This window comes from Deltaproteobacteria bacterium IMCC39524 (assembly GCA_029667085.1).
Taxonomy (GTDB): Bacteria; Desulfobacterota; Desulfuromonadia; order Desulfuromonadales; family BM103; genus M0040.
On sequence record JARUHJ010000010.1, the window covers coordinates 1 to 56396 of the forward strand.

Genomic DNA, 56396 nt, shown 5'->3' on the forward strand with positions numbered 1-56396 from the left:
CTTGATGTAAGTGATTTTCACCATGTTCGTATCAATCACTCTAACCTGTTTGCAAAGGGTCGAAACCACATAAACGGTATTGAGAATTTCTGGAATCAGGCCAAGCGTCATTTGCGCAGATTCAACGACATTCCCAGAGAGCATTTTGGGCTCTTTTTGAAGGAATGTGAGTGGCGTTTCAACATCCCTGACCCAAAAACTCAATTGTTACTGTTAAAACAACTAGTTAAAGAGAATATGGGCTAGTAATCTAGGACAGCCCCAAAAGTAAAAGTTTTTTGCTTCTACGTTTTTCAACATTTTACATCTAACTTCAACCTTTTGCGAAAAACCTTTTTAACGAAAAGACTAATGAATAAACCCAGCAATAAAACCATAGTAGACTCATTGAGTAATGTCACGTCGCCAACAGCGACAGATATCCGGCCCGTAGATTTTTCAACAGGTTCCGATGTCGTCATCCGCATTGAAGACCTCTGGAAAGAATACCGCCTCGGCATCATAAATCACGGCACCTTGTCCAAGGATCTTAATTCCTGGTGGGCCAAAGTTCGTGGCAAAGAAGACCCGAACCGGAAAATCGATTCAACGATTCAACAAATCAATGATTCAACAATTGAAACGCTCGACAGGTTTTGGGCACTGAAGGACATTTCCTTCGATGTAAAACAAGGAGAAGTCCTTGGTGTCATAGGAAAAAATGGTGCTGGTAAATCAACTCTGCTGAAAATCCTTTCTCAAGTGACTACGCCGACAAAAGGATTGATTAACATCAAGGGGCGTGTAGCCAGTTTGCTAGAAGTTGGTACCGGTTTTCATCCTGAGTTGACAGGTCGCGAGAATGTGTTTCTCAATGGTGCGATCCTTGGTATGAGTAAGCAGGAGATTCGTAGAAAGTTCCATGCGATCGTTGATTTTGCCGAGATTGAAAAGTTTATTGACACGCCGGTCAAACGTTATTCATCTGGAATGTATGTTCGCCTGGCCTTTGCCGTTGCAGCGTATTTAGAGCCTGAGATTTTAATCGTAGATGAAGTCTTGGCCGTGGGGGATACGGTTTTTCAAAAAAAGTGTATCGACAAAATGCTAGAGGTTAGCGCACAAGGGAGAACGATTCTGTTTGTTTCCCACAACTTTTCAGCAATCAAGTCTCTGTGTAGCAGAGCTGTGTTGTTGAATAAGGGCCAGTGTGTATTTTCTGGAAAGGTGGAAGAAACTATTGATGTTTATGCTGGCGAAAAGAGGCTTTCAGGTAGAGAAATTGATTTGAGCAATGTTGAACGTAAAAACACGGCTCAGGAACTGGTTTTTGAGAAAATAACATTCTTGAATTATCCGGTTCGATTTGGAGTGCCGATAAAATTCAAAGTAAAATTAAAGTCGATGGGGATGAAGAGGGTGTTCCCTGAACTTGATTTCGGTTTTGCCATACACGACAAAAACCAGAACACTATAATTCATTGCAGCAACAGGTATAAAAATCTTCATTTTGAGCATGTATCAGATGCAGATGAATATCTTTTTGAAATAGAGAATATCCTAAAGCCTGACGTGTACTCTCTTGTGTTTTTCTTGCGAAGTAACGAAGTCATTCAAGACTGGATTAGTGGCGTTGTTAAACTCGAGATTGAAGATGGGAACCCGTATGAATTCCATGATACCAAGCAGATTCAAGGAGCGCTCCTGCCAGAATTTAATATTAGCTTTGTGAGGGCTTCGCAATGAATTTTCTTCTAAAATTTATCGTTCGTGTAATTGTAAAGACGATAGGCTCGGATGCTGCTAAGAAATTAATACTAGAAATCGCCAAGTACGCTCGTTTAGATCTGCTTCACGTTGCGTACAATAATTTAGGTATCCTGAAATGTGAAAACAACATAGTCAGTGGTGAACATTTTTTGGCAACCAAAGTGCTTAAAAAAAACCTTTGCAATATTGAAACGCCTGTCATGTTCGATGTAGGCGCCAATGTTGGCAAATACTCACGGATGTTAGCGAAAGAATTTCCATCCGCGCGGATCTATGCCTTTGAGCCTAATATCAATACATATAAGCAGTTGGTGGATAATGTTGGTGACGTGGGCAAGTGTTATAATGTGGGCATGGGAGAGGAGCAAAAGGCTGAGAAAATTTTTACCTACTCGGACAGTCTTGCTAGCTCGCATGCCAGTATTTATGGTGATGTGTTCCGCACGTTTCACAAGCGTGATGATATAGTCGGGATTGATTTTCAGTTGACGTCACTTGATCTTTTCTGTGAGATGGAAAAGATAACCAAAATTGACTTTCTTAAAATAGATACCGAAGGGAACGAACTCAATGTTCTGAAAGGTGCAGAACAAATTCTTGCTGACGGCAAGATCAAAATTATCCAGTTTGAATTTGGCGAGTGTGACGTCTTTTCGCGAGTGTTTTTACGCGACTTCTATGAAATCCTCTCTGCTTACAAGATGTACAGACTTGATTCTAATCGGCTTATCCCCCTTTTTGCATACGAGTCGACAAATGAAATTTTTCGTTTTCAAAACTTCATTGCGGTTAGAAATGATTTTGCTTTCCATGAGGGGCTGTAAAGATAACCATGCTAATAGTTAAAAAAGTTATAAAAAAGATGCTTCCTGTGAAGTTAAGAGAAATTCTAGGAACTCTTTCTGAACAACAAAGTAAGACTACAAAAAACAAGCAGATTGCAGTGAAAAATCATCATAAGGTCACTTCGCTTTTGAGAAGTGATCTGCCAATAAAGCTGGAACTTGGCGCAGGAGAAAGGCGAGGTGTAACCGGATGGACCTATGCTGATATTAACGAAAATTGCGATCTGGTATTGGATTTAACCCAGCCATTTCCTTTTCCGGATAACAGCGTAAGTATGATCTATTCGTCTCATATGTTGGAGCATTTCGAATATCATGAATTGATGACATTGCTCTCTGAATGCCTACGGGTTTTGAAGCCTGGTGGTATATTCAGAGCGTCTGTTCCGAATGCGCGTATTTATCTGGAAGCATATTGTGCCCCAGATGGTTTTCGTCCCGAAATATTCTGCCGATACGAACCTGCTTATAATGCTAATTCTAAAATTGATTATGTGAATTATATGGCGTATATGGCTGGACATCATAGGTATATGTTTGATGAGGAAAACCTCGTTGCGGTCTTAAACTTGGCCGGGTTTAATAATGTGAGGTTGAGAGGTTTTGACAAAACACTTGATTTGGAAGTCAGAGATTTTCAGTCAATTTATGTGCAGGCCGAAAAGTAGTTATGGGGAGTCACAACTTTAGTGAGCGATTTACATCTAAAAACTCCGGTTTTATTCCTTGTCTTTAATCGACCGGATACGACCAAAAAGGTTTTTGAGGCTATTAAACAAGCCAAGCCGAAACAACTCTTTGTGGCTGCGGATGGTCCACGTGAGAACAAGTTAGGTGATGCTGAAAAATGCGCACAGGTCCGCCGCATAATTGAGTCGGTTGATTGGGAGTGTGACGTAGTAACTCTGTTCCGGGAAAAGAACCTTGGCTGTAAAATAGCCGTTAGTTCCGCCATCGATTGGTTTTTCGAGAACGTGGAGGGGGGTATCGTTCTTGAGGATGATTGCCTCCCCTCCTATTCATTCTTCTCGTTCTGCGAAGAACTCCTTCAGAAGTATCAAAATGATACTCGTGTGATGCAGATTTGTGGATCTAATTTAGTGAAAGAGCGGAGTGGGAATGTCTACAGTTATATGTTCTCTAACTATGGCCCTGTCTGGGGGTGGGCGACTTGGAGAAGAGCCTGGAACTATTATGATGTAGATATGAAATTGTGGCCAGAGGTTAGAGACGCTAAGTTATATGAACACTTTTGTCAGAGTTACGAAGAGTCAATGTATCGGTCAGCATTATATAATAAGGTGTTCGCTGGAGAAATTGATACTTGGGACTATCAATGGGGGTTCGCGAAGATGATTAACCATGGTTTGAGTATAATCCCTGCTTTTAATTTAGTCTCAAACGTTGGTTTTGGGTTCGATTCAACCCACACATCATCAGAGTGCTCCTTTTCAAATTTGGAGTTATGTGAATTAAGTGACCCTATAAGTCATCCACCGTACGTTATTAGGGATAAATCATTTGATGCTAAATTCAATGATCTTTATGTCCCCCCAAAAAAATCCGTATTAGAAAGAATATTTAACATCCACAAAATGTAAAAAGGTTGTATCTGTCATGTTTTGTAAAATATATAAGAAGTTAAAAAGGTATCTAATTTCTGAAAAAGATATTCAAACCAAAGATGGGACCTATTTGAATGAATATGAATCTCAAGAAAGTTTGAATATAAATATTATCGGGAGCAAAAAACCAACATTAAATATTGGCAAAGGGTCTTACGTAAACGGAATCGATTTATACTGCTGGGATGATCGTATTGAGGTAAGTATTGGGAGGTATTGCTCCATTGCTGACAAGGTGACGATAATTGCTGGGGGTGAACATGATATGGATTGGGTTACAACATACCCGTTCATTCCAAAATGGAAAGTTGAGGACCTTTATCATCTGCAAAAGCCTAGATTTAAAGGCGATATAAAAATTGGAAACGATGTGTGGATAAGTAATAATGTAGTCATTCTTTCCGGTGTGACCATATCTGATGGTGCTGTAGTCGGTGCGGGAAGTATCGTTACTAAAGATGTAAATCCATACAGTATTGTTGCTGGTAATCCAGCGAGAGTTGTCAAGAAACGCTTCTCTGACGATATTATTGAACAATTGCTAGATATAAAATGGTGGGATTGGGATGAGGAGAAAATACATGAAAATTTAATCTTGTTGAGTAGAGTTAATGATTTTATTCAACAACATAAGTGTTAATTATTTTTTGGCGTACGAATCGGTTTATGTTTGCCAACTCAGGTGTTGCTTTTATAAGCGCTTTTTCTTGATTTTGAAGAGTTATCTCCCAATGAGTGTGAATTCTTACAAGGTTGTCCGCAGTGCCGCAAGTCGGCTGACGTTTAAAAAATTTAGTAAGTTTATTTTCGGCTATCGTGCACTCTTCAGATATCTCAAGGCGGGCGTTTGAAATTTTCTGGTGCCGATAGATTATACGAGGACAAAAGAACTCCCTGCACTACTTAGATTGTTCCGAAATTCTAGAAAGAAAGAATGATGCACTCAGAATACTGGATGTGGGATCCCCACAGATTTTATCTCTTTCTCTGAGTCTGTACTCAGATTTGTGGGATATCGTTTATATCAATCCTTTCGAGCCAGAATTAAATGATTTGAGATCAAAAGTACAAACTCTAAATTTAGAGAATGTCATGAAGAAGACATCCATAAACGAATGTCATTGAAGGTCGGGTTCGGATGGCGTTCTTCCGTGCTTGGGCGGTTGTTTAATGTTCTTTCAACTATTTTTATGACATCTGAAAAGAGTTTTTCTTCACTGAAGAAGCCTTATCTCGCTATCTTCGCACTGAAAAAAGAAGAGTGAAATGAAAATAGGTTTGATAACAACATTAAAGACCAATATCGGGGATGATTTTATCCGTGAGGGGATATGCTCGGTTTTGAGAAGAGTCTTCCCGTCACGTAGTGTTGAATTTGTCCCTATAAATAAACATAAACCTTATACCGCTTACCCCACATGGCATCCTGCCCGACTCGCGAGTTGGTCAGAGAGACTCCCGGCTGTTCCTGGTCGCGGAATAGTGAGGCGTTTAGGAGTTAACCTTGCTCCAAAATTGGGAAATAGCTTTTTTGATAGTTGCGACTTGATCGTGCAATGTGGTGCTCCAGTTTTCTGGCCAAATTGTCATGCCAACGAATGGGCCAAACCACTTTGGAGTGACGTGGTCGGGCGGCTGTACAAGAAGATCCCGGTGCTCAACTTGGCCGCCGGATCATGTTATCCGTGGGAAAATCAAAAACTTTACCGTGAGAGCCCGGATGACAGGCCATACATTGAAGAGATTCTAAGTTACTGCCGATTGACTACCGTGAGAGATGGACTTGCCAAGGATGTCTGCAACTGGGCCGGCTTTGATGTGCCGGCTATTCCTTGTAGCGCTTTTCTTGCAGCGAAGGGGCAAACAGCACCATTAGATGATTCGGGCCTTGTGTTGATCAATTTCATGGAAGGCGGAGGGCATTTTTCCTGGGGGCAGGGAACGGATTCTGCCTTGTGGAGAAAAACCGTTTTGGGTTTGATCGAACGCCTGCGCAAGCGACATTCTTTAGCGCTATTGTGCCACGACGAAAACGAGTATCAGCTTGCGCACAGCTTGGCACCTGACCTGCCCAGGATCTTCCCGAAGACCCCTGTCGAATATTTTGCAATGGCAAAAAGTGCGAAGTTCGCACTGTGTAATCGCATGCACGCATCCGTTGGCATGGCCGGTCTTGGCATCCCCTCTATTGCTGTGTGTACCGATACTCGGCTTCTGATGGTTAAGGAGCTTGGCTTGTCTACCCATTATGTTAAGGATGTGACCTTGGATGCGCTTGAATCTGAGACTGAAGCTGCGGTGAAGACTAGGGATTCAGAGAAAGAGCGTTTACTCTGCCTTCAACATTCAACGCTTGACCAATATGTCGGAGCAGTTGAGGCGATTGTCTCCTGAGAGGGCGAGTGATGAAAATTCTCATTTATCGCCCTGATAACATCGGGGATGTAGTCCTTTTCAGCGGAGCGTTGAAGCATATACGAAGGCACTATCCCGGAGCCTTTATTACCATTGCAGTGAAAACTCATGTCCGGGATGTCTTGGAATTATGTCCTCATGTCGATAAGTGTATATCTCTCGACCAGTTAAGTTGGACTCGCGTAACAAGGTGGTTTACCTCTAAAAGCCAAATTTTGTTCGGGTGTGTGATGCGACTCCAAGGCCTGTTTAATAACTGTTTTTCTCCATACGATTTGGTGATTTATCCAGTTAAGTCGCCTCAAGTCGTTCACTTAAGACAACTACACAAGTTAGGATATCGCAGTATTGTTGGAATGACTGGATCTGACAGTTGTCAACCAAAGGGTGGCTACCCAGCCGAGCTGGAGCCCATAAATTTGTTTACAGAAAGCTTCGACACCTCCGTGGAGGATCCGTGGAGGCATGAGATTCTGACAACGATTGATTTTCTGAATTATCTAGGTTGCTCAATTAAAGATGTTAATGATGTTACTCCAGAATTCTGGTTTTCTCCTTCTGATAAAAACCTTCTGGAAAATTATAGTGTTAAGGGAAAGAAAGTTGTAGGAGTTTTTCCCGGCGCGGCTGATGTATACAGATGCTGGGATGTGGCAAATTATCAAGCTCTCGCTAAAGACATAAAAGGAGATATCATTTATGTCTTATTGGGGAGTGAGAGCGATAAAAGAATCGGTTCTGAAGTTGAAAAAGCGTTATATCGCGGTTGTGATAAGTGTTGTGTTGTGAATTTGATCGGGAAAACTACACTTAGAGAACTTTCCCTTGTGATCAAAGAATGTGACTTGTTTATTGGAATGGAAACGTCTGGGTTGCATATCGCAATTGCTCTCGACATATCTTCAGTTGGAATTGTTGGAGGGGGGCATTTTGGTCGCTTTGTCCCTTGGGGTAATCCCAAAAAACATAAAATTCTCACCAAAAGAATGGAATGTTTCCACTGTAACTGGATTTGTATCAAGAGTTATGTCGAATGTATTCAGGATGTTTCATCCTCAGACGTGGCTGCCAGTGCAAATCGGTTTCTACACTAAATTACTTAAAGAATCTTTTCGATCTAAGTCTGATGCGTAGAATGTTTAACGAATGACAATAAACCTGTTATTGGTTTTTTTATCCTCAGTAGAAAAACATTCTTTTTGGCTATGCATCAAGTATTAAGGACTATCCTCTTAAGGCTTTTTTGTGATGTTTTCAAGGTTCTTGAAGAAAGGCCGATTCAACTCGCAAGTGCAACAAGTGACTTGTCGAAGACTACCTCGTTAGGGGTTCGATAACCAAGGCACTTTCTTGGCCGGTTGTTCAGTCTGTTCATAGCGAACTGAATCTCCTCTTCAGTGACAGTTCTGAAATCACGATGTTTAGGAAAATACTGTCGAATCAAGCCGTTCATGTTTTCGTTGGTGCCACGTTCCCATGATGCATAGGGGTGTGCAAAATAAAAGTCAGCATCCAGGCTTTTGGCAATACTTTTGTGCTGAGCAAATTCCTTGCCGTTGTCTGAGGTCAGGGTGTGAACCTTCTTCGCGTGAGGCCTTAACAAACGGACGATGGTTGCAGCGACCTGGTCGGCTGTCTTGCGTTCAACCTTGGCAATGAGTGCCAATCGCGCTTTACGTTCAGTGAGCGAAACGATGGCTTGCTTGTGGCCTTTGCCAATAATGGTGTCGAGTTCCCAGTCGCCGATCCGTCTCCGCTCGGCGACAATTGCAGGACGGTCTTCAATGCTTGTGCGGTCTAACAGTTGGCCTCGACGCTCTTTAGCTCCATAACGTTTCTTGCGTTTCTTTTTACAACGCAGGTGCTGGTACAGGTCGCCGCCGGTGTTTTTGTCCGCCAGGATGTATTGGTAAATCCGTTCATGACTGACTGTAGGTTAGCCGGTTCGTTGTAGCCAGTCGGTGATCTGTTCGGGACTCCAGTCCAGTCTGATTTGTTTCTCAATCCGTTGCCAAGTTTTCGGCTGTATCACTGCTCGTGGCTTCTCACGATGCCTTTGTTCTGCCAGCATTTGTGCTTGTCTCGGACGATAGCCACGTTGGCCGCTGTTACGTCTCAGTTCACGGCTGATGGTTGACTTATGGACTTCGAGCAAAGCGGCAATACAGGTTTGTGAATGTCCTGCTTTCTTGAGAGCGTAAATCTGATATCTTTGTTCTCGGGCAAGCTGCGTGTAGTGTTTCATCTGTGCTCCTTTGACCGGCTAGTCTAGGTGACACAGATGCTACCGCAGCTTGCTCACTTAAACCAACCGCGCAAAGTTGCACTTACGAATTGAATTCAGGAAATCTAAAGATAGTCAGAAACCTAATAATGATCCATGGGTTCCACTTGGCCACTTCTATTCTCCCTTCCTGCTCTTGATGAAGTCAGGAAGAAAGAAGGGTACATATTTGATAGAAACCTAAGATGTTTTGCTGAGTTGATTGAATTCGGGTGATTAACTTTTTCCTGGAGTGTTGTTCCGATTGACTGAAGCTTACATGGTTGAGTTCATATAGAGGCCGTTTCTGGCCATGGTAGGCTGTTTAATGAAAAAGGCCGATTCAATTATGAACAGAACGTAAAGATGCAACCTTATGAGTTCTTGTACGACTGGTGTCATTGTAGTGCTTTTATGCAACAGCTATGTCTTTTTGCCAAGGAAGTCTTGTAACAGCGTGGTCCACTGGATGAAAGTTTGTGGTTTTCGCTAGAGTTGGATTTGTTTCTCACGCTTGCCAATGTTGTTATAAGTGGCAAACCATGACCGAAGATAAAAATTGTCCTTCACGATAATCGCAGGATGGTAACCGGAAGGAGTGTTGCTGCACAGGTTTCCCTCATTAGACGCTGTTGAGTTGGAGAAACATAATAAATGAACAGTCAGCTTTCGATCATAACCCCGGTCTACAATGGAGCTCGTTTTATCGAGTTCTGCATAAAGAACGTTATTGAACAGGATTGTCCTGTTGCCGAACACATAATCGTGGACGGTGGTTCGACAGATGGTACCGTGGAAATCATCAAGAGATATGTAGCCGAATTTCCACACATTCGTTGGGTTTCTGACAAGGATCGGGGTCAGTCAGATGCCATGAATAAAGGAATTGCAATGTCCAAAGGTTCAATCATTAGCTTTTTGAATGTTGATGATTTTTATGAGCCTGGAGTACTTGTTGTAATTCCTGAATTGTTCAAAAATCTTCCTGTACCGTCGTTGTTAGTTGGGGATTGCAATGTGTTGAATGATTCTGGTGTAGTAGAAGAAGTCAACAAACCCAAAAAATTAAAAATAACGGATCTGTTGATGGGTTGGGATATAAACCCATTTCCGACCAATCCCTCCCAATATTTTTATCATAAATCGTTACACGAAATAATTGGCCCATACGATATTAATGAGCATTATTCTCTTGATATTGATTTTGTCGCACGGGCAGTTCAGTCAGCTAATGTTCACTATGTGGATAAGGTTTTTGGTAATTATCGTAAGATAGCTGGGACTAAAACCACTAATGATATAATCAGTGGAGAAAATTACCCGAGATTTTTGTCGGTTCTTGAAAAATACCGGAAGGGACTCACTTTGTCTCAGAAATTACAGGTCGCGGTGATGAGACGAGTTATTAAATTACATGATCTTAAAAGGCGTTTTTTTTTAATAGGATGCCACATAGTATGAATGAATCTATAACGGTAAGTATCGTAATCCCCACCTATAATGATTTAGATAATTTGATGAGGGCTATAAGGTCAATTGAGCTGATGCAGTATCCCTGTAGTCATTATGAGGTCATTGTTGTTGATGATGGCTCCGTAGATGGAACAGGTGTATTTGTTAAAGACTTGATGGCCAGAGTAAAAATTAACCTAAATTATATTTACCAGGAAAACAAAGGACCCGCAGCGGCAAGGAACACAGGGATTAAGAAATCTCAGGGTAAGTATCTGCTTGTCATTGATTCAGATTGTTTTGTTGATAAGAATATTCTGAACCAATACCTTAGGCATTTTCCGAATGAGACTTTGGCTGGCGTCGGAGGGAATGTTCTGCCTGATAAAGAAAATACAGTAGCCAGATATCTCGATCATCTTGAAGTTTGGAGACCTGGTTATAGGGGTGAGAGGGTTACTTATCTCGTTACGGCAAATGCGTTTTTCCTTCGAGAAGCTATAGTTGGGGCCGGATACTTCGATGAAGATTTTCGTGTCCCAGGCGGAGAGGAACCAGAATTATGCCATCGGATCATAAAGAATGGTTACCATTTCAAATATGATGAGAATGCCAAGGTGACGCATTCTCATAGAACGACAATTAAGAGCATGATGAAGATGTTTTGCAATCATGGAAAAGGCTATGCAATATTTGTTAGTAAATGGCCAGAGGTTGGCCGTGGGAAAACCTTCTGTAGAACAATCTTTGGGATCGATGCCATTAGAAGATTTACTTCTATCTATATGAGAAACCTAAATATAGGTGAGGCCGTATTATATTTTATCTTGGATTACTTGAGAGTGGTTGCAACCTATTATGGCTATCGCTCGATCATGAAGGTGCGATAGGCTAGAATTATGCGGAAGGTTAGTATTGTCATGCCCGTTTACAACGGGTCTCGCTATATTGGTCAAGCTATAGAGAGTATCCTCAACCAATCTTTTCGAGATTTTGAACTTATAATTATTAATGATGGCTCAACTGATGACAGCGTGTTTAAAGCAAGGGCTTACTCTGATGCAAGGATAAAAATCATAGACCGTATAGAAAACTTTGGCCTGGCGGTCACGCGCAATGAAGGGGTTGCTGCTGCGTGTGGAACATATGTCGCCATGCTTGATTGTGATGACATTGCATGCTCGACGAGGCTTGAGGAGCAGGTTAGGTTTCTTGATCAAAACCCGGATTTCGGACTGGTTGGTTCATGGGTAGAACTCATTGATGTGGATGGCTGCTCTGATGGTGATGTCTGGCGATATGAAACATCAAGTTTGAAAATTCCCTGTGCCTTACTGTTCAATAACCGTTTTGCTCAGTCTGCTGTAATGATACGAAAAGATATACTGCCTGAAGGCCCCTATCGGCTGGAATTTCCCCCAGCTGAGGATTATGACCTGTGGGTACGTTTGTTGCCGCAGACTCGGGTAGCGAATATTCCCAAACCATTAGTTAGGTATCGAGTCCATCCTGGTGGAACGAGTCGCAAGCAGGCAATGGTCGCCGAGGCGAATACGCGGAAGATAGTTATTGCGCAAATCAACCGACTTGGCATCAACCCTGATGAAGGACAGGTTGAGATCCATCGCCTCATTGGCAGGGGAGAAGGGGCCATCGACGTCGAGACCTTGGGTCGAGCGGTAAAGTGGATTGATAGTCTTTTCGCTGCTAACATGACGGCCGGGGTTTATAGCCAAGAGGCGTTCTGTTCAATCCTTGGCGAGAAGTGGGCAGCCTTCTGCCAAGCTTCCAGCCATATCGGCTGGGACTCCTTCATGGCGTTTCACAGAAGCCCTTTTCGAAAATATGCGCAGATCTCTGCCGGAACTCTCTGCAGATTTATGCTTCGGAGTCTTTTCAAGATATGACACTCTCCGTTCGGCTATCAATAGTCGTCTGTACCTATAATCGTTACGAACTCCTGCGATGCTGCCTTGAATCACTTGTCGACCAGTCGTTGTCAACTGGACTGTATGAGGTAGTCATCGTCGACAACAATTCCACGGATGACACACAATTGATCGCTGCTGATTTTGCTGGGCGGTACAACAACTTCAGGGTCGTTTCGGAAGAGAAGCAGGGCCTCAGCCATGCCCGCAACTGTGGTTGGCGTACATCCTCAGGCAGATTCGTAGCTTTTATCGATGATGATGCAAAAGCTGAACCTGAATGGTGTGAACGAATCTTGCATGCCTTTGAGACTGTTCAACCACAACCTACTGCGGTCGGAGGAGAGATCCGACCATGGTATCAGTGCACCCCACCGGCTTGGTTTGTTGATGATTTTGAAATAAGGACGTGGGGTGATGAGGCGGGTTTCATGGCGAAGACCTCAGGAGGTTTTTCGGGATCAAACATGGCTTTTCTGAGGGATGTTCTTGAAAAGCTCAATGGCTTTTCTCCTGAATTCGGTATGGTGGGTAAGTCTCTCGGGATGGGGGAAGAGGCTGATCTTTTTTTGCGTCTTAAACGGGATAATCACTTGCTCTGGTATGACCCACGCATACGGGTTGAACACTGGACTCCAAAGAGGAATATGCGTGTGAGTTATCGACTGAAGCGTTTGTATGCGGCAGGTTCAGCGCGGTACCTAAGGCAGGGAGATAGCTTATCTTCATGGTATTACTGGAGGGTGGTGTGTGACTGTGTTAAGAAGGTTTTGGGGCTGCCTCTCAGAGTTTTTTTGTCTAGACGACACTGGAAAACAGAAATGGTCTTTTGCCTACAAGAGCTTTTTTGGAATATTGGGTTTTTAATAAAAGGTTTGCGTAATTGTTAGGTCCTCCGGTTTATGCTCTTGCTATTCTCCTCGCCGCCAAGGTTGATATCGGGTGTGATTGGAGCGACTCAGGATGGTAATAAGCAGCGACAATAAGGAAAGGTGGGTGAATCTCTCTATGGATGTCTCTGTTGTTGTTCCTGTTCTTGATGATGCTTTGGGGCTTCGGGTGACCCTTGAATCACTTCTTAGTCAGGATTTTGAAAAAAGTAGGTATGAAATAATTGTCGTTGATAACGGTTCGGAAGATGACACTCTTTCCGTTGCTCGTTCATTTGAGGAAAAGAATAAATCTGTTGTGAAAGTTTATTCTGAGACAGAGGTTAAGAGCTCTTATGCGTCAAGAAATAAGGGTATTTCATCTGCTTCTGGCGACATTCTGATGTTTATTGATGCAGACATGAAAGTGTCGCCTAGCTATGTTACAGATGTTTACGGTTATTATGTCAAGACTGGTTGCGAATACATAGGTGCACGAGTAAAGATTACTGGAAATGCACGGACTTTCACTGAAAAATATGAGCAGGTACATGCTTTCCCTGTAGACGAATACCTGGAAACATTCGGTTTTGCTCCTACTTGCTGTCTTTCTGTTGACAGACGCCTGATCGAGAAAATTGGTTTTTTCGATGCTCGTCTTGAGTCTGGTGGGGATGTTGAATTCGGACGTCGAGCGAAGGCGGTAGGCGCCACTTTTGGTTTCATCCGTCGTGAGTTGTTGTCTCACCCCGCCCGCATTGAGTTCTCCGCACTTAAGAAGAAGTGTGAAAGGGTTAACAGGGGGATTGCCCAATTGTATTACTATTACCCGAAGCGCTTTAAGATGCACTACAGGGGGGCTCTTAATCCAGGGAGATATTTGCCTTCATCCCCATTAAGATTAAAGGGTAAAGCCTCAGAAAGAGGTCTCTCTCTGAACTTGTGCGACTTGTTTGTCCTGTCGTTTTACCCCACATTGTTTTCGTTGTTTGCGCAGAGAAGCTTGTTGAGAGAGATGAAACGTCTTAAACTTGGTGAAAGAGGATAGTGCGAAAAGTTATGAAATCGGACCTGTCTCCCATTATCCTCTTCGTCTACAACCGTCCCGAACACACGCGCCGGACGCTTGAGGCTCTGTTGGAGAACGAACTCGCCGAACAGAGCGATTTGTTTGTCTATTGTGACGGACCTGGGTCAGTGAGTGATCGGGAGGCGGTTGAGCAGGTTCGCGATTACGTGCGAGGGATAGCCGGTTTTCGCAGTGTCGAGATAGTTGAACGCGCCGAGAATATAGGCTTGGCTTGCTCCATCATCTCCGGCATCACAGAGGTTTTGAACCATGCTGATCGAGTCGTTGTGCTGGAGGATGATATCGTGACCTCAAGATACTTCCTGCGCTATATGAACGATGCGCTGGAACACTATAAGGCTGTTGATAGGGTGATGCATGTTTCAGGGTACATGTTTCCCATTGATTCGACTGAACTGCCACAGACATTTTTCTATAGGTCAACGTCATGCTGGGGATGGGGAACCTGGGCCAGCGCGTGGCAGTTTTTCAAGAAAGAGCCTGATCAACTTCTCAGGCAATTCTCAACAGATGAGATCGAACGTTTCAGCTTGGGTGGTGTTACTGATCACTGGGCCCAGGCTGTCCAGAACGTTAAGGGCCGTTCCAATACTTGGGCAGTATTTTGGTATGCATCTGTATTTAAGAGGGGAGGGTTGTGTCTTCACCCCGCGGTTTCCATGACCATGAATATCGGTCACGATGGTTCAGGTGTGCATTCTCGGCGAGAGCAGGATTTTAATGTGGTTCTGGCTTCATCTCCGGTTAAAGTGTTCACCGACGATTTTTTTGAAAGCTCAGAAGTCGTGAGACGGTTAGTAGAATGGTATACCCGTAGAAGGGGAAACCTTCTAAAAAGGGCTACTCGCATAATTCAGAAGATCTTGGATGCTGTTGATATTTTTCTGCGCAAGTTATGGAGTTCTCGTTAATTGCAGATAGCTCATATTAGTACTCATGACATGAACGGCGGTGCTGCTCGAGCCGCTCATCGTCTCCATGCTGGACTGAACTCCTCCGGCATGGACTCCTGCATGCTTGTGCAGGAGAAAGCTGGCGACTCGTCCCATATTGTCGGGCCGAAGGGCGGTTTTGCTAAAGGAGTAGGCTTGACCAGGTCCTTTCTGGATAGGTTCCCCGCCTGTTTTTATCCGCGGCGAACAGAAAAATTCTGGGGAGTTAACTGGCTACCCTTTCCCGGCCTTGATCAAGCTGTTTTGTCGAACGCAGATATTGTACACCTGCATTGGTTCTGCGCAGGGTATCTGCCGATCCATTTTTTGAGCAAGATAAGTGCCCCGATGGTTTGGACCTTGCATGATATGTGGGCTTTCACCGGAGGGTGCCACTATACGGGTGAATGTACCAGATACGTTGAACAGTGTGGGGCCTGCCCCCAACTCGGGTCGAAAAAGGTTCAGGACCTGAGCCACAAAGTCTGGCGACGTAAACAGCGACATTGGTCTGCTCTGGATCTTACAATAGTAACTCCGAGCCAGTGGTTGGCAAAATGTGCCAGACAGAGTAGTTTGCTTGGTGAATATCCAGTAGAAGTAATCCCTTATAACATCGATACGGATCTCTATAAGCCTCTGAACCGACGCTTTTGCAGGGAGGCACTTGGCCTTCCTGTTGATAAAAAGCTGATACTTTTTGGTGCAGTTAATGCGGCAGATGATCAACGTAAAGGTTTTCAGTTTCTTTGTCCTGCTATGCTGTCTTTGGCGTTGATTTCTGGACCCGATCAGTTTGAGGTTTTGATTTATGGGGCATCTCAACCAGCTAATCCGCCGGATTTTGGCTTCCCCGCACATTACTTTGGGAAAATTCAGGATGATTACAGACTTGTAGAATTATTCTCTGCTGCCGATGTTGTCGTTGCACCTTCTACAGAGGACAACTTGCCACTGGTTGTCATGGAAGCACTTGCCTGTGGTACTCCCTGTGTCGCTTTCGATGTTGGAGGTATGCAAGACATGATTGATCATGGCAACAATGGGTACCTTGCAAAAGCATATGATACTGACGATCTAGCCAAAGGGATAAGCTGGGTTCTTGAAGATGAGAATCGCTTACATGGCCTCTCAAAAAGTGCCCGTATCAAGGTCATTGAGGAGTTTACGACTGAGACAGTAGCAAAGTCGTATGTCCAGCTCTATGAACGACTGCTGGGAAGGACTTTGATTTAAAAGACAAACACTTTTCTGCTCGTAGCCCGTTGTGGTGTCTTGATCAATCAGAGGAGGATGTCCCTGATGTTGTTATTGGTACTCTGGACGAATAGCGCCACATGGCGGATTTTGAAATGAGCCCTGAAATTGTCCGAGTCTATTGCTACGATAATCCAAGTGATCTGCTCGGCTCGTTGATGCTTGGGGCAGGCCATGCCAATTAGTTTATATTTGTGAGTAATAGTTGACTGTTATGTTTCTGAAAAAGGTTGATGGGCTCATTGGCTCATTGTTGACTCGGTTTTGGCCGCGGCCGACACAACCGGAATCGCCCCCTTCTCCTGTTTCCAGCTTACTGCTGATTCGTCCTGGTGGTATCGGCGACGCGGTGTTGTTGGTCCCGGTGATATTACGGCTGCGGGAGGCCTTCCCCACGGCCTGCATTGATGTTCTCGCCGAAAAGCGAAACAGTAGAGTTTTCTCCCTCTGCCCCGGTGTCAATCAGGTCCTGTGCTATGACAGACCACTAGAGCTGCTTGCAGTGCTTAGAAGTGACTATGAAGTGGTTATTGACAGCGAACAGTGGTATCACCTCTCCTCTATTGTTGCTCGCGTGGTCTGTTCCCAAATAAAGGTCGGTTATGGGACGAATGAACGGAAAAGATTGTTTACGCACACGATTGATTATAGCCCTGCGAAATATGAGTTGAACAATTTCCTTGAGTTGCTTAAGCCTCTGGGGTTAGAGTCGCCCTCGCTAAATCTTTATCCTTTTCTGACAGTTCCAGAAATTGATCAGGAATCTGCCGACAATATGCTTGGGAGCCTCTTGGAAGAACCTTTTATCATTTTATTTCCCGGTGCCAGTGTTGCTGAAAAGCGCTGGAGCTGTGCAAAATTTCACGAGTTAGCAGTCTGGTGTGAAAAGCAGAATACACGCGTTGTTATTGTTGGGGGTGAACAAGACCGCGAGGCCGGTGCTCAGATTGCTTCTGGCCTTTCGGCTCTTGACCTGACCGGAAAGACGAGTCTTGAGCAGACGGCTGCTGTTCTGGCGCGGGGCACTGTCGTAGTTAGTACTGATTCTGGAATTCTTCATCTGGCCTCAGCCTTGGGGCGGCCGACTGTCTCCCTGTTCGGCGCCAGTTCACAAGCACAATGGGCTCCCCGTGGGCCACACCATGTTGTGATTGATAAGAGCCTAGATTGTTCGCCATGCTCCAGTTTTGGCAATGTGCCCAAGTGCCAGATCGATGTATGTTGTATGAATGAAATCTCTGTAGATGATGTGTCCACAGTCGTTAACTGCTTGCTGACGTCCCTCAAAAACGAGTAAAACACCCAATGCATGCTTACCAATATTCACTCTTGCTTCTGTTCACTTTTATTCTTGGGTCGGTCATAGGGTCATTTCTCAATGTCTGCATCTACCGCATCCCAGCCGGCCTTTCAATCGTCACTCCTCGCTCGCGTTGTCCGCATTGTGAGACACCGATCCGCTGGTATCACAATATCCCGATCCTGAGTTGGGTGTTACTGAAAGGCAAGTGTGCCTACTGCAGCGCTGAAGTTCCAGTGCGTTATCTCCTGGTCGAAGCCCTCACCGGAGTTCTCTTTGTACTGTTCTTTTATCGGTTTGCATTTCACCCAGTAACCCCAGTCATTCTGCTTCTGGTTGCGACTCTAGTGGTGATCACATTCATCGATCTGGATCATCAGATTATTCCAGACGTCATCAGTCTGCCAGGGATACCGATCGGTTTCCTGTGCTCATTCCTGATGCCCTGGGTGACGTGGCCGGAGTCGTTGGTTGGGATCCTGTTGGGAGGAGGGTCTCTTCTCACTATAGCTTTGGGTTATGAACTCCTGACCGGCAAAGAAGGGATGGGCTTTGGTGATGTCAAGCTCCTTGCAATGCTCGGCGCTTTCCTTGGGTGGACTGCTATCTTCCCGATCATCTTTATTGGCTCAACCTTGGGCACTCTGGTTGGCGTTCCCCTTATGTTGTTCAAAAAGGCTGACAGCAAGTTGGCGATCCCTTTTGGCCCCTTCCTTGCTGCCGGCGCATTGATCCATATCTTTTTTGTTGATCGATTTGATCCAATCATGCGCTGGTATGCTAGTATGCTAAAGCAATTATGGTTGTCTTTCTGACGCCTATATCGTTTTTATATGACCCGAACCGTAACTTGCCCTTGGTATAGCAGGGACCTTCGGCGAATAACGATTTTCTCTTCAGGTTTTTTGGGCTGCGGGGGCTTCTCGGAGAGTGGCCTTATTTCCATGTCTGTCATTTTAAGCAGGGGTGCACGTGAGACATTACGATACGATTAAACGCATACTCGTAACGGGAGGGGCCGGTTTCCTTGGTTCGCACCTGTGTGAAAGGTTGTTAAATGACGGCCATGATGTCCTGTGTGTCGATAACTTCTATACTGGTCGTAGAGCGAACATCTCCAATCTCCTCGATCATCATAACTTTGAAATCCTGCGGCACGATATCACGTTCCCTCTCTATGTAGAGGTAGACGAGATATATAACCTTGCTTGCCCCGCTGCGCCTATTCATTACCAGTTTGATCCTGTCGCGACCACAAAGGTAAGTGTCCACGGCTCGATCAATATGCTTGGCTTGGCCAAGCGCACTAAAGCGAAGATCTTTCAGGCTTCGACGAGTGAGGTTTACGGCGATCCGCAAATTCATCCACAGAATGAAAAGTACTGGGGGCATGTGAACCCGATTGGGTTGCGTTCTTGTTACGATGAGGGGAAGCGTTGCGCAGAAACACTTTTTTTTGATTATCATCGTCAACACAGGACCCGTGTCAAGGTGGCCCGAATTTTTAATACATATGGCCCAAATATGCACATCAACGATGGGCGGGTGGTTTCCAACTTCATTGTGCAAGCTCTGCGAGGAGAAGATATAACGATTTATGGTGATGGTTACCAAACGCGATCTTTCTGTTATTGCGATGACTTGATCGAGGGTTTCGTCCGCTTAATGGATACTCCTGACGCCTTTACTGGACCTGTGAACTTAGGTAATCCCCATGAGTTCACTATTCGTGAACTCGCAGAGATTGTTGTTGAGATGGTCAACTCTAAATCAGATATAGTTTTTAACCCTTTGCCTTCAGATGACCCGAAACAGCGTCAGCCTGACATTACTCTGGCGCAACAAGAACTGAGTTGGGAGCCGACAGTACAGTTGAGTGAGGGGCTTGCCGAAACAATTTCGTATTTTGAAAGCTTGATCAGCAATGGCTGAGGTGTTTGGTTTGCTGCCTTTGAATTAACTAAGGTAACGCCACCAGAAGTTTTCGGTTTCAAAATCTTATATACCCACTAATGATAACTTATAACCTTGGCTCTTTCTGACCCCTCTCCTTGATGGGGGGCCTTGCCCTAACTCTTCTTCATCCAACACACTGATCCTCTTATGCGCTGGTATGCCTCAATGTTGAAACAATTTAAGGCTCTCTTTTTGGTGAAATACCGTAGTTTTCGCTGAGAACCTTCAGTAATTCCAAATATTTTCAGAAATAATTCACACTTTATCTTGTGGCTTGCCGGTCTACCGCCCCTTGATCTTGTGTTTCTTGAAGTCGTATGTGATAAATGTAACCATTTTATGGTATTCACCTAGATATAACTTGTTGACAATTGTTTTAATTTACCTATAATTAGCCCTAATTTCGTATAATTTACGTTCACTATAACTAATGGTTGCCTATGAAAAACCAAGTCAAAGAAATCCGTGAAGCCCAATTGATGAGCAAGGCAGAACTCGCTCGCAAGGCCGGTGTTTCGCCTGTGACTATTGATCGCATCGAGCGTGGCGAAGAATGCCGGATGTCGACAAGGCGCAAGATAATCTTGGCGCTTGGACTCAAGCTTACAGATCGCAATGATGTTTTTCCTGGCGAGGTGTGATGGTTGGTACGTTGTTTGCTGAGGAAAGCCATAGTTCTGTCTGTAGATTCATTTTGAGCTGCTTTAGTTAGTGGCGGTTTAACCAGGGGCACGCATGTTATTCCAAAAGAAAAAAGACGTGATAGGCATCGATATCGGCTCCAGTTCGGTAAAGATGGTCCACCTAAAGGAGGCTAAGGGGAGTTACCAGTTAGCCGGCCTTGGTTTGGCCACTCTGCCCGCTGAGGCCATAGTCGATAATGCGATTATGGACTCAAGCTCCATTGTTGATGTTGTCAAGGGTTTGGTGGAAAGCCAGAAGCTCAAGACAAAAAATGTCGCTACTTCGATCTCCGGGCACTCGGTCATCATTCGCAAGATTCAGTTGCCGATTATGACCGAAGAGGAGATGGAGGCTTCGATACAGTGGGAAGCAGAACAGTACATCCCTTTCGAGATCTCAGAAGTTAACCTGGATTTTCAAATTCTTGGGCCTGATGCAAATGACGCCTCTCTTATGAACGTCATATTGGTCGCGGCCAAGAAAGATTTCGTCAGTGACTATGTCGCACTTTTCAAGGAGTGTGGCTTGAACCCGCAAGTTATGGATATCGACTGCTTCGCCGTCGAGAACGTCTACGAAGTCAATTATGGATCGAATGAAGATGAAATCGTTGCCCTGATCGATATGGGTGCCAGCTCAATGAACGTAAATGTTCTGCGTGGCGGCATGTCGGTCTTTACCCGCGATATCCAGGTGGGTGGGAGCGCATACAACGAAGAGATCCAGAAACGTCTTGGTTTAAACAATGAAGATGCCGAAATCGTCAAGCTGGGCGGCGAGGTCGCTGACGTAACCGCTGAGTCAGTTGCTGAAGTTATGGAAGATGCAACTGAGAGCCTGACACAGGAAGTACAGCGTTCGATAGATTTCTTCTCGGCGACCTCTTCTGATGAGAAGGTACAGAAAGTTTTTATTACGGGCGGCGTTTCGAAGATCCCGGCGGTCAAGACTTCTTTGGAGAGCCGGCTTGGTGTCAGCGTCCACGTTGTTGACCCTTGGCGACAGATTTCTTTCAGTGAAAAAGATTTTGATCCTGAGTACCTGCAGGCAATGGGCCCTGTTTATACCGTCGCCGCAGGTTTGGCTATGAGGAGGATGGGAGACAAATGATCCGCATAAACCTTCTGCCAGTAAAGGCTGCTCAGAAAAAGGAAATGCTTCAGGGCCAGATGATTGTTGTTGCCTTGGCGATGATTGTGACTCTGGGCATATGTGCTGCGGCTTACATGTATGTTGCCGGAGAAGTTGAAGAGCGCCAGGCGAGGATTGATCAGAAACAAGCCGAAATTTCTCAGTTGATGAAGAAGATCGGTGAGGTCAACCAATTCAAAAAACGCCAGCAAGCCTTGCGCGCCAAGCTTGATGTTCTCGATCAGTTGAAGGCCTCCAGGGGTGGCCCTTTGTATCTTTTGGACGCGCTCTATGAGGCCCTTCCGGAAAAATTGTGGTTGATCAAGTTCCAGGAAGGCTCTGGTCGCGCCAGCATGAGTGGTATCGGAGTCAATGAAGAGACTGTTGCTCAGTTCATGAGAAATCTCGAAGCATCCGATTTCTTTGAAGGTGTAGAGCTTAAAGTGACCAAGCAGATTGTCCAGGACCAGATCAAGTTTCAGCAGTTTGACTTGTCCTGTAAAACAATCAACGCCAAGCTCGAAAAGAAAAAATAATCGAGGTTGGGCCACTGAGGGCTACCCCTAAGGGAGAAAGTTAGTCGATGAATCCAAAGGTTGAAAAACTTCTTAAGTTGCCTCTTTACCAGAGATTGATTGCTCTTGCCGTTGTTTGCATCCTGGTTTTGGGTGTGTTTGGCTGGTTTGTCTGGTTACCTGAGTACGATAGGCTTGAAGGCATGGACCAGGAGATCGCCCGTTTGGAAGCAGATTATATCCAGAAGAAGCGGATCGCCGATAACCTGCCGAAATTTAAGGAAGAGTTCGCGAAGCTAGAGCAACTTCTGCAAGAAGCTTTGACACAACTCCCCAATAAAAAAGAAATTCCTACTCTGTTGACGAATTTGTCGACACTTGCAAAAGATAGCGGCCTTGAAGTGGCTTCATTTACTCCCAGGGGAGAGGTTAATAAAGGTTTCTACGCTGAAGTGCCGGCTTCTCTTGATTTGGTCGGTACCTATCATCAGATCGCTAAGTTTGCTGAGGCTGTCGGCAAGTTGTCAAGGATTGTAAATCTCGGCAACCTGAATCTGTCCTCCCCTAGTGTAGCAGGCAGCATGGCTACCCTGAGGATCAAGTGTAACGTGACCACGTTCCGTTTTGTTGAACAATAAGGATGGTTTGAGATGACACGTTGGTATGTATGTCTGATCTGTGGTGTTTTTATCTTCGCCGGACTGGTGGGTTGCTCTGAGGAAACGGCAACCACATCACAGCCACAGGTGGCGAAAGTAAGTAAGCCTCCTGCGAAACAGGTTCCTGCTCCTGAAGTTAAAGAGGAAGAAGAGAAGGAGGTTGAGTTTGTTTATGTCACAGACGGCCGCCGTGATCCTTTTGTTCCTTTGTCAAGAATCAGAAGGCCAATGGAGCCCTCCGATGAGCCGGCAACACCTTTGCAAAGCTACGACTTGAGCCAATTCCGGTTGGCGGGTGTCATTGTTGGTAAAGGTGAATCCAAGGCGATGGTCATAGCACCTGATGGTAAGTCTTATATCCTCTCTGAAGGTGTCAAAATAGGCAAAAATAGTGGTGTCGTTATCACAATCAATAGTGAATCTGTTCTTGTTGAAGAGAAATATTACGATTTTTCCGGAAATGTTATAGAGAATATTCAGGAAATTGTAGTTCCGAAGCGGGAAGGAGTTTAATCAAATGCGTGGGGTGAATATCATGTTGAATCAACTTAGGGTTAGCCGTACCTCCCGATTTATGCAGGTTCTTTTCTGCTGTGTCGTAACATTCCTGATGTTAAGCATTCCTGCCTGGAGTGCTGATAACAACAAACTTCTTGCCGTGTCCGTAGACTCCGGTGCTGCTACGCCGACGATTCTCGTCAAGACTGCTGAGCCTGTTGGCTATCGATACACCGTGTACGATTCGTTCGATCCGGTACGCGTCGTCGTTGATTTCCCCGGTATGGACATGGCCGATATGCCTGAGACAGTGTCTGTCAATAAGTCTGCTGTGCAGGAAGTCAGGATTGCTGGATTTGATCTGTCCTCAGGAAAGTTGACACGTGTTGAGATTCTTCTTGCCAAGAGTACTGAGTACCAAGTGAACCTCAATGGTAAAGAGTTCCGTATTGCTTTTGTTGCTGACCCTGACGTGGCCAAGGTTGCCGAAGTTGCTAAAGCTCAAGAGGTTAAACCAACACCCTCTGTAGCCGTTGATGCCTCGCAAGAAGCTAACACACTGAATAATATAAACCTTTCTCCTGGTCAGGCCATATTGGAAGCGAATGGCAAAGTAGGCAAATTCCAGTATTTTGCGTTAGGCAATCCTCCTCGTTTGGTTGTTGACCTGTATGGTTTGAAGCCAGGCTTCAAGGCACGTTCTTTCCCAGCGTTGACAGGTTTCAAGGGCGTACGCGTCGGGACTTACAACGACAAAACTCGCTTGGTTTTCGATGCTTCTGAAAGCATGCTTCCTGAGCATACAGTTGAAGGTCGTAGCACCGATATTATCGTCTCCTGGGGTAATGACACTGCAAAAACCGTTGCAGCGGCACCTGTCGCAATGCAGGAACAGACTTCTGATCCTGCCCCTGCACCCGTTGCAACTCCTGAAGTCGTAGCAGAAAAACCTCTTAAGCCAGCACCTGTCATGTCGGGGCCTGTTGCCGTAGAGGCAATAGACTTTCTCAATGAAGAAGGCCGCAGCGTCATTGCTGTTACGCTTTCGGGACCAGTCAAGGTTTCCGACCCTGTTGAAGAAGGCAACCTGATTCGTTTTGAACTTGTCAATACCTCGATCAGTCGCGCTCTGCGCAGAACCATAGACGCTTCGGCTTTCCCAAGTGCTGTCAATTCCGTAACACCTTATACCGTTGCCGACGGTGATCATCAGAATGTCCGCATCGCAGTTGATATGAAAGGCCCAGTAGCCTACGCGCTTGAAAAAGAGGGTTCTACAGTTCGTCTGGTTGTTGATGATGGTGCTTACGCAGAGCCGGTCCCCGCAGCTGTCAGTCAGGTCGAAGTTGTGGCTCCTGAGGCAACCCAAACTGCCCCAGCTGCCCCAGCTGAAATGGCCCAACAAGGTTCCGCTGCTGTAAGTACGCCTGTGACTGCAGATGAGATGGCCGTAGAAGCCGCTCGCTATACAGGTGAGAAAATCACATTGGTCTTTGATTCAGCTAATGTTCGCAGCATCCTGCAACTTATTGGTGATGTCAGTGATCTGAATATCCTAGCGAGCAGCGATGTCGGTGGTAATGTCACTCTCCGTCTGATCGATGTCCCTTGGGACCAGGCCTTGGACTTGGTTTTGGAAACGGCCGGTCTTGGCAAGATTCAACAAGGCAACGTCCTTCGTATCATGCCAAAAGACAAGCTCAGAGAAATCGAGCAATCGGTTATGAAAGAGCAAACGATTGCTATCGAAGAGGGTGTCCTGGAAACGAAAGCCTTCCTTATCAGCTATGCTTCAGTTGATGATATGAAGGGCTATCTCACAGATATAAAATCAGATCGCGGCTCAATTATCGCGGATTCTCGCAATAAACAGCTTATTGTTCGTGATGTTGCCGATATCCTTGACCAGATGCTGGACATGATAACTCAAATCGATAAGCCTGAGCGGCAGGTCATGATAGAAGCGCGTATTGTCGAGGCAAACACCAACTTCTCACGTAACCTGGGTGTGAAGTGGAATTTTGATTATGATCAGAATGTCGATCCCACGACAAAGAGTCTTACAGTTCCAAGTGCCGCTCTAGGTTTGGGAGGTGCCGTTGCACTCGCACCGACTGTAGGCGCCGGCTTGGGAAGTACCGTTGCCATAGCTGCACTAGACGATCAACTTAATATTGATTTGCGTCTCCAGGCTTTGGAGAATTCAGGTGAAGGTAAAATCGTTTCAACACCGCGTATTACCACTCTGAATGGTGAAAAAGCTGTTATCTCACAAGGTACAAAGATACCATTCTCTACGGTCAGCGATTCCGGTACGGATGTTAAGTTTGAAAATGCCGAATTGAAGTTGGAAGTCACCCCCGAGATTAACCCGGACGGTAGTATCCTGCTTGATATCAATGTCTCCAATAGTGCTGTTGGCACGGTTGTTCCTACTGCAACAGGTGATGCCGTCTCAATTGACGAAAAGAAGGCGCAGACCAAGGCGCTCGTTAGAGATGGCCAGACCACTGTTATTGGCGGAATATTTATTGAGGATGAAAGAGAGAGCGCAACAGGCGTTCCAATCCTGAAAGACATTCCTCTTCTTGGCAACCTCTTCCGCTCGAAATCGAAATCGCGTGATCGTCGTGAGTTGTTGATCTTCATTACCCCGAGAATTGTCGAGTAGCTCACAAGCAAGACAAATAAGTTTGAAAAGGACAGGTTTCCCCTGTCCTTTTCTGTATCGGCCATAGGTTGTTACTCTGTCGAAAGAATATTTAAAATCAGTTTTTCTGACGGGATTTATGGGGGCAGGCAAGTCAACGGTAGGACAGTTGACGGCAGATCTGTTGAATATGCCCTTTGTTGATCTGGATGAAAGAATTGTGCAACGCGAGAAGCGTTCAATTGCAGCGATCTTCGCTACAGATGGTGAAGAATATTTTCGTACTTGTGAAACTGATTTACTTGGTGAGCTTAAAGAACAACCTGCTGCTGTCTATGCAACAGGTGGGGGGATCGTTGTTCGTAAGGTCAACCGGCAAGCTATGACAAGCATGGGGGAAATTGTTTACTTGAATGCGTCATGGCCGACCTTAGAGAAACGTCTGAAGAACAGTGTTGATCGACCCCTTGTTACAACTGAAAAAAACTGGCATGAACTGAAGAATCTTTGGACTTATAGACAAACATTTTATTCCGAGGCTGATATCATAGTAAGCGTAGATGGTCTTACTCCGATGGAAGTTGCACAAAAGATTCTTGATGATCTGAATATTAAGGAATGATCGATGGCTGAGATTGTTGTTGGGCTTGGAGAAAACAGTTACCCGATTGTTATCGGGGAACGGGTGTTGCCAAATTTGGGATCAGCGCTCAACGACGTTGGTTTCCCAGAGAAGGTTGCCATCGTAACGAATCCAACCGTCGGGGATCTCTACTGTGAACAGGTCATTGATACTCTTGCGGCTTCAGGACGCAGCGTTAGTGTCATCAGAGTCCCTGATGGAGAAGAGTACAAAACCTTGGAGACTCTTGAAAATATTTATGATGTACTGATTGAACGCCGCTTTGATCGCTATTGCGGATTGATTGCTCTTGGCGGCGGCGTTATTGGGGATATGGCCGGATTCGCAGCCGCAACTTTTTTGCGTGGCATCCCTTTTGTGCAGATTCCGACGACTTTGCTTTCACAGGTAGACAGTTCTGTTGGCGGCAAAACAGGTGTAAACCTTCCGCAGGGTAAGAACCTGATCGGTGCTTTTTATCAGCCTAAACATGTTCATATTGATGTAGTCGCGCTGGAGACCTTGCCGAAAAGAGAATATGTCTCCGGTCTTGCCGAGGTGATAAAGTACGGAATTATCCGTGATTCAGAGTTCTTTAAGTGGCTGGAAGATCATCGAGAATTGTTGGCTGATCGATCTGCTGCTGCGCTGACTCATGCCATAATGATATCTTGCCAAATTAAAGCGGATGTTGTAGAAAATGACGAAAAAGAGCATGGTGTAAGGGCTTTGCTTAATCTGGGTCATACCTTCGGTCATGCAGTAGAAACACTCGCAGGCTACGGCGTTGTCAAGCATGGTGAGGCCGTCTCCATCGGCATGGTCATGGCGGCACGCACCGCACATAAATTAGGTTATTGTTCTGCAGATGACATCACAAGGATTGTTGCCCTGCTCAGTTACTTTGATTTGCCTGTGATCCCTCCTGACTACTCTGTTGCGGACTATCTCTCCGTCATGCAACGTGATAAAAAGGTCAAGGACGGTAAGGTCCGGGTCGTTTTGAATCATGGCATAGGTTCTGCCGAATTGCACCAGATCGATCACCTGGATAAGCATTTGGACGAATTGTTAACCTGAAATTAAAAGAGGGAACATGACAACGGCTAGTACAGGAGGAAGTTTGGTTGGTAAAATCGGCAGTTATCTGCAGATTATTACCAAAGACCCCAGCTCTACCGCTTTTGTCCCTCTGGCTGAAGCTTATCGCCAGATTGGATTGCTTGACGATGCTCTGGAGGCAGCACGCTTTGGGACTGAAATGCTGCCGCATTTCAGCCCTGGTTTCTCCACCATGGGGCGCATCCTTGGCCAGATGGGACGTCTTGAAGAGTCGATGAGCGCTTATGCAAGGGCTCTCAGTATCGATCGTCAAAGCCAGGCCGCTCTGGTCGGTTTGTCGCGCCTTCATCTGGTTCGCGGCGAGCGTGATCAGGCTCGTAAAATTCTACAGCAGGCACAAGAATTTCATCCCGATGATGAAAAAATCTCCGATATGCTTACTGCTCTTGATTTGCCACGCCCCTGGGCAGAAATCAAGCAAGCATCCCAAGCTAAGGAGCAAGTGTCGGCGCAAGAGTTCAAAGCTGGAGGGTCCTCAGAACCTATTGCAACGGCAACCCTTGCAGAAATTTATGTCAAACAGGGCTTGTTGGACAAAGCGATTGAAATCTATGAGGGTATCCTTAACCAGAACCCCGAGAATACATCTGCTCGTGAGCGTATCAAGCAGCTTCAGCAGATGTCAGGGAGTGAGATTGCTCCGGTTGCTGAAGAAGTGCCGCCTTTTGAAGAAGTACCAGCTGTTGAAGAACCTTTGCCAGAAACTGCTGCGGTTGTCACTGAGGCTGAATCCGTTTCTGTCTCAAGGGAAGAAGCGTCTGAGCCTCAGGGTGAAGCCAAAGATCAATCACCACTGGGCGTACTGCAACGCTGGTTGTCTGTGATTAAAAACGGGAGGACCAATGTTTAACGAAATTCTGCAACGAATTGTTGAAGAAACCGGCGGTGGGATCGGGGCTGTCCTGATGGGATACGATGGTATCTCAATTGATCAGTATTTTGCTCCAGAAGAGGAACTTGACTTACAGATGGTTGTTGTTGAATATTCCAATGTCCTCAAGGAAATTCGCAAAACGGCAGAGATCCTGAGCCTTGGCGATATGGAAGAAATTTCCATTCGCACCGACCGTTTCATTATTATCATCCGTATGCTCAATGATGAATATTTTGTTGCCCTGGTTATAAATCGCGATGGTAACTTCGGTAAGGGCCGCTACCTGATGACACGTGAAGGCTTTAACCTGATTGAGGCTTTGAACTAATGTCAGTTCGCATTCTGGTCTTGCATGGCCCCAACCTTAACCTTCTGGGGAAACGTGAACCTGAAGTCTATGGTCGGCAGACTCTTGAAGACATCAACACGTCTCTGGATACTCTTGCCACTGAACTCGGCGTCGAAGTCGAAACCATGCAGTCCAACCATGAAGGCGCACTTATCGACCGCATTCATGCTGCCGAAAGTGACGGTTTTTCGGGCGTCATCATTAATCCTGGGGGCTTAACGCACACGAGTGTCGCCCTGCGAGATGCTATCTCTTCTGTCGCGCTTCCCGTAATCGAGGCGCATCTGTCAAACATCCATGCACGCGAATCATTCCGCCATCACTCCTATGTCGCCGGCGTGGTTATTGCTCAGGTGGCTGGCTTTGGCGCAATGAGCTATCATTTGGCACTGCGTGGCCTGATTGATCATCTTTCATAACTGTTAACTTAATTATGGTTTATTCCCACCGCAGGCAGAAGGCCACTGATCTCCTTGCAAAGCTTGAGCTTGATGCCCTGGTTTTCTGCCAGCCTGAAAATATTCGCTACCTGTGCGGTTTTACCGGAAGTGATGCTGCCCTGATCGTCTTTTCTGACCAGCTTGTTTTTCTGACCGATTCGCGTTATACAACACAGTCCAACGCAGAGGTGACTGCCGACCAGATTTGTGAGTACAAACTCAAAATCGAGGGCCTTGCTTCCCTGTTGACTTCGCATGATGTCAGCCGCGTTGGCTTTGAATCCACGCTCCCTTTTGGTTTTGCCAAAGAATTACAGGAACAGGTCAATGCTGATTGCCAGTGGATGCACCTGAAGGATGAATTGCAAAGCCTTCGTTTGCATAAAACTTTGGACGAAATTAAGTTTCTGGCCAGTGCTGCAGATTTAAACGCGGCAGCTTTTGCCGAAGTCATTCATATGATCAGGCCCGGCGCTAAAGAGAGCGAAGTTGCACTCGCCCTTGAATTTGCCATGAGAAGGCTGGGCGCTGAAGAAAAGGCTTTTGATGTTATCGTGGCCTCAGGAGCCCGTGGTGCCATGCCTCACGGTGTTGCCAGTGACAAATTGATAGGCACCAGTGAATTGGTGACAATTGACTTTGGTTGTCGTCTTTCTGGTTATCACTCGGATGAAACCGTGACATTGGCAATGGGTGATGTCTCCGGGGAGCTGCAAAGCATTTTTGATACGGTTCTCGAAGCTCATGATCGTGCTCTTGCCGAGGTTGCCCCGGGAATCGCATTGACTGAGTTGGACCGAATTGCCCGAGAGCATATTAAGAACTGCGGTTTCGGAGATTACTTCGGCCATGGTTTAGGCCATGGCGTCGGCTTGGAGGTTCACGAGGCTCCAACTGTTTCACCGCGCAGTACGATGAATGCAGAAGCGGGTATGGTTTTCACTATTGAACCTGGCGTCTATGTCCCGGGAGTCGGTGGTGTAAGGATAGAGGATACTGTTCTGGTAACAGACGATGGTTGCCGATTATTGACAAAAATCCCCAAGACGTTTAGCAACATTCTGTTAAACTGACTCAACATTCTGCCGACGGTTTATAAAGGGTGTCGGTGAACTTTAAGGAGGCATATCGATGAAGATTAAAGATTTGAGGTCGCTGGTCAAAATAATTACCGACACTGATATCACAGAATTTGAGATTGAAAATGCAGAAGAGAAAATCCTGATCAAGCGTGGCCCGGACAAAGAATATGTCCAGTTTGCTGCTCCTATGGGCTCAGCAGTCCCCGCTACTCCAGCGCCTGTCGCTGCCCCTGTGGCTGCTGCCGTCGCTGCAGAACCGGTCGTTGAAGATAATTACGAGACGATCAATTCGCCGATCGTTGGAAGCTTCTATCGTAAACCAAGCCCTGAGGCTGATGCTTTTGCCGAGGTGGGTGCGATCGTAGAGGCAGGCCAGACTGTCTGTCTTGTGGAAGCCATGAAGCTCTTTAACGAGATCGAAGCGGAATTTAAGTGCAAGATCATTGAGATCCTCAAGGATGATGCCGCTCCGGTTGAATTCGGTGAGCCGCTCTTCAAGGTAGAACGCTGCTAGGTAAAAGGGAGACACCATGTTTCGCAAAATCCTGATCGCCAATCGTGGCGAAATTGCTCTGCGCATTATCCGCGCTTGTAAGGAACTTGGCATCCTGACCGTTGCTGTACATTCCGATGCGGATGCCGATGCTTTACACACCAAGATTGCAGATGAGAGTATCTGTATCGGCAGGGCACCGAGTAGCGAAAGCTATCTCAATATGAAGGCTATTATCAGCGCTGCAGAAGTCACTGATGCCGAGGCGATTCATCCCGGTTACGGTTTTCTGGCCGAGAATGCCGAATTCGCTGAAATCTGTCAGAACTGTGGCATTACTTTTATCGGCCCGACTCCTGATAATATCCGTGTTATGGGTGACAAAATAGCCGGCCGCCAGTCAGTAATCAAGGCCGGTGTACCGATCCTGCCAGGCACCAAGGATAATGTGGAGACGGCAGAAGAAGCCCAACACATCGCCGAAGGTATCGGTTTTCCTGTGATCATCAAGGCGACAGCAGGTGGCGGCGGCAAAGGTATGAGGGTCGTTCATTCGCCTGCATCCCTGCCGAATTTGTACGCTATGACTCGTGCTGAAGCGCAATCTTCGTTCGGTAACTCCGATGTCTATATCGAGAAATTCTGTGAGAATCCACGTCATGTCGAAGTTCAGATCCTGGCGGATAACCACGGTAACGTTATTCACCTCGGGGAGCGCGATTGTTCTATCCAGAGACGTCACCAGAAGTTGATCGAAGAGGCTCCTTGCCCGGTCATTACAGCCGCTCAGCGCAAGGAACTTTGCGAATGTGCCGTTAATGCGGCAAAGTCGATCGGCTATACCAGCGCCGGCACCATGGAGTTTTTGCTCGACAAGCAGGGTAACTTCTATTTCATGGAGATGAACACCCGTGTACAGGTAGAACATCCTGTCACTGAGATGATCACAGGCGTTGATATTATCAAGGAACAGATTCGTGTCGCCTACGGTGAACCTTTGCGTTATAAACAAAAGGACATCAAGATCAACGGTCACTCAATCGAGTGCCGCATCAATGCAGAAGACCCTTTCAAATTCACTCCCTGCCCCGGTAAGATTGATGGTTATCATCCTCCCGGAGGTCTGGGTGTGCGCATCGACAGCGCGGTGTACGACCAGTACGTTGTTCTTCCTCATTACGATTCAATGATTGCCAAGTTGATTGTCCATGCCGATACCCGCGAAGAAGCGATTAAGCGCATGGCCAGGTCTCTTGATGAATTCATTATCGGCGGTATCAAGACGACGATTAAATTTCATCAGCGCATCATGAACAACAAGGAATTTATCGAGGGGGATATCGATACCGGTTTCATTGAACGTTTAAAACTCTAATAGCAAAAAAGGCCGGGTTCTCCTGGCCTTTTTTGTTGGTGGATGATGTTAAACATGCATAAGTGGCGTTTGATAAACTCTGGCGATCAGACCGGGGCCATGAATATGGCTCTCGATGAAGCCTTGTTGAACTCGGTTGCCAATGGCCGTTCCTTACCGGTGCTACGTTTTTATCGCTGGCACCCTGCTACGGTGAGCCTTGGTTATGCCCAGTCGGTTCACACGGATCTGGACCTTGATGTTTGTGCAAGTGCCGGGCTTGACGTTGTGCGCAGGTCAACCGGTGGTCGAGCCGTCCTTCATGATAATGAAGTCACTTATTCCGTGATTGCTCCTCTCAACACTGGTCTGTTTGGTGGCTCTGTGTTGGAATGTTATCGCGTTATTTCAGAGGTTCTGCAAAAAACCTTGTTACAGCTGAGCCTCCCTGCTGAATTGGTTCCCGGTAAATCGCGTGGCGGACAGCAGAACGCAATGAAGGCGGTTTGTTTTTCAGCACCTTCTCAATATGAGCTGGTGATCGAGGGCCGCAAGGTTGCCGGAAGTGCACAGAAACGTCACGGGCAGTCCTTTCTTCAGCATGGTTCAATTCCTTTAGAGATGGACCTTGAGTTGCTTGGCAAGGCCCTCAAGATTGACGAGAATATAGAGATCTCAGGCTCTCTGGAGAGTGTCGGCTGGTTAAATCAGTGGAGCAAGAAAAAGCTGACCATTGATGAAGTCGAAGAGGTTCTTGCAGAGGCGTTTTCAACCCATCTTCAGGTCGAATGGGATCCTTCTGAGCCAAGCCTCAGCGAACTTCAGGAAGCTCAAAGTCTGTGTGACGAAAAGTTTTCCTGCCCTGAATGGAACCTTAAACGATAGCTGTTGTTTGGCCATTGAACCCGCTGATGGAGCGTGCTAACATGCGACATCGATTAAGGCATATATGGAGGTTGTTATGAAACGCGGATTGATTCTACTTTTGTTGATGTTGATTGCACTGCCTTGTATGGGAATGGGGGGGCTGGGTGGTTCTCCTGAAGGAACCGTCCCGGAGACCGATGTTCGTATCCAGGCAGATCTTAAAGATCGCGATGGAATTTCGACCAGCCTCAATCAGTTCTCCATGAATGGCAAAACCTTCCTGGATACTTTACGCGGTCAGGGACAGCTGACAATACCTTTCCAACAGATCGATACGGTGACTTTCTCTGAGGTCAGAGATGAAGAGCTCAAGGTTGATGTTAAGCTTAAATCAGGCAATGTGATGACTTTAGCGATCGTTTCTGATGCTGAGTTTTACGGTTCCACCGGTTACGGGGCTTTTCAAATTAAAGCAAAAGATGTTTACTCGATTGATTTTCATTGATCGAATATAACTCAACATGGTTTTCTGATGCGGGGATTTCTCCCCGCATTTTCTTTGTTTCCAGTTTTTAAAGTTAGTAAGAGATTATGACCTTGCGAATCGGACGCATCGCTTACCTGAATGTAGCACCCTATTTTCAATACCTGCAACAAGAAGGTTTTGCTGGAGAAGTTTTTGCCGGAGTCCCTTCCGAACTGAACGCCATGCTCGCTGATGGGTCGATAGATGCTTGCCCTTCGTCATCTTTCGAATATGGCCTGAACGCCGATGACTATCTCCTCTTGCCTGGGCATTCTATCAGCAGTATCGGCCCTGTTCATAGTGTTCTGCTTTTTACCCCGGGACCCTTGGCGACTCTTGCTGGTCGCGAAGTCGCCATTACCGGTGAGTCCGCAACTTCAATCAACCTTCTGAAAATTCTCCTCAATGAATTCTGCAGGATCAACGATGTTACGTATCTTGTTCCGCCGGGAGATGTTGAAGCTGTTTTGAACGAGGGACAGAGTGCTCTGCTGATCGGTGACCGGGCGCTGGCTGCGGCAAAGTCTTGTCCCGATGGCTTTCAGGTAACTGACCTCGGTGCTCTCTGGTATCACTTTACAGGTCTGCCTTTTGTTTTTGCTCTCTGGATATTAAGGAGAGAAGCTGCCAAAAAATATCCCGAGGAGCTCCGGGCATTGTCTGCACAACTTCAATCAGCACGGAAACATGCATTCCATCATTTGCCCGAAATGGCGCTGTGTTTTTCGGAAAAAACTGTTTTCACTGCTGGCCAGCTGGAGGACTACTGGAGAGGCATGTCTTACGATTTAACAGACGGTCATCTTGAAGGCTTACGGCTCTATTTTACCCTCTGTCACAAACATGGACTGCTCGAAAAAGTTCCTGAATTTCATTTTCTCGCTGAAATATAGTCCTGTAAAATAGTCGCATGATCAAAGCAGAGTTTCGTTGGTAGCTCGTCTATTGAGAAGAGTCGGGCGTGTTTGGCATCGTCTCCAGCTTTCGGTTCTTCCTGGGCCTCTGCGGTAAAAACCATGGAAATGTTGTGCTGTCGTGGGTCGCGCTTCGGTTCAGAATAAGCTTTGAACTGCTGGAGGTTCTCAAGGTTAAGTCCAGTCTCTTCTCGTGCCTCACGAATCGCAGCCTCTTCCAGTGACTCTCCGTAGTCTACAAACCCGCCCGGAAGGGCCCAGCCGAAGGGTTCATTGAGCCTCTCAATGAGTAGAATCCTGTCCTCTATTTCAATAATGATATCAACTGTTGGAAAGGGATTTCGGTATCGCTGGCTCTCTTTCCCGCAGTGCGGGCAAACAAAAGTGTCCTGCATGAAAACCTCCGGTTGACACGTAGCTCAATATTGCATTAATAATAGCGAACTTTTTACACTTTGCCCGGGTGGCGGAACTGGTAGACGCAAGGGACTTAAAATCCCTCGGGAGTAATCCTGTACGAGTTCGATTCTCGTCCCGGGTACCATCTTAAGTAGCATAAAATCAAGGGGTTAGCCAGTAATGGCTAACCCCTTGGTGCGTTTGGTGATGAATTCAATCCCGAATTGTGGCAAATCTGTGACAATGCGCTACAACAAACTACAACTATTTCACTCGGCGCAGGTGTGGCTTGTTGCTCGTTTCAACGGCGCCTGCAACATTTATTGCATGCGAAACAGCAGGATGTTCAAGCCCGGGAATGTGGGCAACGCTGATAGCCGCGCCAGAAATAAACTCGTTGTGCATCTTTCCAGGTATTTTTTTGCGATACTCATCAGCAACATGAGAATATCGCTTAGCCATCTCCAGCGTTTTATGATTCAGTAGCTCGGCGATGTCGGTCAGTGAATAACCTGCCATTGCAAGGTAGCTACCGCAGGTATGGCGGTTATCATGAAATCGGTAGTTTTCGATTCCAGCAAGCTTAAGTGCTTCATCCCAATTATCACGGTAATCCATGCATTTGAACGGGTCAGTGAAAGCGGGAAACAATAGACCTGACTCCGGGTGGCAATTTTCGACGAGGTACTTGATGTGTGGATAGTGTTCGTCGGTGATGCCTAACGTGAAAGCCCTACCATTTTTACTGCGCTCAACCGGGATTCGTATAGACCGGTCATCCAGGTCAATCTCATCGCGATGAAGCCATAGGATTGCTCCTGCGCGTAGACCGATACAGATAGCAGTCATGAAGAGTGGTAGCAATCTTAGGTTATTACTCATGGCACATGCTTCCATCAATTTCGGAAGCTCCGTATTCTTATCAAGAAAACGTACGGGAGGAGGGTTTTCCGTAAGTCTTTTGACCTGACGGACAGGGTTCATCTTAAGACAATGCAGTTCTTCTACAGCATATGTAAAAGCAGCACTCAACGTCGACATGTAACGATTCACAGTCGCAGGTGAACGACTGTCCCCCCTGTTTGTTGTTACAAATCGAATCTGACGGCGTATTTTACATAGCAGGGCAGGTGTAATCTTGCTCAACTTTAATTTCCCAATTTTGCTCCGCCAAACTTTAAGATGGGAAATGCGTTTTTCGTAGCCTTTATGGGTTTTGTCAAGACTCGCTTCATATTCATCAAATATGTCATTGACAGTTGTTTTGGTGGACTCCGGCGTCATCGCAGTGCCATCGTCAATGGCTCTCTCCATCTCCTTAGCCCATTTTGCGGCTTTTGTTTTGGACTTGAAGGTTTCAGAGTATTCTTCGCCCTTGTAACGAACTCGGGCGGCAAAGGTTTTTTCTTTTTTCCCAATCCGTTCATCAATTGTAGCCATGTAACCTCCTTATTGTTAAGAAAGAGCCCGGTAACGTTTTGTTGCCGGGCTCGCTTTTGAGGCTGCTCTATTTTACGAAGCGTCGGTGGTTGAAGCCCATTCCAGAAACTTGCGCTCACGAACCAGCACCCGACCCCCTTTTTTGACGAAACATTCTGTCGCACCTTTATCTTTTGCCCAGAACCTGATGTGACGAAGTCCGCCGACTGGTGGCCATGGGTGAAAATCTGGCCATTTTTCAATGGTAATAAGGCGGTCAGGCTGGTCGTTGTTTGTTTGCACCTCTGAGGCAATTTTGTCCTTTGAGGCCTTGGCGGTAGCATGTTTTTCACTTTTTTTCTTAAACATCTCGTTCTCCTTCTGTTACGCGAGTACAGGGTAAAACCCTTAAGCTCTATGGCTCCGCGATTTTGTTGTTATTTCGCAGTCGTCTTCGTTTTTGTTTTCTTGACGACTTTAAGTTGCGCTTCAGCGTTGGCTGAACGCTCAATTGCTAATTCCAGCTTCTTCTCTAGTTTTTTGTTTTCGTCCATGAACTGATTATTCTTCCATGTCAGAAGTTCGGCGTGCTGCTCGGCCTTCTGGTTTGAGTTGTGCGCAGTTTCGTGCTCTCGCTTAAGACGTTTTAGTTCCTCCTGGAGCTCCTTCATTACCGCATCCTTTTCAGCACATTGTGCTTTGAATTGAGATGCCTGAGACTTTAGAGCTCTAAGCTCAATCTGAGTATCGCCAAGAATTTGTTCCGTCTTTTCTTTTGATTCCAAAACGTCAGTATGGCGTGCCTCAAGCGCATTCTTCTCCATTTGAGCCGTATTGAGTTCCGACTCAAGCCGATGGGCTTTCTCATTATTAGCGTGCTGTTGCTCTGTCAGTTGCTGTTTCTCCGAGGCCAAAGCCGCTTCTAGTTCGGTGTTGCGCTCACATATCTCGTCGAACATTTGCTGCGTCACTGCCGCTTCGGAAAGCGCCACCTTTCGCGAATTGCCGGTATACCTCTTCAATTCGTCATAGATGGCAGCCATCAGTTGCTGAGAAATCTGTTTTTCGCAGAAGAGCTGAGCATGGGCCGCTTCAAGTTTGACCGTCTGCAAGTGCGCGCCAATGTATCCGTCAGAGCCTCGTTTTAATAAATCCCTTACGATTCGTACTGTCACATCGAAGATTGATATTTGGTTGTCACGGGCATATTGCTCTGCTACTGCCCTGACCTGGTCGACTGTGACGTCGTTGTCTTTCGCCATTTGACCTCCGTTACGTTTGTCACGGTTCTGTAACAACTTATTCTGTTACAGGTATCCGTAACATTGCCTTTTCCACTCAATTTGCAGCCTGCTTAAACTGTAAGCCCTGTGTGTGAATATCAGAGTGATGTCTCTCATCGATTTGCTCTTGTAAATCGATTGAATCCTGCTTGCGTCAAAAAACACGCCATCACTATTGTCTCGTCCTGCATTACCTCCTTCTTTTTTTTTCGTCACGGCCAGTGTCGTGAGTCAATTGAACCATATTTAATGTTAAGTTTGTTACCCTATAAACTGTTGACGAATTGATACAAGTGTGTGTAATGTCAAAGAAAATATGAAGAAAAGTTATGCAAGTAATTAAACTTTGGATGTTGTCTTTTGGTTTGGCTCTATTTTTGCCTTGTCTCGATTTTATTGAAATTGGGCTATATCGGAGCACCCCTTAATGTGGTTTCGGATGACCCCTACTTCATAAAAGGCTTTAAATTTATTTTTTTATGAAGCCAGGGGGGGCTATTTGATATTCACTGAAGTGTTTGCATGAAACGTTTCAATCCCTTCGACATGACCACGGATGACCTCGCTTGAACACACATTGTCTCTTTCACCGATAATGTTGGCTGATATCAAAGTCGGTTAAATTGACATATGCCACAACCATCCGATGGACCAGATAAGAACTGTGAGAACGTCATGATGAAGTAATGTTGATGTATAGAGCATGAAAATGAATATTCATCATCTATTCCTCGCAGTTCATTATCGGCAGAAAATTCGACCAAACCGGAACTCATACCAAGCACATGCTCTTGGATGGCACCTACGCTTCCATAGTGGTCCATGTCGATAGGCTGGTTAATGAATGGGTTAATCCCCTCTGCCCCTATGAGTGCAACCTCTTTCAGGCTTGCCCGGAATATGTGCTCAGTTTTACTGTCTTGTAGCCAATGCCTAATATGGTGCCCGTAATACATCTGACTGAATCGTATGTCAGTGACGAGTTGTATCTTTCCGTTACTGAGAGCCCTCAAACGTTGCTTAGCTCTTTTTTTCAGTTGGTACCAGTTTGTTGGATTGCTCTGGAATGGGTGGCAGGTGTGGTTGGCCTGATGCCTTTGAATAAGTTGCCGACTTTTCATTGCATGGCTATGCAAACTTGATTTCGACCTTTGGCCTTTAATGGTGACACTTCTTTGTTGGCGCTTTTTCATAGTAATCGGCTCCTCGTGGTGATATTCTGAATTCCGTTCAGCATTTATGTTGTATGGAATATACCCCGAATGGCATAATATGTCAAATGGAATTTGTGCGAGGTAGGGTGCAATGAAGAAAATTAAGGAAGAAAAGGCAAGATATCAGAAGCAATTCGGTGCTCGCCTAAAAATTGTGAGAAAACATTTTGGTGAAAAACAGGAAGTGTTCGCAAAAAGAGTGAATGCTTCGCAGTCGACAATCGCTCGTCTTGAATCTGGGGAGAGGATGCCTGAGGGTTACATCATTAAGATGGTTTCTGAACAATTCGGATGTGATATTGACTGGCTGGTAACAGGTGAGGGTGAGTCAGGGTTGAATTGAAATTGTTACTAGAAAATGTATGTCGTCAGACCCTTTGGGACTCTATGGCGTGAAAGCTAAGAGACTCTTTCCCGAAGCATCTGTGGCCTGATCAATTCCTTTTTCAGGGGCGGCAGCCCCAAGTTCTCTCTTCTTCTCCGACGCAAAGTCTGTTCCTTAACTTTATCCCTCAGCGTCAGCATTTCTTTCGCTCTTCCGTGATATATATCAGCCGGGGTCAGGTTGTCCAATGACTCATGGACGCGTTGATGGTTGTAGTGATTGACGAAGGCGGCAATCTCAGCCTCCAAAGCTCCCGGCATATAGTAATTCTGAAGCTTAATGATGTTTTTCATAGTTCGGTGCCAGCGCTCGATCTTACCCTGAGTCATCGGATGATATGGCTGGCCTCGTGTGTGATCGATGTTTTTATCGTAAAGGTAGTCCTTCAAGTCTCCAGCGATGTAACAAGGACCGTTGTCAGATAGCAATCTGGGCCGATGCCTAACCTTAGGCGTATTAATACCACTGGCCTCAATCGCTAAGTCCAGAGTCTGCGTAACGTCATCAACGGACATGCTGGTGAACAGCTTCCAAGCAACGATGTAGCGGCTGTAATCGTCCAGTACCGTTGAGAGATAGTACCATCCCCAACCGACCACCTTCAGATATGTAAAATCGGTCTGCCACAGCTCGTGCACATGTCTGGTCTTGTGCTGAAACTCATCGGCTGCGGCCATGACGATATAGGCCGGACTGGTGACCAAGTCATAGCTCTTCAAGATCTGATAAACACTGGACTCGCTGATGAATGTGCCCTCGTTGTCCGTGATCTTCCAAGCGAGTTCGCGTGGGCTTAATTCTGGATAGTCCAGGGCGACCTCGACCACCTTTTCCTTCTCATGGTCCGGTATCCGATTCCAGAACCGGTTGGCGTTGGGCGGACGGCTGGCCAGTCCATCGTAGCCATACTCGTTGTACCGGCGATACCAGCGATAGAAGGTGCTCTTGGGAACATCCAGTTCATCTAGTGTTCGCTTGATCGGCAACTCGGATTCTTCCACCAGACGGATGATCTCCATCTTCTCCGATTGGCTGTAACGCATCACTCGTCCAGATCCGAACCAACCAAGCTTTTTTTAAGCACGACATTCTTCAGTGACAGGTCAGCCACCAACTCCTTGAGCTGTGCATTCTCCTGCCTCAGATTTGAAACTTCGGGAGTCGAGGCCTGGCGCTTGGTGTCACCAAGAAGACGCTGCTTTCCTGCCTCCAGGAACTCCTTGCTCCACTTGTAATAGAGGTTGGCATGAATCCCTTCTCTGCGGCACAGCTCGGCAATGCTGTCTTCACCACGTAGACCTTCTAGAACGATACGGATCTTATCTTCTGCGGAATACTTCTTACGAGTTTTACGGCGAATCTCCCGGACAGTCGATTCTGTAGTGCTGTTCTTTTTCATGACACACTCCTTTGGGTTGAATTTTACCCCGGAGTGTCTCTTAGTTTTCAACCCTTTTTTGTCCCATAAGGTCTGACGTCAAACATGTTGTTTATGAGGGACGTCTGTTCCCCATAAAAGGGTATGACGTATCGAAAAAGCATGTAGCGAAGGTCTCTGCTGGAGAGGCTATCCCGATGTATCAGACCAAAGTTACTGAAATCTGGCATCCTGAGGACTATGCCTACCCTTTGGGGCAATTCAACGGCAAAGTCAAAAATGACGATTGGCAAAAACTGTTGAAATATTTTGATACACGTGAAGAACGCGCCCTGTTGAAAGGTTTCTCTGGTGAAGAGAAAACCTTTTTAGAAGAGGGCGCTTAATCATGACAGAGAAAAAGAGAATCGTGCGCTAATAGTTCCAGAAGCTTCTGGGTCCTTCTATTATCATACGGTCCTGCTAAAAACTCAGTCATCGTTAGGAATATTCAGTAAACACATAGGTGTCCTTAAATAACTCAAATTCAGATTCTGGCAAACTTCTAGCTTTTAAAACTGAACGTTCTGTGGCTCTACCCTGGCCGACCTTTTTGCGGTCGTTGTTGGCCATTTGTCTGATTTTAAGAATATGGTCACGAGTGTTCTTGCAATTCGGCACTCTATATATGCTCTCAATATCTTCAGCTATTTCATTGATTAGAATTCGCCGTTCAGGATTTATCATTCGGCCACCATGTCCATATTCTATTTTGTTGAAGAAGTATTTGCTATAAATCCAACGTTCCCATTTGCTGCTCAGTTCTGGACGTTTGATGAGTTCCTCTCTTTGCTTCTGAGACAACTTGCTTATTTGGCATCTGAGAAAAAAATGGTTGCCCCAAATCTTCGCGAAAAACTTTAGGTTTTCAAAGTCGTTACATGTGATTGGACGTCCGATTTCACCAATGTTCTGGAGTCGGCCAACAACTTTGACGGGTAAGTCAAGTTTGAAGGCAATCTCGCTCATTGTTAGAGCGACAGCGTCATGACCTGGAGGGCCATCTGAACCTTTAGGCTCAAGCTCATAATCGTCAAGCAATGCGTTCAGCGCTCGCTCTTCCATTCCATAACGTCTAGACGCCACCTTCTTGAACGCTTTGTTGTTGGTCTGTCGAAGTTCTTCTAATTCATTAAAATTCATCACAGCCTCCATATCTGGTTTTGATATGAAATTCCTAGGGCTGTGAACAAAATCATCAATATTGATTGATATTTGTCGATATCTATCAATATCGAGTTACATCGCTATTTTGTCGTTGGTTTACCCACGACGTTATTTCTTTTGTTAACTGTTTGGCGATTACTAAGTAAAAAACGCAACCCTATTAACGAAATCACAAGCAGATGAGGGAAGGGCGAGTAAGGCTCTCTTTTAATAATTTAAATTATCATCGTTGAAAATGGCCCGTCTCAAAATATGAGTCTTTTTTTGTCTTATAAATATGGCGTCAAAAATAAAACTAAATGGCCCTAAAAAAATAAAGATGGCTGCCGATAAGTTTACTAATTGATGATCATTGGGATCATTCTCTAATAATTGGATAGCTAACGAAAAAAAGGATTATCGTATGAAGAAAAAAATCAGTTCACGTAATGCAATTGAACAACTCAGGCGTGCCGCTAGGAAAGGCAATCCTGAATCAATGTACGAAGTAGGCTCTGCGTTATTACAAGGTAAAATTGTCAATCGTAATCCCGTTGAGGCTACACAATGGCTTGAGAAATCGGCCTCTCATGGGTATCCATTAGCGCTTTTGACTCTCGGGATGTTTTATCTCGAAGGCTCCGATTGCTGTGAAAAGGATGCGGGTAAGGGTTTGTCGATGCTTAAAGAGGCTCAGCATAAAGGTTCTGTTGAGGCCTCATTTTCACTTGGAATCATGTACCTTGGCGGGTTCAATGTTGCCCAGGATATTCATCTGGCTATTAAGTATTTGAGAGCCGCGGCTGAACATGGAGACTCTAAAGCGCATTCTTATTTAGAGATGTTGGGGGTGGCAGACTACAAATAGAGTCTCTAAAGAAGCCCTCGATCAATTCGAGGGCTTCTTTAGGCTGTTTTGTATAGCTCTATCGTCATGGCAGGTATTAAGCTTCTCTTTTTTATGTTCAAGGAAAATGAGAACTGAGTGTAACCATCCCTTAAAATAGTACCAGCAATAATGAGACTCCTTGGCATAATGTAACGGTACATGGAGGACTCATCGCATGCGCAAATCGAAGTTCAGCGAAGCACAGACCATCAGGATACTAAAGGAAGCCGAGACCGGTAAATCTATCCGTGAGATCTGTCGTGAACATGGGATTTCCATCGCAACGTTTTATCGCTGGCAATCTCTCTACGGTGGGATGGAAGTGTCGGAATTGGCCCGATTGAAAGAACTCGAACAAGAGAATCGACGTCTCAAGCAAATGTTTGCCGACACAAGTCTTGAGAATAAGATTCTGAAGGAAGTTATCGAAAAAAAGCTCTGACGCCGATGGAGAAGCGGGAGCTGGTCGATTATGCCAAAGAGTCGTTGGGTGCAAGCATACGGATCGCCTGTCGGGCACTGTGCCTGAGTCGTACAGTCTATCGCTACCATCCCGACTCATCCAAAGACGACCCAGTGATAGAGGTTCTGCTGGAGTTAGCTACTCAGTATCCCCGATATGGGTTTGGCAAGATGTTCCCGATTATTCGTCGGCGCGGTTACAACTGGAACCATAAGCGTGTTCATCGCATTTATTGCGATCTCAATCTGAATATGCGCCGTAAAGGCAAGAAACGATTGCCAAGCCGCAACCCTGACCCACTGAGCGTTCCAGCGAGTATCAACCAGTGCTGGAGCGCAGACTTCATGAGCGACGGTCTCTGGTGTGGGAGGCGATTCCGGACGTTTAACCTGGTCGATGATTTCAACCGAGAAGTTTTGACCATTGAAGTGGCCCGGAGTCTGACCGCTGATCGAGTGGTGATCGCTTTGGATCGTGTTGCCGCCTGGCGTGGCTATCCTCAAAAGTTGAGACTAGACAACGGCCCTGAGTTAACAAGTATTCGTTTGGCTGACTGGGCAGAGCAGCATGGCGTCAGGTTGGAGTTTATCAAGCCCGGCCGTCCAATGCAGAATGGATTCATTGAGCGATTCAACCGAACCTATCGAACAGAAGTTTTGGATATGTTTGTGTTCAAACGATTGAAAGAGGTGCAGGAGATCACGGAGAGTTGGGTCAGAGAATATAACGAGGAACGGCATCACGAGTCACTTGGCAACCTAACCCCGAAAGAGTATCTAGCGGTCAACCAATAGCTAGATTTGTCTCATAATGGTTGGTACTAAAGCAGGGAGGTTTACAAAACCAGCTTCTTATTGATAGAGGTATTCAGTAAGCTGTTTAATACACAAAACTGTGGCCACCAGGGTTCGACCCTTGGTGGCCTTTTCTATAATGCAGGCGTAGTAAGAAGTAGTTATTCATTTCTCTAAGCTGAACTATCTCAAGAAAGAGGGGAGCATAAACAAAAAACTCTCTTCTTTGATCTCCACTCGTGAACGCGTATAATTAGCAACATCTTATTTGTGCAGTTTCTCAAGAATTTAGGGGGCAATTTTGAAGGTTCTATTTTTAGGCGTATGTTTATTGCTGATTGTCAGTATATGTTCGGCTGAACAACTACCTCGGCTGGTCGATGTCGGTGCTCATAAATGTATCCCGTGCATCAAGATGGCGCCAATACTTGATCAACTCCGGGAAGACTTTTCCGATAAGTTGGAAGTCAAATTCGTTGATGCTTGGGAAAACCGGGAAGAAGCGGCCAGCTACAATGTGCAGATGATTCCAACCCAGATCTTTTACGCCATAGATGGTAAGGAGCTCTACCGCCATACTGGTTTCTACGGTCGGGAGGATATCCTCGGAAAATGGCGCGAACTCGGTTATGAATTTGTAACGAATAAATGATGCTTGAGCAACTACTGACAACCCTGAGCCATGCGGTTTCGGGAACACCCATAATTGCTTTCATTGCAGCGGCATCTTGGGGTGTTCTAAGCATAGTCCTCTCCCCATGTCACTTAGCCAGTATTCCACTGGTCGTCGGGTTTATCGAGGGACAAAGTCAAATGAGCACCCGCCGGGCGTTTCTGATCTCCAACCTGTTTGCGGTGGGCATTCTGATCTCTATTGGTTTGATCGGGGTTGCCACGGCTCTGGCCGGTCGGATGCTCGGAGACCTGGGCTCCTATGGCAACTGGTTGGTAGCAGGAATTTTTTTCCTGTTCGGCCTGCATCTCTGGGGCCTGATCCCGATGCCTTGGTCTGGGCCTCCTCAGGTCGGGATCAAACGCAGAGGCTTACTGGCTGCATTGATGCTCGGCGTGATCTTTGGCATTGCCTTGGGACCATGCACTTTCGCCTTTATGGGGCCGGTGCTGGGTGTTGCCTTTGCAGAAGCAGACAGCAACACTCTTTACGCGGTTTTGTTACTTCTTGCTTATGGTTTTGGTCATTGCGCCGTGATCGTTTTCGCCGGAACATTTACAGAGAAGGTGCAACAATATCTCAACTGGAATGAACGCTCGCGGGGCACGCTTTGGGTTAAACGTGTCTGTGGCCTGTTGGTTATAGCTGGTGGTTTCTGGCTGATCTATACGGCACGGTAACTCTCGCAATTTACCACTTATCAGACATGGAAATGGCCCACCCCGAAAACCGGCCAGATCCGGCTCCGTAAAATGTTCAGTCTTGCAGATGGGCCAGATTGTAATCTTCGGTGAGCATCTCCAGGTGACCATGGGTCATGCGGGCGTTGCTCAGATAAACTTCGCGCACCGCTACATCTTCAATTCGCTCGGCAATCGCCCGTAATTCTTCTTCCAGAGCTTGTTCAAGCTGCATCGCCAGAGCCAGTGCTTGTTTTTCGTCAAAATCTCCGAGCATAGCTTCCTTCAGCTCTTTCAACCAGATTGAGTCGGCGTCGGGAGGGGCGGCCATCATGGTGTCAAACGGGGGCAGACCGTCCCGGCTGTAAGCCTCGTAGAAGGAGCGGGCGTGCTCACGTTCTTCATGTGCCAGCAGCTTAAAGGTCAGGCGCGGGCGCTCGTTGTACATCTTCTCGCCTGCCAGACGATAAAAATCCATGGCATCCTTTTCAGTCTGGATGGAATCATTAATCGCCTGCTTGAGCTGCTCTTCACGCAGGATAGTTACTTTTCGTTGCCACATGACACCTCCTTCGTAACATTTGTCCCCCGGTCTGGCTCAGTTTATAAAAACGTGTACTAAAGCCTCAGTCAACAAGACAAAAATCGCTCTGAATTAGTCAATTTTACCACTCGCATATCAGGGCGCTAATTTTTTCAAATACAAGCAGTTGTGTCAGTAGGCATATATAGCCGGCAAGCCCCTTCGTTTCGCAACTATCCTGACAGAAGGGGGAGTCATATGTCCAAGGGAGTTTTGGCAGGTGACAGACTGCCCGATAAGTCACGCATTCCAATAACGATGAAAGCTTCCTGGCAATCGTGATAAGTAGGAAAAGCCTCTATTAAGGAGATCGAGGGCTTTTTCATATTATGGCTAGTGAAATATAAAAATGATTCATATTACTTGTCTGCTCCCAGAAATGAAGAGGTAAAAAGTGGCAAATATCCACTCATGAGTCACTCCGCAGCAACCAGCGAAACAATTTCCATTGTGAAGGGAGATAGAAGAGATATTCTGGATGCCACTGCACTCCGATAATTCGATGTTTGTCACGACTTTCTATGGCCTGAATAATCTGGTCGAGATCCCAGCCGACAGCTTTTATGTTGTCGGCTGGCACCTTAATTGCCTGATGATGGAGGCTGTTGACACGCAAGTGAACCCTTTTGCAAATGCGGCTCAATCGCGATTTTTCCTCCAGATAAACCTGTTTGGTCGGCAATAGCCCGGGGCGATTGTAAGTGAGTTTTCGTAGAGAGCGGATGTCCTGATGAAGGCTGCCGCCAAGAACGACATTGATCAACTGAGCACCACGACAAATTCCCAACAGGGGTATCTGCTTCTTCAGGGCATATTTAATCCAGCCTATTTCCAGCTGGTCGCGTTCTGGATCCAATTTGACTTTTTCCCGGATATCTCCGCCATAGTGCTCCGGACCTATATCATTGCCTCCGCCAATCACCAATGCTACCAGTGTGTTTTCGTTCGCAGAATGCTTCAGGCTGATTCGGATAGCTTTGGCTCCAGCTAGCCAAAGCGCAAGGTGCGTACACCACCAGGCGGGTGCCCAGCGGCGTGCGGAGCCTGTTACTCCGACATAAGGTCGTGATGCCATTGATCTATCACATCTGTCCAATCGCTTCGACTCACACCGAGCAGCGGTCTGGACATAGTTAGAAATTGATCTGTAAGTTGCTGGAGAGATTCTTTGTGCGCGGCCAAACGTTCCACAATCAGCCAGCTATCCCAGGCGCTGACCAGTGACCACTCGGGCTTTTCGATGTGGCAATCTGGCAGACGATAGTGAAAGGCTGGTCGAGCCTGTATGCGATCATCTCCCACAGCGTTATGAACCCGCTCCGCATCAATCTCTGCGAGCAGTGGCAACATGTCCAGAGCGCGGTTGCGACTAGCGTTATGCTCCAGGTAATTGTCAAACAAACTGTCCAGAGAAGGGTCTTTGCTGGCGAATAGCTGCTCAAGATAAGCTTCTGGATAAAGGTCGATGTAGGGGCTAAGCTTCCTGGTTAAATTGATATCGTATCTATCGACCAACCACCACTGCAGCAATGCAAAAGCCCGTAAATACGAATAGAGATGTGTTGCGTCAATTCGAGGGATCTCAGCGTTAATGTGGACGCCGAACGCCGCGATGACCGAACTTTCAGTGCCTGTCGCACCGGCTTCGCGTAGGGCAGATGTCATCGGGGTCAGGACCCCCAGTTTGTCCAGAGACACTGGTGGACAAACGATTTCGACAGGAACCAGCAAGGCTGCAGATTGGCTCAACAGTTCAAGCCATTGGCTGGGGTTTTTCCCTTCCTCTGCAGCCTCTGCTTTGATGTAGCTCCAATCCAGTTCGACACTGAATTCTCCTAAGGAATCAACCTGAAGAACGGATTTAGCTAGAGATATTTCGCGTAAAGCCCCTCCAAGGACCTTCTGCAGAATTTGTCCGGTTTCTGAAATCGTTAAACCAGTAAATTCAAGCTCAAAACCGACGCGTCTCAATTGGCCATCACTGTTGTAGTGCGCGGTAGGTAATGTAAATCTCCTGGGGGCATTTTTCATGTCGACTTCCTCGATTCGTTTTGGCGATTAAAGCTACTTTTTTGCAATAACCCAGACCGCGTGCACAATGCCAGGAATGTATCCTAACAGGGTGAGGATGATGTTGATCCAGAAGTGTTTGCCGATGCCAACCTGCAAGAAGACACCGAGAGGAGGGAGCAGAATGGCAATGAGAATACGTAACAGATCCATGGAAAGCCCTTTCGTGGTTATTAAGCAGAGTAGCCTGAAAATGTTCTGTTTTTATTTTCCTTCGTGGGGGTTCTCTTCACAACCATCAAACACAAAGAATTCTGTCTTTATACCTTCGCTTTAGCTGTTCCGATTTTCCCTAGAGGAATCGTAGAAATTATGTGCAAGACTATTAATTGAAAAGCTCATTGTGGTTTTCTTGATGTCAATCAGCAACAGTTAGGAAGTGTCCTTAAAGAAATTCAGTCCTGATCCATTGCTTTCCCATAATGTTTGAAAAGTTCTATTTGATAGTCACGACTGATAACTTTGTCTGGGTCGTACGGAGGCGCGGTCTGTATCAGTGACAGTTCAAGATCTGTCACGACAATGCGATTCGTAAAATCAACCTCTTGCGCCCAGTTTGGAGGCAGTAAAACTTTCCGGCCTGGCAGCCAGGCGCTTGTCGCTACAACCAAATAACGGATTCTCCAAGTCCCTTCATCAAAGATAAAATCTGTGATTTTCCCTATTTCGCCATCAACAGCTTGTATCTGGCAGCCGCCAAGTTCACTTAATTTACTTAATTGTCTCACTATCTTCTCCTTGTTCAACGCATTTAACCACTGGCCGGTACGAATAGTTTAAAGATATAGAATTGTGCACGTCTGCATCACCATTGCTGACGTCTATGGCAAACCTTTTTCGATCCCTACCTTAATATATTTGACGACCTTTGCCACTTCTTCGTCATGTTCGTCTTCATCGAAAATGGAGCCGATCATTCCACCCAGGACCAGGCCGAGGAATTGCATGGTCTCATGTATTTTGTCTTGATCAAACTGGTGAGCAATCAGGGTCTTTTGAACGGATTTAGCAAGCTCAATATTGAGCCGATTCTCGGTCTTTTTTTTCATAGATATTCTCCTTGATTAGCCAGCCTCAGCAAAAGCACAGTGTCAGAAACGCAAAAGTCCATTTTCAATTCTATTTGACTTAAAAACCCCTCATGTTAATTGCTTTTATGATACGTTCAACGGCAATCACATAAGCGGCCTGGCGATAGTTCAGTTTGTCCTGGTCAGCCTTGGCTCTGACCTCTTCCCACGCCTGTCTTAAGCGCCTGTCGAGTTCACCATTCACCTTCACTTCGTCCCATTGGTAACGTTGACGATTTTGCACCCATTCCAGATAGGACACGACTACTCCCCCGGCATTTGCCAAGATGTCAGGGATCACAACGACCCCCTTGTCATTGAGCTTGCTATCCGCGTCACATGTGATCGGCATATTGGCTGCTTCAACAATCATCTTGGCCTTCACGCTTTCGACGTTGTCTCTATTGATGACACCACCGACCGCTGCCGGAATGAGAACCTCGGTATCAAGTTGCAGTAATTCATCAATGGTTATCTTCTTGAAATCACCAGTACATTCCGAAAACTGTCCGCCTCCTTGCTTATGGTTGGCCATATCAACTAACATCTCAAGATCAAGACCGTCTTTATTGTATAGTCCACAACTGGAATCTGAGATCGCAATTATTTGTGCTCCCCGCTCATGCAAAAATCGGGCAGCATTCGAGCCAACATTACCGAACCCTTGAATAGCGACTTTCGTCGCACCTATATCAATCCCCAGTTTGTCAACAGCTATTGAAGTTATTAAAGCAGCTCCATAGCCCGTGGCTTCGAGCCGGCCTTTTGAACCGCCTAGTTCAATAGGTTTGCCAGTAGCAACGGCAGGGTTGAAACCTTCGCTAAGTGAAAATGCATCCACGATCCAGGCCATCTCTCGCGGGCCCGTTCCCATATCTGGAGCAGTAATGTCCCGATCAGGGCCAATGAGCATGGAAATCCTTTGAACGTAACGTTTGGTCAAGGTTTCCAGCTCATTGGATGAAAGTTGTGTGGGATCACAGTCAATTCCCCCCTTGCCACCACCGAAAGGCAAATCAAGTAGACTGGTTTTCCAGGTCATGATTTCTGCCAAAGCGACAAAATGTTCCAAATCGACGTCTTTATGGTAACGCAAGCCTCCTTTGAATGGCCCGCGGCTCTGGTTATGCTGAACCCGGTAACCATAAAACAGGCTGATTGAACCGTCATCACGCTTCAATGGCAGTTCGAATCGAACTTCGCGATAGGGACTGCGCAGCAACTGTTGCATCTCCGGGTCAATCTCCAGATGTTCAAAAGCATCATTGAGAAAGCTTTCACAACTTTTTCTAGGAGTATTATTGTTGTTCAATGGTATCTCCGTTCATCTCTTAATCGATCTGGTCATTTTTTTTCAAAGCCATCTTCAGCACCGGAGGTGTCATCAAAGTCGTAACGATTGCCATTATGACAACGGCCGAAAACAGGTAACGAATCACTGGCGGAGTTGGCTCCGGCAGGTTAAATATCCCGGCCCGCAAAGCGATATCCGCAATGATCAGTTCGACCGCTCCACGGGCGTTCATCCCCGCCCCTATTGCAAATGATTCCTTGTTCGACATACCCATTGCGCGGGCAGTCAAGCCAGCCCCTGCTACTTTACCGATCGTAGCTATAGCAAGTAGTGTCAATACGAAAAAAGGTATGGCTTGCAACGCGCCAAGGTCAAGGTGAAGCCCGATCGAGGCGAAAAAAACCGGCGCAAGAAAACCAGTCGTTAAGCCTTTTGTTTTGGCGAGGATGTCATCATAGACCTCCGGCGTGATAGTGCGACGACGGAAGAACAGGCCGGCCAGAAATGCGCCGAGGATAAAATGCATCCCCAGAGCCTCGGCCAGCAGTGCGTAGGCCAAAGCCGCAATCAGTAGCATACTGAATTCAAATTCTTCAGCTCGGCTCTTGACCAGACATCTACCGATTGCCGGAAACAGGTAGTGACCCATGACACTGGCCAAAAGGAAGAACAGGATAACTTTACCGAAGAGCAGCGCCAGAAATGACATTTCCGGGAGGCTGCCACTTTGCATAAAACTGGTCAGCACGGCAAGCATGACCAGGCTAAATGTGTCGTCAATCACGGCTGCCGAAATAATGGTCTGTCCAACCTTGGTCTCCATCTTGCCGAGGTCCATAAGGGTTTTGATGCTCACGGGGACGGCAGTCACTGCCATCACAGTGCCGAGGAAGAGCGCTTGGGCAAAGCGGAGTTCCGAAACGGGAAGGACCAGGAAACCGAAGGAGATTCCGAGGGCGAACGGGATAACCATGCCGCCTGTTGCAACAACGGTGGCAACTTTGGAAGCTTTGAAGAGTTTGACCGGGTTCAACTCGATGCCGCCGAGCAACATCAGGAAGAAGATGCCAAGGTCTGTGATTGCGGTAAAGACCTCGTTGTCGGAGAGCCCCGCCAGAATCGGGAATGTCTCATGATAATTGTTGACCAACATTCCGAGACAGACCCCCGAGACCAGTTCACCCAACAGCGCAGGTTGGCCAAAGCGTTCGGAGATCTCACCGAAGATCCGGGTTACGACCAGCAGAACCAAAAGGATGTAAATGATCGACATGATTTTGTCAGCCTGCTTTATAGCTTTGAGTTATTATTGAATAAAATTAGCTTCTTAAGCTGTCCTTGCCTATAAGCTTAACGAACTTGATCAATCCCTCAAGTCAAATTTTTCCCCTGTGGCCCTTTATCTTCTGTTGTTGTGAACAATCAAAACTTTCGGCCTAAGGATCTTTCCTTGACTTCCAGACCACCTTGATAAAGGGCCCTACACCTGATAGGTTGATAGCAAGAATCTTGAAAATATATTTTTATTAACTCGATAACTTATCTAAAATATGGAACAAAAGACTGAAGGCTTCTATATCGTCCTCCTGAGTATTCACGGTCTGATTCGTGGCCACAATCTCGAACTGGGGCGGGATGCTGACACCGGTGGGCAAACCCTCTATGTCGTTGAACTGGCGCGTGCGCTAGCTCGAAACAGTGCAGTGCGCCAGGTGGATTTAGTTACGCGACGGGTTATTGACGACGAAGTCTCAAAAGATTATGCCGAACCGGTCGAGCAACTGGAAGAAAATCTGCGCATTGTGCGAATCGAGGCGGGTTCACCGGAATACATCCCGAAAGAGCAGCTCTGGGATCATCTCGACAGCTTTGCCGATAATCTTGCCGAATTCTTCCGCAGTAACGAATTGCAGCCTGACATTCTTCACAGCCATTATGCGGATGCCGGCTACGTCGGCTCACATCTGGCCAATTTACTTGCTGTTCCGCTCTTGCACACCGGGCATTCACTTGGTCGCGTCAAGCGGAGTCGTTTTCTCGCCAGCGGTTTGAGTAAGGAAGAGATCGAGAAGACGTTTAATATGAGCCGACGCATTACTGCGGAAGAGATGACGCTGGCAACGGCAGAAAGAGTTATTACCAGCACCCAGCAGGAGATTAAAGAGCAGTACGAACTTTACAACCATTACCAACCTGATCAGATGCGGGTCATTCCACCAGGCACGGACCTCGAGCAATTCAAGCCACCGGAAGGCACCGAAATCCCGTCCCCGCTCCACACGACATTAACACAACACCTGATTTGTCCGGACAAACCGATCATTCTCGCTCTCTCCCGCCCGGACAAACGTAAGAACATCACGGCTTTGGTTGAAGCCTTTGGCCAATCTGAAGAGCTACAGAAATTAGCAAATCTGGTGATTGTTGCAGGAACTCGTGATGATATCGATGACCTGGAAGAGGGGGCTCAAGAAGTCTTCCACGACGTGCTGGTTACGATCGATCGTTATGATCTCTACGGGAAAGTCTCCCTGCCGAAGCAGCATGAACGCAGTCAGGTTTCGCTAATTTACCGTATTGCCGCAGCCTCTGGTGGCGTCTTCGTCAATCCGGCGTTGACCGAGCCTTTCGGCCTCACCTTGATTGAAGCTGCGGCGTCAGGATTGCCACTGGTCGCAACAGAAGATGGTGGCCCATGCGATATTATCAATAATTGCAAAAATGGTATTTTAATCGATCCGTTGGAGCCGGCATCCATCACGCAGGCGCTATTGAGCTTGTTGCAAGGCAAAGAGATCTGGTCACGATACAGCAAAAGCGGCATCAAACAGGTACGCATACACTATTCATGGACCGCCCATGCACAGCACTATATGAAGCTGGTTAAGGCGATCGCAGATCGCACCGAACTTCTGGTTCGTCATCCGGTCCGTGAACGTAGCGCGATTTACCGGGACCGGGCAATCGTCAGTGACCTGGATCAAAACCTGGTTGGCGATGATCATGCTCTACGTGAACTCAGTGAAGTTTTGCGTCAGCACCGGACTAGCACCTATTTCATCATCGCGACAGGACGCAGGCTAGATTCTGCATTGAAGTTGATAAAAAAACATAAAATCCCGGCTCCTGATGTCCTGATCACCAGCAGCGGTACCGAAATCTACTATGCACCGGAGCATGTTGCCGATGTCGCCTGGGGGCGACACATCGATCACCAGTGGGCCCCCCGTAGGGTCAAGAAAATCCTTGCAGATATTACAGGCCTGAAGCCACAGTTGAAACAGGAGCAGAGCAGCTTCAAAATCAGCTATTATATTGATCCGGAGCAGGTTGACCTGGAAGAGGTCATCACACTTCTGCATCAGGAAGAACAATCGGTTCACGTGCAGATGGCCTTCGGACAATACTTGGATATTTTACCTTTGCGCGCCTCCAAAGGGCAGGCCCTGCGCTATGTCGTTGACCGGAAGGGAATCAATCTCGAAGCTGTTTTTGTGGCGGGAGGGTCAGGGGCAGACGAGGACATGATGCGTGGCAATACCTTGGCGGCTGTGGTTGCCAACCGTCATCACGAAGAATTGTCGCAATTGATCGATATTGACCGTATTTACTTCTCCGAGAAGTCACACGCTAGAGGCATTCTCGATGCCCTGCAACATTACGATTTTTTTGACGCCTGCAAAGACCCTCTGGAAGTGAACTGAGGATTCTGGGCTATGAATCTAAAGCGTTTGCTTCTTTGCACAGACATGGATCGCACCATTATTCCCAATGGCAACCAACCAGAGCATCCTGAGGCTCGTCGCTGCTTCCATGAGTTTTGCCAGCAGCCTGAGGTCTGTCTGGTCTATGTGACTGGCCGACACCAGGCCCTGGTGGAACAAGCTATCATCGACTATGCGCTGCCACTCCCCGATTACGCCATTACCGATGTCGGCAGTAAAATTTACTATTATATCGATGACCAGGTGCAGGAAATGTCCGCCTGGGAGGACCAAATTTCTGCCGACTGGTGCGGCCAGAGTCATGCTCAACTCAAACGAGCGTTTCGTCACATTCGTGAGTTAACGTTGCAGGAAGAGGAAAAGCAGAATCGTTTTAAATTGAGCTACTACCTCGACCTGTATATCGACAAAGATGAGATTATTGCACAAATGGCAGCCATACTACATGACCTGGGCGTCCACGCCAGCTTGATCTGGAGCGTCGACGAGCCCATGCAGGTCGGCCTTCTGGATGTTCTGCCGCAAAACGCCACCAAGCTTCACGGTCTTCGGTTTCTTCAACAACATCTCGAATATGAAACCAAAGAAGTGGTCTTTGCCGGTGACAGTGGCAACGACCTTCCCGTGCTCGGCAGCGGTATCAATGCGGTTCTGGTAGCCAACGCCAGTGAAGAAGTCAGGGCTCTGGCTCAGAAAATGGCGTCCGACGGCGGTCACACGACGGCCCTTTATCTGGCCCGCGACGACACGTTTTCGTTGGGTGGCAATTATGCGGCTGGCGTGCTGCAGGGTATTTGGCATTTTCAACCTGAATTTCGAACCAGCTTGACCTCCATCGGTTTTCAACATGATCTCTAACCAACAGATAGCCCTCTTTGGCGAGGTTCTTTTTGATCTCTTTCCAACAGGTGAAAAAATCCTGGGCGGAGCGCCCTTCAATGTTGCCTGGAATCTGCAGGCCCTGGGTGACGCCCCACTTTTCATTTCACGCGTTGGCAAGGACAGCTATGGTACTGACATCCTGCAGGCAATGCGTACCTGGGGAATGAGCACGGAAGGGGTACAGTGTGACCCGGACCATGCCACGGGACAGGTCCAGGTTGAGCTGATTGACAATGAGCCGCGTTACCACATTGTTGCGGACAGTGCCTATGATTTCATTCATGAAGGCCAGCTACCGGTGCTTGGTAATGGTGTGCTGCTGTACCATGGCACCCTTGGCTTGCGTCACAGTGCATCGCGCAGCGCCTTGGAGCAACTGCGTCACTCTACCAGGATGTCGATCTTTCTCGATGTCAACCTGCGAGAGCCCTGGTGGGATCTGCAGACTGTGGAGAGCTGGCTCTCCACAGCCCGCTGGGTGAAGTTGAATAAAGATGAATTGCGCGCGCTCGGTTTTCAGGCAAAGAGTCTTGCCGACGCCCTGGAAAAACTACAGCACAAATTTCAGATGGAACAGGTCATTTTAACCTGTGGCGAAGAAGGTGCGATCGTCAGGGAACAGAGCGGAGAGATACATCATCTTGCGGCCCCTCCGGTGGAAAATTTCATCGATACGGTTGGCGCCGGCGATGCGTTCACTGCTGTCTATCTGCATGGTCTTCTGGCAGGATGGAGCATTCCGGAAACACTTGACGCGGCCCAGCGGTTTGCCGGAAAGGTCATCAGTTTGCGCGGTGCAACATCAACAGATGCATCTTTTTATCACCATTTTCTAGAGTCTTGTCGCTAAAGCTGGATAACCAAAGGCAACCTATGTACGAACAGGTCTCACACTCTCTTCTGAATGACATCCTCAACCGGATCAAACCGGAGATCTCTAACCAGGATCTGCGGCATTTCTACACCCGCTTGGGGGCCAACTTTTACGCTATTCATTCCCTGTTCGAAACCCTCTACGGAGACCGTGAAGATTTTCATAAACATGCACAGTGCCTTGTCGAGACAATGGCACAGCATTATATCAAACGACCTGACCATCTGCGCCAAATTGACCTCGACAGGGAAAAAGACTTCAACTGGTTCCTTCATCAAAAATGGGTCGGAATGGCGCTTTACTGCAACGGCTTCGCCGGAACCTTGCGCGGATTGCAAGACCGCCTCGGCTACTTCGAGGAGCTGGGGGTCAACTTGGTTCATGTGATGCCGATTCTACGCTGCCCGGAAGGCAGTAGTGACGGCGGTTATGCTGTCAGCGACTTTCGCGAAATCGATCCGCATATCGGGACGTTAGAAGAGCTCTCTGAGTTGGCGGCCGAGATGCGAAAAAGAGAGATCCTGCTGGTTCTTGACGTGGTCGTCAACCACACCTCCGACCAACACTACTGGGCAGAGCAGGCGCGTGCCGGCGACCCTGTCTACCAGGACTATTACTACACCTTTGAGAGCCGTGAGATTCCTGACCTGTATGAGCAGGGCATGCCGGAGATTT

60 protein-coding genes, 1 tRNA gene and 3 pseudogenes (1 of these 64 running past the window's edge) are annotated in these 56396 nt (G+C 46.7%); 47 read left to right on the top strand and 17 right to left on the bottom strand.

Going from position 1 to position 56396, the window contains the following annotated elements; all coding sequences use genetic code 11:
- From P9J64_16480 to P9J64_16515, 8 genes are all read left to right on the top strand, one after another.
- Positions 1-246 (top strand): transposase (locus tag P9J64_16480; GenBank protein MDG5469919.1); only part of this gene is annotated, 246 nt, incomplete at its 5' end.
- A 105-nt stretch (positions 247-351) separates the two neighbouring features.
- The gene (locus tag P9J64_16485; GenBank protein MDG5469920.1) at positions 352-1725 is read left to right on the top strand and encodes a polysaccharide ABC transporter ATP-binding protein; all 1374 of its coding nucleotides are present in this window, start codon (positions 352-354) and stop codon (positions 1723-1725) included.
- The gene (locus P9J64_16490; GenBank protein ID MDG5469921.1) at positions 1722-2573 is read left to right on the top strand and encodes an FkbM family methyltransferase; all 852 of its coding nucleotides are present in this window, start codon (positions 1722-1724) and stop codon (positions 2571-2573) included. Before P9J64_16485 ends, P9J64_16490 begins: the two co-directional genes overlap by 4 nt.
- 8 nt (positions 2574-2581) lie before the next feature.
- The gene (locus P9J64_16495; protein MDG5469922.1) at positions 2582-3262 is read left to right on the top strand and encodes a methyltransferase domain-containing protein; all 681 of its coding nucleotides are present in this window, start codon (positions 2582-2584) and stop codon (positions 3260-3262) included.
- Positions 3263-3283: 21 nt separating this feature from the next.
- On the top strand, positions 3284-4195 hold the full coding sequence (locus tag P9J64_16500; protein MDG5469923.1) for a glycosyltransferase family 2 protein: 912 nt from the start codon (positions 3284-3286) through the stop codon (positions 4193-4195).
- A 16-nt stretch (positions 4196-4211) separates the two neighbouring features.
- Positions 4212-4859 (top strand): CatB-related O-acetyltransferase, encoded by a 648-nt coding sequence (locus P9J64_16505; GenBank protein ID MDG5469924.1) that lies wholly within the window; start codon positions 4212-4214, stop codon positions 4857-4859.
- A gap of 626 nt (positions 4860-5485) precedes the next feature.
- Positions 5486-6613 carry a polysaccharide pyruvyl transferase family protein gene (locus P9J64_16510; GenBank protein MDG5469925.1) on the top strand — a complete coding sequence of 376 codons (1128 nt, stop codon included), beginning with the start codon at positions 5486-5488 and terminating at the stop codon, positions 6611-6613.
- Positions 6614-6624: 11 nt separating this feature from the next.
- Positions 6625-7728: a glycosyltransferase family 9 protein gene (locus tag P9J64_16515; protein MDG5469926.1), complete on the top strand. Its 1104-nt coding sequence runs from the start codon at positions 6625-6627 to the stop codon at positions 7726-7728.
- Positions 7729-7913: 185 nt separating this feature from the next.
- Here P9J64_16515 and P9J64_16520 read toward each other — a convergent pair.
- A pseudogene (locus P9J64_16520) lies at positions 7914-8879 on the bottom strand (IS30 family transposase).
- 672 nt (positions 8880-9551) lie between these two features.
- Between P9J64_16520 and P9J64_16525 the strand changes: the two are divergent.
- From P9J64_16525 to P9J64_16550, 6 genes are all read left to right on the top strand, one after another.
- Complete coding sequence (locus P9J64_16525; protein ID MDG5469927.1) at positions 9552-10358, top strand: glycosyltransferase family 2 protein; 807 nt, start codon at positions 9552-9554, stop codon at positions 10356-10358.
- A complete protein-coding gene (locus P9J64_16530) occupies positions 10355-11239 on the top strand; it encodes a glycosyltransferase (GenBank protein MDG5469928.1) in 885 nt (294 codons plus the stop codon). The genes P9J64_16525 and P9J64_16530 overlap by 4 nt, the downstream gene beginning before the upstream one ends.
- Before the next feature lie 9 nt (positions 11240-11248).
- The gene (locus P9J64_16535; GenBank protein MDG5469929.1) at positions 11249-12256 is read left to right on the top strand and encodes a glycosyltransferase; all 1008 of its coding nucleotides are present in this window, start codon (positions 11249-11251) and stop codon (positions 12254-12256) included.
- A complete protein-coding gene (locus P9J64_16540) occupies positions 12253-13167 on the top strand; it encodes a glycosyltransferase family 2 protein (protein ID MDG5469930.1) in 915 nt (304 codons plus the stop codon). The genes P9J64_16535 and P9J64_16540 overlap by 4 nt, the downstream gene beginning before the upstream one ends.
- 118 nt (positions 13168-13285) lie before the next feature.
- On the top strand, positions 13286-14194 hold the full coding sequence (locus P9J64_16545) for a glycosyltransferase family A protein (protein ID MDG5469931.1): 909 nt from the start codon (positions 13286-13288) through the stop codon (positions 14192-14194).
- Between the two features lie 11 nt (positions 14195-14205).
- Positions 14206-15147, top strand: coding sequence for a glycosyltransferase family A protein (locus tag P9J64_16550; GenBank protein MDG5469932.1), 942 nt, complete (start codon positions 14206-14208; stop codon positions 15145-15147).
- Here the strand turns inward: P9J64_16550 and P9J64_16555 are convergent.
- Complete coding sequence (locus P9J64_16555) at positions 15130-15285, bottom strand: hypothetical protein (GenBank protein MDG5469933.1); 156 nt, start codon at positions 15283-15285, stop codon at positions 15130-15132. The genes P9J64_16550 and P9J64_16555 overlap by 18 nt on opposite strands.
- Between P9J64_16555 and P9J64_16560 the strand changes: the two are divergent.
- From P9J64_16560 to P9J64_16665, 22 genes and pseudogenes are all read left to right on the top strand, one after another.
- Positions 15238-15735, top strand: a pseudogene (locus tag P9J64_16560) (glycosyltransferase). The gene P9J64_16555 and the pseudogene P9J64_16560 sit on opposite strands and share 48 nt — an antisense overlap.
- A 9-nt stretch (positions 15736-15744) precedes the next feature.
- Positions 15745-16404: a glycosyltransferase gene (locus P9J64_16565; GenBank protein ID MDG5469934.1), complete on the top strand. Its 660-nt coding sequence runs from the start codon at positions 15745-15747 to the stop codon at positions 16402-16404.
- 235 nt (positions 16405-16639) lie between these two features.
- On the top strand, positions 16640-17722 hold the full coding sequence (locus P9J64_16570) for a glycosyltransferase family 9 protein (protein ID MDG5469935.1): 1083 nt from the start codon (positions 16640-16642) through the stop codon (positions 17720-17722).
- 8 nt (positions 17723-17730) lie between these two features.
- Positions 17731-18540, top strand: coding sequence for a prepilin peptidase (locus tag P9J64_16575; protein ID MDG5469936.1), 810 nt, complete (start codon positions 17731-17733; stop codon positions 18538-18540).
- A 157-nt stretch (positions 18541-18697) separates the two neighbouring features.
- Positions 18698-19657: an SDR family oxidoreductase gene (locus P9J64_16580; protein ID MDG5469937.1), complete on the top strand. Its 960-nt coding sequence runs from the start codon at positions 18698-18700 to the stop codon at positions 19655-19657.
- A 458-nt stretch (positions 19658-20115) separates the two neighbouring features.
- On the top strand, positions 20116-20322 hold the full coding sequence (locus P9J64_16585; protein MDG5469938.1) for a helix-turn-helix transcriptional regulator: 207 nt from the start codon (positions 20116-20118) through the stop codon (positions 20320-20322).
- Between the two features lie 94 nt (positions 20323-20416).
- On the top strand, positions 20417-21475 hold the full coding sequence (gene pilM / locus P9J64_16590) for a type IV pilus assembly protein PilM (GenBank protein MDG5469939.1): 1059 nt from the start codon (positions 20417-20419) through the stop codon (positions 21473-21475).
- On the top strand, positions 21472-22032 hold the full coding sequence (locus P9J64_16595; protein ID MDG5469940.1) for a PilN domain-containing protein: 561 nt from the start codon (positions 21472-21474) through the stop codon (positions 22030-22032). The genes pilM and P9J64_16595 overlap by 4 nt, the downstream gene beginning before the upstream one ends.
- A 47-nt stretch (positions 22033-22079) precedes the next feature.
- Positions 22080-22649, top strand: coding sequence for a type 4a pilus biogenesis protein PilO (locus P9J64_16600; GenBank protein MDG5469941.1), 570 nt, complete (start codon positions 22080-22082; stop codon positions 22647-22649).
- Between the two features lie 12 nt (positions 22650-22661).
- Entirely contained in the window at positions 22662-23183 is a 522-nt protein-coding gene (locus tag P9J64_16605; GenBank protein MDG5469942.1) for a pilus assembly protein PilP, read from the top strand.
- Positions 23184-23205: 22 nt separating this feature from the next.
- On the top strand, positions 23206-25839 hold the full coding sequence (gene pilQ / locus P9J64_16610; GenBank protein ID MDG5469943.1) for a type IV pilus secretin PilQ: 2634 nt from the start codon (positions 23206-23208) through the stop codon (positions 25837-25839).
- 118 nt (positions 25840-25957) lie between these two features.
- Positions 25958-26440: a shikimate kinase gene (locus P9J64_16615; GenBank protein MDG5469944.1), complete on the top strand. Its 483-nt coding sequence runs from the start codon at positions 25958-25960 to the stop codon at positions 26438-26440.
- A gap of 3 nt (positions 26441-26443) precedes the next feature.
- The gene (aroB, locus tag P9J64_16620) at positions 26444-27520 is read left to right on the top strand and encodes a 3-dehydroquinate synthase (protein MDG5469945.1); all 1077 of its coding nucleotides are present in this window, start codon (positions 26444-26446) and stop codon (positions 27518-27520) included.
- 16 nt (positions 27521-27536) lie between these two features.
- Positions 27537-28412 carry a tetratricopeptide repeat protein gene (locus tag P9J64_16625; GenBank protein MDG5469946.1) on the top strand — a complete coding sequence of 292 codons (876 nt, stop codon included), beginning with the start codon at positions 27537-27539 and terminating at the stop codon, positions 28410-28412.
- The gene (locus tag P9J64_16630) at positions 28405-28764 is read left to right on the top strand and encodes a roadblock/LC7 domain-containing protein (protein ID MDG5469947.1); all 360 of its coding nucleotides are present in this window, start codon (positions 28405-28407) and stop codon (positions 28762-28764) included. Before P9J64_16625 ends, P9J64_16630 begins: the two co-directional genes overlap by 8 nt.
- Positions 28764-29204 (top strand): type II 3-dehydroquinate dehydratase, encoded by a 441-nt coding sequence (gene aroQ / locus P9J64_16635; GenBank protein MDG5469948.1) that lies wholly within the window; start codon positions 28764-28766, stop codon positions 29202-29204. Before P9J64_16630 ends, aroQ begins: the two co-directional genes overlap by 1 nt.
- A 14-nt stretch (positions 29205-29218) precedes the next feature.
- Complete coding sequence (locus tag P9J64_16640) at positions 29219-30298, top strand: Xaa-Pro peptidase family protein (GenBank protein ID MDG5469949.1); 1080 nt, start codon at positions 29219-29221, stop codon at positions 30296-30298.
- A gap of 58 nt (positions 30299-30356) precedes the next feature.
- The gene (gene accB / locus P9J64_16645; GenBank protein MDG5469950.1) at positions 30357-30821 is read left to right on the top strand and encodes an acetyl-CoA carboxylase biotin carboxyl carrier protein; all 465 of its coding nucleotides are present in this window, start codon (positions 30357-30359) and stop codon (positions 30819-30821) included.
- A gap of 16 nt (positions 30822-30837) precedes the next feature.
- Positions 30838-32175: an acetyl-CoA carboxylase biotin carboxylase subunit gene (gene accC / locus P9J64_16650; protein ID MDG5469951.1), complete on the top strand. Its 1338-nt coding sequence runs from the start codon at positions 30838-30840 to the stop codon at positions 32173-32175.
- Positions 32176-32229: 54 nt separating this feature from the next.
- Positions 32230-33039, top strand: a complete 810-nt coding sequence (locus P9J64_16655) for a lipoate--protein ligase family protein (GenBank protein ID MDG5469952.1) — start codon at positions 32230-32232, stop codon at positions 33037-33039.
- A 76-nt stretch (positions 33040-33115) separates the two neighbouring features.
- Complete coding sequence (locus tag P9J64_16660) at positions 33116-33526, top strand: hypothetical protein (GenBank protein MDG5469953.1); 411 nt, start codon at positions 33116-33118, stop codon at positions 33524-33526.
- Positions 33527-33612: 86 nt separating this feature from the next.
- A complete protein-coding gene (locus tag P9J64_16665; protein ID MDG5469954.1) occupies positions 33613-34440 on the top strand; it encodes a menaquinone biosynthesis protein in 828 nt (275 codons plus the stop codon).
- On the opposite strand, the gene P9J64_16670 is transcribed toward P9J64_16665, so the two are convergent.
- Positions 34419-34856, bottom strand: a complete 438-nt coding sequence (locus tag P9J64_16670; protein MDG5469955.1) for an NUDIX hydrolase — start codon at positions 34854-34856, stop codon at positions 34419-34421. The two genes, P9J64_16665 and P9J64_16670, sit on opposite strands and share 22 nt — an antisense overlap.
- 62 nt (positions 34857-34918) lie before the next feature.
- On the opposite strand from P9J64_16670, the gene P9J64_16675 reads away from it, so the two are divergent.
- Positions 34919-35005 (top strand) — tRNA-Leu (locus P9J64_16675).
- Positions 35006-35124: 119 nt separating this feature from the next.
- Here P9J64_16675 and P9J64_16680 read toward each other — a convergent pair.
- From P9J64_16680 to P9J64_16695, 4 genes are all read right to left on the bottom strand, one after another.
- Positions 35125-36300: a tyrosine-type recombinase/integrase gene (locus P9J64_16680; GenBank protein MDG5469956.1), complete on the bottom strand. Its 1176-nt coding sequence runs from the start codon at positions 36298-36300 to the stop codon at positions 35125-35127.
- A 72-nt stretch (positions 36301-36372) separates the two neighbouring features.
- Positions 36373-36648 carry a hypothetical protein gene (locus P9J64_16685; GenBank protein ID MDG5469957.1) on the bottom strand — a complete coding sequence of 92 codons (276 nt, stop codon included), beginning with the start codon at positions 36646-36648 and terminating at the stop codon, positions 36373-36375.
- Positions 36649-36716: 68 nt separating this feature from the next.
- Entirely contained in the window at positions 36717-37541 is an 825-nt protein-coding gene (locus P9J64_16690) for a hypothetical protein (protein ID MDG5469958.1), read from the bottom strand.
- A 629-nt stretch (positions 37542-38170) separates the two neighbouring features.
- On the bottom strand, positions 38171-38755 hold the full coding sequence (locus P9J64_16695) for a hypothetical protein (protein MDG5469959.1): 585 nt from the start codon (positions 38753-38755) through the stop codon (positions 38171-38173).
- 112 nt (positions 38756-38867) lie between these two features.
- Between P9J64_16695 and P9J64_16700 the strand changes: the two genes are divergently transcribed.
- The gene (locus tag P9J64_16700; GenBank protein MDG5469960.1) at positions 38868-39119 is read left to right on the top strand and encodes a helix-turn-helix transcriptional regulator; all 252 of its coding nucleotides are present in this window, start codon (positions 38868-38870) and stop codon (positions 39117-39119) included.
- Positions 39120-39175: 56 nt separating this feature from the next.
- Here P9J64_16700 and P9J64_16705 read toward each other — a convergent pair.
- Positions 39176-40560 (bottom strand): annotated as a pseudogene (locus P9J64_16705) (IS3 family transposase).
- Positions 40561-40736: 176 nt separating this feature from the next.
- On the opposite strand from P9J64_16705, the gene P9J64_16710 reads away from it, so the two are divergent.
- Complete coding sequence (locus tag P9J64_16710; protein MDG5469961.1) at positions 40737-40925, top strand: hypothetical protein; 189 nt, start codon at positions 40737-40739, stop codon at positions 40923-40925.
- Positions 40926-41019: 94 nt separating this feature from the next.
- Here P9J64_16710 and P9J64_16715 read toward each other — a convergent pair whose 3' ends face one another.
- Entirely contained in the window at positions 41020-41721 is a 702-nt protein-coding gene (locus P9J64_16715; protein ID MDG5469962.1) for a hypothetical protein, read from the bottom strand.
- A gap of 427 nt (positions 41722-42148) precedes the next feature.
- Between P9J64_16715 and P9J64_16720 the strand changes: the two genes are divergently transcribed.
- The 4 genes from P9J64_16720 (at position 42149) to P9J64_16735 (ending at position 45223) form a co-directional block, all read left to right on the top strand.
- The gene (locus tag P9J64_16720) at positions 42149-42592 is read left to right on the top strand and encodes a tetratricopeptide repeat protein (protein ID MDG5469963.1); all 444 of its coding nucleotides are present in this window, start codon (positions 42149-42151) and stop codon (positions 42590-42592) included.
- Between the two features lie 196 nt (positions 42593-42788).
- Positions 42789-43870, top strand: a protein-coding gene (locus P9J64_16725; protein MDG5469964.1) for an IS3 family transposase whose coding sequence is annotated in 2 segments (ribosomal slippage) — positions 42789-43041 and positions 43041-43870 — 1083 coding nt in all. Because the reading frame shifts where the segments join, the coding sequence is not laid out codon by codon here.
- 331 nt (positions 43871-44201) lie between these two features.
- Complete coding sequence (locus P9J64_16730) at positions 44202-44522, top strand: thioredoxin family protein (GenBank protein MDG5469965.1); 321 nt, start codon at positions 44202-44204, stop codon at positions 44520-44522.
- A complete protein-coding gene (locus P9J64_16735; protein MDG5469966.1) occupies positions 44522-45223 on the top strand; it encodes a cytochrome c biogenesis protein CcdA in 702 nt (233 codons plus the stop codon). Before P9J64_16730 ends, P9J64_16735 begins: the two co-directional genes overlap by 1 nt.
- Before the next feature lie 76 nt (positions 45224-45299).
- Here P9J64_16735 and P9J64_16740 read toward each other — a convergent pair whose 3' ends face one another.
- The 8 genes from P9J64_16740 to P9J64_16775 form a co-directional block, all read right to left on the bottom strand.
- Complete coding sequence (locus P9J64_16740) at positions 45300-45785, bottom strand: ferritin family protein (GenBank protein MDG5469967.1); 486 nt, start codon at positions 45783-45785, stop codon at positions 45300-45302.
- Between the two features lie 430 nt (positions 45786-46215).
- On the bottom strand, positions 46216-46881 hold the full coding sequence (locus P9J64_16745) for a gamma-glutamyl-gamma-aminobutyrate hydrolase family protein (GenBank protein MDG5469968.1): 666 nt from the start codon (positions 46879-46881) through the stop codon (positions 46216-46218).
- Positions 46854-47837 carry an amidoligase family protein gene (locus P9J64_16750; protein ID MDG5469969.1) on the bottom strand — a complete coding sequence of 328 codons (984 nt, stop codon included), beginning with the start codon at positions 47835-47837 and terminating at the stop codon, positions 46854-46856. Before P9J64_16750 ends, P9J64_16745 begins: the two co-directional genes overlap by 28 nt.
- A gap of 33 nt (positions 47838-47870) precedes the next feature.
- Positions 47871-48029 carry a YqaE/Pmp3 family membrane protein gene (locus P9J64_16755; GenBank protein ID MDG5469970.1) on the bottom strand — a complete coding sequence of 53 codons (159 nt, stop codon included), beginning with the start codon at positions 48027-48029 and terminating at the stop codon, positions 47871-47873.
- A 242-nt stretch (positions 48030-48271) separates the two neighbouring features.
- Positions 48272-48604 (bottom strand): PRC-barrel domain-containing protein, encoded by a 333-nt coding sequence (locus tag P9J64_16760; protein MDG5469971.1) that lies wholly within the window; start codon positions 48602-48604, stop codon positions 48272-48274.
- 93 nt (positions 48605-48697) lie between these two features.
- Entirely contained in the window at positions 48698-48925 is a 228-nt protein-coding gene (locus tag P9J64_16765) for a hypothetical protein (protein ID MDG5469972.1), read from the bottom strand.
- A 79-nt stretch (positions 48926-49004) separates the two neighbouring features.
- Complete coding sequence (locus tag P9J64_16770) at positions 49005-50258, bottom strand: Glu/Leu/Phe/Val dehydrogenase (protein MDG5469973.1); 1254 nt, start codon at positions 50256-50258, stop codon at positions 49005-49007.
- 19 nt (positions 50259-50277) lie between these two features.
- Positions 50278-51513 carry a cation:proton antiporter gene (locus tag P9J64_16775; GenBank protein MDG5469974.1) on the bottom strand — a complete coding sequence of 412 codons (1236 nt, stop codon included), beginning with the start codon at positions 51511-51513 and terminating at the stop codon, positions 50278-50280.
- Positions 51514-51790: 277 nt separating this feature from the next.
- On the opposite strand from P9J64_16775, the gene P9J64_16780 reads away from it, so the two are divergent.
- The 4 genes in view from P9J64_16780 to P9J64_16795 are tightly spaced (at most 23 nt apart) and all read left to right on the top strand, a layout consistent with a single transcriptional unit that may run on beyond the window.
- On the top strand, positions 51791-53944 hold the full coding sequence (locus P9J64_16780; GenBank protein ID MDG5469975.1) for an HAD-IIB family hydrolase: 2154 nt from the start codon (positions 51791-51793) through the stop codon (positions 53942-53944).
- A 12-nt stretch (positions 53945-53956) separates the two neighbouring features.
- Positions 53957-54823: an HAD-IIB family hydrolase gene (locus tag P9J64_16785; protein MDG5469976.1), complete on the top strand. Its 867-nt coding sequence runs from the start codon at positions 53957-53959 to the stop codon at positions 54821-54823.
- Positions 54813-55697 (top strand): carbohydrate kinase, encoded by an 885-nt coding sequence (locus P9J64_16790; GenBank protein ID MDG5469977.1) that lies wholly within the window; start codon positions 54813-54815, stop codon positions 55695-55697. The genes P9J64_16785 and P9J64_16790 overlap by 11 nt, the downstream gene beginning before the upstream one ends.
- Before the next feature lie 23 nt (positions 55698-55720).
- A protein-coding gene (locus tag P9J64_16795) for an alpha-amylase family glycosyl hydrolase (protein MDG5469978.1) crosses the window boundary here: on the top strand, positions 55721-56396 show its start. The gene runs 1280 nt beyond the window's last position; the window shows 676 of its 1956 coding nt (coding positions 1-676); the start codon lies at positions 55721-55723; the stop codon falls past the right edge of the window.

Excerpts from the sequence above, each read along its gene's own strand:
- accB (MDG5469950.1), top strand. The coding sequence starts at position 30,357 with ATGAAGATTAAAGATTTGAGGTCGCTGGTCAAAATAATTACCGACACT.
- accC (MDG5469951.1), top strand. The coding sequence starts at position 30,838 with ATGTTTCGCAAAATCCTGATCGCCAATCGTGGCGAAATTGCTCTGCGC.
- P9J64_16570 (MDG5469935.1), top strand. The coding sequence starts at position 16,640 with ATGTTTCTGAAAAAGGTTGATGGGCTCATTGGCTCATTGTTGACTCGG.
- P9J64_16605 (MDG5469942.1), top strand. The coding sequence starts at position 22,662 with ATGACACGTTGGTATGTATGTCTGATCTGTGGTGTTTTTATCTTCGCC.
- P9J64_16745 (MDG5469968.1), bottom strand. The coding sequence starts at position 46,881 with ATGGCATCACGACCTTATGTCGGAGTAACAGGCTCCGCACGCCGCTGG.
- P9J64_16510 (MDG5469925.1), top strand. The coding sequence starts at position 5,486 with ATGAAAATAGGTTTGATAACAACATTAAAGACCAATATCGGGGATGAT.
- P9J64_16775 (MDG5469974.1), bottom strand. The coding sequence starts at position 51,513 with ATGTCGATCATTTACATCCTTTTGGTTCTGCTGGTCGTAACCCGGATC.
- P9J64_16550 (MDG5469932.1), top strand. The coding sequence starts at position 14,206 with ATGAAATCGGACCTGTCTCCCATTATCCTCTTCGTCTACAACCGTCCC.
- P9J64_16715 (MDG5469962.1), bottom strand. The coding sequence starts at position 41,721 with ATGAATTTTAATGAATTAGAAGAACTTCGACAGACCAACAACAAAGCG.
- P9J64_16495 (MDG5469922.1), top strand. The coding sequence starts at position 2,582 with ATGCTAATAGTTAAAAAAGTTATAAAAAAGATGCTTCCTGTGAAGTTA.
- P9J64_16690 (MDG5469958.1), bottom strand. The coding sequence starts at position 37,541 with ATGGCGAAAGACAACGACGTCACAGTCGACCAGGTCAGGGCAGTAGCA.
- P9J64_16655 (MDG5469952.1), top strand. The coding sequence starts at position 32,230 with ATGCATAAGTGGCGTTTGATAAACTCTGGCGATCAGACCGGGGCCATG.
- P9J64_16490 (MDG5469921.1), top strand. The coding sequence starts at position 1,722 with ATGAATTTTCTTCTAAAATTTATCGTTCGTGTAATTGTAAAGACGATA.
- P9J64_16700 (MDG5469960.1), top strand. The coding sequence starts at position 38,868 with ATGAAGAAAATTAAGGAAGAAAAGGCAAGATATCAGAAGCAATTCGGT.
- aroQ (MDG5469948.1), top strand. The coding sequence starts at position 28,764 with ATGTCAGTTCGCATTCTGGTCTTGCATGGCCCCAACCTTAACCTTCTG.
- P9J64_16740 (MDG5469967.1), bottom strand. The coding sequence starts at position 45,785 with ATGTGGCAACGAAAAGTAACTATCCTGCGTGAAGAGCAGCTCAAGCAG.
- P9J64_16545 (MDG5469931.1), top strand. The coding sequence starts at position 13,286 with ATGGATGTCTCTGTTGTTGTTCCTGTTCTTGATGATGCTTTGGGGCTT.
- P9J64_16595 (MDG5469940.1), top strand. The coding sequence starts at position 21,472 with ATGATCCGCATAAACCTTCTGCCAGTAAAGGCTGCTCAGAAAAAGGAA.
- P9J64_16630 (MDG5469947.1), top strand. The coding sequence starts at position 28,405 with ATGTTTAACGAAATTCTGCAACGAATTGTTGAAGAAACCGGCGGTGGG.
- P9J64_16515 (MDG5469926.1), top strand. The coding sequence starts at position 6,625 with ATGAAAATTCTCATTTATCGCCCTGATAACATCGGGGATGTAGTCCTT.
- P9J64_16750 (MDG5469969.1), bottom strand. The coding sequence starts at position 47,837 with ATGAAAAATGCCCCCAGGAGATTTACATTACCTACCGCGCACTACAAC.
- P9J64_16625 (MDG5469946.1), top strand. The coding sequence starts at position 27,537 with ATGACAACGGCTAGTACAGGAGGAAGTTTGGTTGGTAAAATCGGCAGT.
- P9J64_16485 (MDG5469920.1), top strand. The coding sequence starts at position 352 with ATGAATAAACCCAGCAATAAAACCATAGTAGACTCATTGAGTAATGTC.
- P9J64_16695 (MDG5469959.1), bottom strand. The coding sequence starts at position 38,755 with ATGAAAAAGCGCCAACAAAGAAGTGTCACCATTAAAGGCCAAAGGTCG.
- P9J64_16525 (MDG5469927.1), top strand. The coding sequence starts at position 9,552 with ATGAACAGTCAGCTTTCGATCATAACCCCGGTCTACAATGGAGCTCGT.
- P9J64_16660 (MDG5469953.1), top strand. The coding sequence starts at position 33,116 with ATGAAACGCGGATTGATTCTACTTTTGTTGATGTTGATTGCACTGCCT.
- P9J64_16535 (MDG5469929.1), top strand. The coding sequence starts at position 11,249 with ATGCGGAAGGTTAGTATTGTCATGCCCGTTTACAACGGGTCTCGCTAT.
- pilM (MDG5469939.1), top strand. The coding sequence starts at position 20,417 with ATGTTATTCCAAAAGAAAAAAGACGTGATAGGCATCGATATCGGCTCC.
- P9J64_16600 (MDG5469941.1), top strand. The coding sequence starts at position 22,080 with ATGAATCCAAAGGTTGAAAAACTTCTTAAGTTGCCTCTTTACCAGAGA.
- P9J64_16640 (MDG5469949.1), top strand. The coding sequence starts at position 29,219 with ATGGTTTATTCCCACCGCAGGCAGAAGGCCACTGATCTCCTTGCAAAG.
- P9J64_16720 (MDG5469963.1), top strand. The coding sequence starts at position 42,149 with ATGAAGAAAAAAATCAGTTCACGTAATGCAATTGAACAACTCAGGCGT.
- P9J64_16735 (MDG5469966.1), top strand. The coding sequence starts at position 44,522 with ATGCTTGAGCAACTACTGACAACCCTGAGCCATGCGGTTTCGGGAACA.
- P9J64_16780 (MDG5469975.1), top strand. The coding sequence starts at position 51,791 with ATGGAACAAAAGACTGAAGGCTTCTATATCGTCCTCCTGAGTATTCAC.
- P9J64_16685 (MDG5469957.1), bottom strand. The coding sequence starts at position 36,648 with ATGTTTAAGAAAAAAAGTGAAAAACATGCTACCGCCAAGGCCTCAAAG.
- P9J64_16765 (MDG5469972.1), bottom strand. The coding sequence starts at position 48,925 with ATGAAAAAAAAGACCGAGAATCGGCTCAATATTGAGCTTGCTAAATCC.
- aroB (MDG5469945.1), top strand. The coding sequence starts at position 26,444 with ATGGCTGAGATTGTTGTTGGGCTTGGAGAAAACAGTTACCCGATTGTT.
- P9J64_16785 (MDG5469976.1), top strand. The coding sequence starts at position 53,957 with ATGAATCTAAAGCGTTTGCTTCTTTGCACAGACATGGATCGCACCATT.
- P9J64_16670 (MDG5469955.1), bottom strand. The coding sequence starts at position 34,856 with ATGCAGGACACTTTTGTTTGCCCGCACTGCGGGAAAGAGAGCCAGCGA.
- pilQ (MDG5469943.1), top strand. The coding sequence starts at position 23,206 with ATGTTGAATCAACTTAGGGTTAGCCGTACCTCCCGATTTATGCAGGTT.
- P9J64_16665 (MDG5469954.1), top strand. The coding sequence starts at position 33,613 with ATGACCTTGCGAATCGGACGCATCGCTTACCTGAATGTAGCACCCTAT.
- P9J64_16505 (MDG5469924.1), top strand. The coding sequence starts at position 4,212 with ATGTTTTGTAAAATATATAAGAAGTTAAAAAGGTATCTAATTTCTGAA.
- P9J64_16710 (MDG5469961.1), top strand. The coding sequence starts at position 40,737 with ATGTATCAGACCAAAGTTACTGAAATCTGGCATCCTGAGGACTATGCC.
- P9J64_16615 (MDG5469944.1), top strand. The coding sequence starts at position 25,958 with ATGGGGGCAGGCAAGTCAACGGTAGGACAGTTGACGGCAGATCTGTTG.
- P9J64_16755 (MDG5469970.1), bottom strand. The coding sequence starts at position 48,029 with ATGGATCTGTTACGTATTCTCATTGCCATTCTGCTCCCTCCTCTCGGT.
- P9J64_16555 (MDG5469933.1), bottom strand. The coding sequence starts at position 15,285 with ATGGGACGAGTCGCCAGCTTTCTCCTGCACAAGCATGCAGGAGTCCAT.
- P9J64_16680 (MDG5469956.1), bottom strand. The coding sequence starts at position 36,300 with ATGGCTACAATTGATGAACGGATTGGGAAAAAAGAAAAAACCTTTGCC.
- P9J64_16530 (MDG5469928.1), top strand. The coding sequence starts at position 10,355 with ATGAATGAATCTATAACGGTAAGTATCGTAATCCCCACCTATAATGAT.
- P9J64_16575 (MDG5469936.1), top strand. The coding sequence starts at position 17,731 with ATGCATGCTTACCAATATTCACTCTTGCTTCTGTTCACTTTTATTCTT.
- P9J64_16790 (MDG5469977.1), top strand. The coding sequence starts at position 54,813 with ATGATCTCTAACCAACAGATAGCCCTCTTTGGCGAGGTTCTTTTTGAT.
- P9J64_16540 (MDG5469930.1), top strand. The coding sequence starts at position 12,253 with ATGACACTCTCCGTTCGGCTATCAATAGTCGTCTGTACCTATAATCGT.